At 33.7% G+C, this 57,671-nt stretch carries 46 protein-coding genes (1 of these 46 only partly in view); 29 read left to right on the forward strand and 17 right to left on the reverse strand.

Translation table 11 applies throughout. The features are described 5' to 3' along the window. The 3 genes from OD917_RS19605 to OD917_RS19615 all read right to left on the reverse strand — a co-directional run. On the reverse strand, positions 1-34 hold the beginning of the coding sequence (locus OD917_RS19605) for a sugar MFS transporter (RefSeq protein ID WP_263525106.1). Its footprint begins 1,346 nt before the window's first position; the window shows 34 of its 1,380 coding nt (coding positions 1-34); its start codon is at positions 32-34; the stop codon falls past the left edge of the window. 165 nt (positions 35-199) lie between these two features. After that, entirely contained in the window at positions 200-1,081 is an 882-nt protein-coding gene (locus OD917_RS19610; RefSeq protein WP_263525107.1) for a sugar phosphate nucleotidyltransferase, read from the reverse strand. Between the two features lie 6 nt (positions 1,082-1,087). Next, positions 1,088-2,179, reverse strand: coding sequence for a galactokinase family protein (locus tag OD917_RS19615; RefSeq protein WP_263525108.1), 1,092 nt, complete (start codon positions 2,177-2,179; stop codon positions 1,088-1,090). A 231-nt stretch (positions 2,180-2,410) separates the two neighbouring features. Between OD917_RS19615 and OD917_RS19620 the strand changes: the two genes are divergently transcribed. Then, the gene (locus tag OD917_RS19620; protein WP_263525109.1) at positions 2,411-3,451 is read left to right on the forward strand and encodes a LacI family DNA-binding transcriptional regulator; all 1,041 of its coding nucleotides are present in this window, start codon (positions 2,411-2,413) and stop codon (positions 3,449-3,451) included. 180 nt (positions 3,452-3,631) lie between these two features. On the opposite strand, the gene OD917_RS19625 is transcribed toward OD917_RS19620, so the two are convergent. Next, positions 3,632-4,270, reverse strand: a complete 639-nt coding sequence (locus OD917_RS19625) for a sugar-binding protein (RefSeq protein WP_263525110.1) — start codon at positions 4,268-4,270, stop codon at positions 3,632-3,634. Positions 4,271-4,948: 678 nt separating this feature from the next. Here OD917_RS19625 and OD917_RS19630 point away from each other — a divergent pair. From OD917_RS19630 to OD917_RS19665, 8 genes are all read left to right on the forward strand, one after another. Then, on the forward strand, positions 4,949-8,035 hold the full coding sequence (locus OD917_RS19630) for a SusC/RagA family TonB-linked outer membrane protein (protein ID WP_263525111.1): 3,087 nt from the start codon (positions 4,949-4,951) through the stop codon (positions 8,033-8,035). 36 nt (positions 8,036-8,071) lie between these two features. Continuing rightward, complete coding sequence (locus OD917_RS19635; RefSeq protein ID WP_263525112.1) at positions 8,072-9,583, forward strand: RagB/SusD family nutrient uptake outer membrane protein; 1,512 nt, start codon at positions 8,072-8,074, stop codon at positions 9,581-9,583. 95 nt (positions 9,584-9,678) lie between these two features. Beyond that, positions 9,679-11,085, forward strand: coding sequence for an aryl-sulfate sulfotransferase (locus OD917_RS19640; protein WP_263525113.1), 1,407 nt, complete (start codon positions 9,679-9,681; stop codon positions 11,083-11,085). Between the two features lie 74 nt (positions 11,086-11,159). After that, positions 11,160-12,161 carry a c-type cytochrome gene (locus tag OD917_RS19645; RefSeq protein ID WP_263525114.1) on the forward strand — a complete coding sequence of 334 codons (1,002 nt, stop codon included), beginning with the start codon at positions 11,160-11,162 and terminating at the stop codon, positions 12,159-12,161. 35 nt (positions 12,162-12,196) lie between these two features. Continuing rightward, positions 12,197-15,196: a glycoside hydrolase domain-containing protein gene (locus OD917_RS19650; RefSeq protein WP_263525115.1), complete on the forward strand. Its 3,000-nt coding sequence runs from the start codon at positions 12,197-12,199 to the stop codon at positions 15,194-15,196. Positions 15,197-15,451: 255 nt separating this feature from the next. Continuing rightward, complete coding sequence (locus OD917_RS19655; RefSeq protein ID WP_263525116.1) at positions 15,452-18,547, forward strand: DUF5107 domain-containing protein; 3,096 nt, start codon at positions 15,452-15,454, stop codon at positions 18,545-18,547. A 21-nt stretch (positions 18,548-18,568) separates the two neighbouring features. After that, positions 18,569-20,752, forward strand: a complete 2,184-nt coding sequence (locus OD917_RS19660; protein WP_263525117.1) for a M1 family metallopeptidase — start codon at positions 18,569-18,571, stop codon at positions 20,750-20,752. Between the two features lie 144 nt (positions 20,753-20,896). Continuing rightward, on the forward strand, positions 20,897-22,234 hold the full coding sequence (locus tag OD917_RS19665) for a Gfo/Idh/MocA family protein (protein WP_263525347.1): 1,338 nt from the start codon (positions 20,897-20,899) through the stop codon (positions 22,232-22,234). Between the two features lie 136 nt (positions 22,235-22,370). Here OD917_RS19665 and OD917_RS19670 read toward each other — a convergent pair whose 3' ends face one another. The 4 genes from OD917_RS19670 to guaA all read right to left on the reverse strand — a co-directional run bounded on the left by OD917_RS19670 (position 22,371) and on the right by guaA (position 28,447). Then, positions 22,371-22,772 carry an OsmC family protein gene (locus tag OD917_RS19670; protein ID WP_263525118.1) on the reverse strand — a complete coding sequence of 134 codons (402 nt, stop codon included), beginning with the start codon at positions 22,770-22,772 and terminating at the stop codon, positions 22,371-22,373. Continuing rightward, a complete protein-coding gene (locus OD917_RS19675) occupies positions 22,772-24,850 on the reverse strand; it encodes a LysM peptidoglycan-binding domain-containing protein (protein WP_263525119.1) in 2,079 nt (692 codons plus the stop codon). The genes OD917_RS19670 and OD917_RS19675 overlap by 1 nt, the downstream gene beginning before the upstream one ends. Positions 24,851-24,943: 93 nt before the next feature. Then, positions 24,944-26,854, reverse strand: coding sequence for a LysM peptidoglycan-binding domain-containing protein (locus OD917_RS19680; RefSeq protein ID WP_263525120.1), 1,911 nt, complete (start codon positions 26,852-26,854; stop codon positions 24,944-24,946). A 63-nt stretch (positions 26,855-26,917) separates the two neighbouring features. Continuing rightward, positions 26,918-28,447, reverse strand: coding sequence for a glutamine-hydrolyzing GMP synthase (gene guaA / locus OD917_RS19685; protein ID WP_111366907.1), 1,530 nt, complete (start codon positions 28,445-28,447; stop codon positions 26,918-26,920). A 239-nt stretch (positions 28,448-28,686) separates the two neighbouring features. Here guaA and OD917_RS19690 point away from each other — a divergent pair, with 239 nt between their 5' ends. After that, positions 28,687-29,214, forward strand: coding sequence for a hypothetical protein (locus OD917_RS19690; protein ID WP_263525121.1), 528 nt, complete (start codon positions 28,687-28,689; stop codon positions 29,212-29,214). A 142-nt stretch (positions 29,215-29,356) separates the two neighbouring features. On the opposite strand, the gene OD917_RS19695 is transcribed toward OD917_RS19690, so the two are convergent. After that, positions 29,357-30,031: a hypothetical protein gene (locus OD917_RS19695; protein ID WP_263525122.1), complete on the reverse strand. Its 675-nt coding sequence runs from the start codon at positions 30,029-30,031 to the stop codon at positions 29,357-29,359. A 334-nt stretch (positions 30,032-30,365) separates the two neighbouring features. On the opposite strand from OD917_RS19695, the gene OD917_RS19700 reads away from it, so the two are divergent. The 15 genes from OD917_RS19700 to OD917_RS19770 all read left to right on the forward strand — a co-directional run bounded on the left by OD917_RS19700 (position 30,366) and on the right by OD917_RS19770 (position 43,416). Beyond that, positions 30,366-31,283 (forward strand): J domain-containing protein, encoded by a 918-nt coding sequence (locus tag OD917_RS19700; protein WP_263525123.1) that lies wholly within the window; start codon positions 30,366-30,368, stop codon positions 31,281-31,283. Beyond that, positions 31,280-31,585, forward strand: coding sequence for a chaperone modulator CbpM (locus OD917_RS19705; protein WP_263525124.1), 306 nt, complete (start codon positions 31,280-31,282; stop codon positions 31,583-31,585). Before OD917_RS19700 ends, OD917_RS19705 begins: the two co-directional genes overlap by 4 nt. A gap of 152 nt (positions 31,586-31,737) precedes the next feature. Further along, the gene (locus tag OD917_RS19710) at positions 31,738-32,121 is read left to right on the forward strand and encodes a RidA family protein (protein ID WP_095929905.1); all 384 of its coding nucleotides are present in this window, start codon (positions 31,738-31,740) and stop codon (positions 32,119-32,121) included. A gap of 92 nt (positions 32,122-32,213) precedes the next feature. Beyond that, entirely contained in the window at positions 32,214-33,458 is a 1,245-nt protein-coding gene (locus OD917_RS19715) for a voltage-gated chloride channel family protein (protein WP_263525348.1), read from the forward strand. A 130-nt stretch (positions 33,459-33,588) separates the two neighbouring features. Beyond that, on the forward strand, positions 33,589-34,593 hold the full coding sequence (locus OD917_RS19720; RefSeq protein WP_263525125.1) for a DHH family phosphoesterase: 1,005 nt from the start codon (positions 33,589-33,591) through the stop codon (positions 34,591-34,593). 8 nt (positions 34,594-34,601) lie between these two features. Beyond that, entirely contained in the window at positions 34,602-35,258 is a 657-nt protein-coding gene (gene gldI / locus OD917_RS19725) for a gliding motility-associated peptidyl-prolyl isomerase GldI (protein WP_263525126.1), read from the forward strand. 15 nt (positions 35,259-35,273) lie between these two features. After that, positions 35,274-36,350, forward strand: coding sequence for a peptidylprolyl isomerase (locus OD917_RS19730; protein WP_263525127.1), 1,077 nt, complete (start codon positions 35,274-35,276; stop codon positions 36,348-36,350). A 31-nt stretch (positions 36,351-36,381) separates the two neighbouring features. Beyond that, positions 36,382-37,515, forward strand: coding sequence for a peptidylprolyl isomerase (locus OD917_RS19735; RefSeq protein WP_263525128.1), 1,134 nt, complete (start codon positions 36,382-36,384; stop codon positions 37,513-37,515). A gap of 221 nt (positions 37,516-37,736) precedes the next feature. Then, the gene (locus OD917_RS19740) at positions 37,737-38,636 is read left to right on the forward strand and encodes an EamA family transporter (RefSeq protein WP_263525129.1); all 900 of its coding nucleotides are present in this window, start codon (positions 37,737-37,739) and stop codon (positions 38,634-38,636) included. Positions 38,637-38,724: 88 nt separating this feature from the next. Next, positions 38,725-39,081 (forward strand): DoxX family membrane protein, encoded by a 357-nt coding sequence (locus OD917_RS19745; RefSeq protein WP_263525130.1) that lies wholly within the window; start codon positions 38,725-38,727, stop codon positions 39,079-39,081. A gap of 25 nt (positions 39,082-39,106) precedes the next feature. Further along, positions 39,107-39,814 carry an aquaporin Z gene (gene aqpZ / locus OD917_RS19750; protein ID WP_263525131.1) on the forward strand — a complete coding sequence of 236 codons (708 nt, stop codon included), beginning with the start codon at positions 39,107-39,109 and terminating at the stop codon, positions 39,812-39,814. Between the two features lie 41 nt (positions 39,815-39,855). Further along, positions 39,856-40,095 carry a GlsB/YeaQ/YmgE family stress response membrane protein gene (locus tag OD917_RS19755; RefSeq protein ID WP_263525132.1) on the forward strand — a complete coding sequence of 80 codons (240 nt, stop codon included), beginning with the start codon at positions 39,856-39,858 and terminating at the stop codon, positions 40,093-40,095. 127 nt (positions 40,096-40,222) lie between these two features. Further along, positions 40,223-41,059, forward strand: a complete 837-nt coding sequence (locus OD917_RS19760; protein ID WP_263525133.1) for a sterol desaturase family protein — start codon at positions 40,223-40,225, stop codon at positions 41,057-41,059. A 112-nt stretch (positions 41,060-41,171) separates the two neighbouring features. Next, positions 41,172-41,450, forward strand: coding sequence for a TIGR03643 family protein (locus OD917_RS19765; protein WP_263525134.1), 279 nt, complete (start codon positions 41,172-41,174; stop codon positions 41,448-41,450). A gap of 109 nt (positions 41,451-41,559) precedes the next feature. Continuing rightward, on the forward strand, positions 41,560-43,416 hold the full coding sequence (locus OD917_RS19770; RefSeq protein ID WP_263525135.1) for a peptidase M61: 1,857 nt from the start codon (positions 41,560-41,562) through the stop codon (positions 43,414-43,416). A gap of 86 nt (positions 43,417-43,502) precedes the next feature. Here OD917_RS19770 and OD917_RS19775 read toward each other — a convergent pair whose 3' ends face one another. Together OD917_RS19775 and OD917_RS19780 are read right to left on the reverse strand one after the other, a co-directional pair. Beyond that, a complete protein-coding gene (locus tag OD917_RS19775; RefSeq protein ID WP_263525136.1) occupies positions 43,503-43,946 on the reverse strand; it encodes a hypothetical protein in 444 nt (147 codons plus the stop codon). 144 nt (positions 43,947-44,090) lie between these two features. Then, positions 44,091-46,421, reverse strand: a complete 2,331-nt coding sequence (locus tag OD917_RS19780; protein WP_263525137.1) for a GH92 family glycosyl hydrolase — start codon at positions 46,419-46,421, stop codon at positions 44,091-44,093. A 138-nt stretch (positions 46,422-46,559) separates the two neighbouring features. Here OD917_RS19780 and OD917_RS19785 point away from each other — a divergent pair, with 138 nt between their 5' ends. Beyond that, a complete protein-coding gene (locus OD917_RS19785; protein WP_263525138.1) occupies positions 46,560-47,183 on the forward strand; it encodes a M949_RS01915 family surface polysaccharide biosynthesis protein in 624 nt (207 codons plus the stop codon). 76 nt (positions 47,184-47,259) lie between these two features. Here the strand turns inward: OD917_RS19785 and OD917_RS19790 are convergent, their stop codons facing one another. The 3 genes from OD917_RS19790 to OD917_RS19800 all read right to left on the reverse strand — a co-directional run bounded on the left by OD917_RS19790 (position 47,260) and on the right by OD917_RS19800 (position 51,294). Further along, entirely contained in the window at positions 47,260-47,616 is a 357-nt protein-coding gene (locus tag OD917_RS19790) for a hypothetical protein (protein WP_263525139.1), read from the reverse strand. A gap of 157 nt (positions 47,617-47,773) precedes the next feature. Then, positions 47,774-48,952, reverse strand: coding sequence for an AIR synthase related protein (locus OD917_RS19795; RefSeq protein WP_263525140.1), 1,179 nt, complete (start codon positions 48,950-48,952; stop codon positions 47,774-47,776). 152 nt (positions 48,953-49,104) lie between these two features. Next, a complete protein-coding gene (locus OD917_RS19800; protein ID WP_263525141.1) occupies positions 49,105-51,294 on the reverse strand; it encodes a glutamine synthetase III in 2,190 nt (729 codons plus the stop codon). Between the two features lie 430 nt (positions 51,295-51,724). On the opposite strand from OD917_RS19800, the gene OD917_RS19805 reads away from it, so the two are divergent. Further along, positions 51,725-52,741 (forward strand): glutamine synthetase beta-grasp domain-containing protein, encoded by a 1,017-nt coding sequence (locus tag OD917_RS19805; protein WP_091491476.1) that lies wholly within the window; start codon positions 51,725-51,727, stop codon positions 52,739-52,741. A 370-nt stretch (positions 52,742-53,111) separates the two neighbouring features. Next, a complete protein-coding gene (locus OD917_RS19810) occupies positions 53,112-54,080 on the forward strand; it encodes a TerC family protein (protein WP_263525142.1) in 969 nt (322 codons plus the stop codon). Between the two features lie 80 nt (positions 54,081-54,160). Here OD917_RS19810 and OD917_RS19815 read toward each other — a convergent pair whose 3' ends face one another. The 3 genes from OD917_RS19815 to OD917_RS19825 form a co-directional block, all read right to left on the reverse strand. After that, on the reverse strand, positions 54,161-54,688 hold the full coding sequence (locus OD917_RS19815) for a hypothetical protein (RefSeq protein ID WP_263525143.1): 528 nt from the start codon (positions 54,686-54,688) through the stop codon (positions 54,161-54,163). A gap of 90 nt (positions 54,689-54,778) precedes the next feature. After that, the gene (locus tag OD917_RS19820) at positions 54,779-55,648 is read right to left on the reverse strand and encodes an alpha/beta hydrolase (RefSeq protein WP_111286865.1); all 870 of its coding nucleotides are present in this window, start codon (positions 55,646-55,648) and stop codon (positions 54,779-54,781) included. 285 nt (positions 55,649-55,933) lie between these two features. Continuing rightward, positions 55,934-56,806 (reverse strand): AraC family transcriptional regulator, encoded by an 873-nt coding sequence (locus OD917_RS19825; RefSeq protein WP_263525144.1) that lies wholly within the window; start codon positions 56,804-56,806, stop codon positions 55,934-55,936. Between the two features lie 450 nt (positions 56,807-57,256). On the opposite strand from OD917_RS19825, the gene OD917_RS19830 reads away from it, so the two are divergent. After that, on the forward strand, positions 57,257-57,622 hold the full coding sequence (locus OD917_RS19830) for a DUF3244 domain-containing protein (protein ID WP_111286869.1): 366 nt from the start codon (positions 57,257-57,259) through the stop codon (positions 57,620-57,622). Positions 57,623-57,671: the final 49 nt, after the last annotated feature.

Genomic DNA, 57,671 nt, shown 5'->3' on the forward strand with positions numbered 1-57,671 from the left:
TCTCTAATTGCAATGTACTTTGAATGTTTGTCATAATTTTTGGGTTGATTAGTTATAGATTTAATTCTTTCAAAATCTAAATTAGAATCAACGCTTTTATTACTCAATGCGTAATTTATGCAAATATCTGCATTTTTTTTGCAAAACAAAAGTAGTACATTAAATTTCCTTAATTTCTAATTTAGATATGAAAGTTTTGTTAATTTTTGCTATTCCAGTTTAAATCAGGGTAATATTTTGCTAAATATGTTTTTACATCAGCAATATCTTCTTTAGCAGTTAGGTCAGGAACATGCTCTGAAAACGGAATTCCGACAGTAGTATTCGGATTTTCCTTTACGGAGTTCAAAAGAACCGTTGGAAGTTCCTTTTCATCACGCTCTGGATGAGCAGGACAATTCTTAAGATGTATATATAAGGTGTTGCCGTTAAATTTAAAAGCATTCATACTTACTCTAATCTTTCCTTCCGCATCTTTATATTGCTCCAAAACATCCTCTGAAGGCTTTTCTAATATATCTAACAACTGATTGTTCTGATCTAATTTTGCAATTGCAAATCGCGAAATACGTTCTAATGGAAAATCCATTGCGTCACGGTCATAACTTATAAAAGCATTCGGACTTTCCGTTTCTCTCAGCGCGCGCAAAGCTTCAGCTGAATACAAGTTATCGCTATTACAAACCGAATAAAACTGCAAATTTAATTCTGGATATTGCTCTACAGCCTGAAACAATGCATCTGCTGTCCCGAATGGTTTTGTTCTTCCCTCTGGAATATATTGAATTGCAAATGAAATATTAAGTCCATGAAAATCATTATCCTTCATTTTACTGCCGTAAAATTCTTTAAACAATTCCCCTTGCTCTCCTATTATAATATAGATGTTTTTATAACCTGCTTTTTTGGCATTGCATAAAAGATAATCCAAAAGAGGTCTTCCGCTTGCGCCAACACCTATTAAACCTTTACTTCTTTCGTTTGCCTGTGCAATTTCTTCTGGAGATAAATTATCTATAACCGCTTCTTTTTTCATACGCGAAGAAGCTCCGCCGGCTAGAATTACTAAATTGTCGTGCATTTTATTTTAAATTTCAGTATTATCAATAATTCGTACTCCCGGATCAACATTAACAGCATACGCTTCTTCAGCTCCAGCATTTAAAATTGCTTCAATTACAGCACCTTCATTCTTAGGATCTGCAATTACAACAATGCTTCCACCGCCGCCAGAACCCACAATTTTTGCTCCGTATGCACCAGCTTTCAATGCCGCACTTACCATTGCATCAATTCTTGGAACAGTAATTTTCAATAAATCGCGTAAAACTTCATGATGCCCATTCATCAAAGCGCCAATTTTTTTAAGATCTAAAATTGGCTTTTCAAATTCTTTTAATGCTTCTTTGGTATAATGGTAATTTCTGATTGCCGCTTCAAAAAACGGAATCAAACGATCTGGAAGACAATTTCGATATTTATCTAAATCCTCAATTTCGGAAGTATTTAAATCAAACTGCGGATAATTCTGCTTTACTATATCAATTGCCATTAAAGCATTTCCTTTTAATTCACCAAGAAGCCCAATAGTTTCCTTTGGAACACCAGAAACCCCTGTAATTAAACCTTTTAATTCTGTTCCTACTATATTAAAAGAAAATGGTTTTTTGGTATTGATGTAAACAATATTTCCAACCCCAATGCTGAAATGATCCATCATTCCACCAGGTTCTCCATGTTCTAAAACTTCAGATTCATAACCTAATTTAGAGAGAAATTCAGGCGTAACTTCATGATCAATTCCAAAAGCTTCTATAAGAAAACGAATCCAAGCCATCAACAAGGCCGACGAACTCGATGTTCCTGAATTAATCGGAATATCTCCAGTAATTGTAATGGTATAACCAGATGTTGGCTTGCAGCCGTATCTACGCAAAACGCGTAATGATGATGCAAAATAATCTCTTGGTTCTAACTTTTCGAAAGCGTCGTGTATATCGATTATTCGGATTTCATTAATATCAATCATATTCAGAACAAACGTTTCGGTCTGATTTTCTTTTGCTATTAATTTAATATTTCGATCTATCGCACAGGCTATAACAGGCAGCCCTAAATAATCCTGATGATCTCCAAAGAGACAAGTTCGGCCGGGAGCTAATGAGGTAATTTTTTTCACGTAAACACATTGTGTTAAAATATTGCAATTCAACAAATTACAACATTATTAGGTTATCTTTTTATTTTAGTTTTTCGGTTTTGATTTCACGAAACTATAGATTATATTTTTATAAAACAAGAAAAAATACAAAAATGTGCTCGAACACACTAATTTTATGTTCTCGAGCACATTTTTGAATTCTTACAAAAAATTTACGTTTATTTGCTCAAAGTTTTTATATTTGCTCATATGGATAAAAAGTACACAATTAAGGATATAGCGCAGATGGCTGGAGTTTCTAAGGGAACTGTAGATCGCGTTTTGCATAATAGAGGAAAAGTATCTCCTGCAGCACTGGAAAAAATCAATGAAGTTCTAAACGTAATTGATTATGAACCGAACTTAATTGCCCGAAATTTAAAAAGCACAAAAGTTTATCGTATTTGCGTTTTACTTCCAGATCCTGCTTTCGATCCTTACTGGCTTCCTTGTGTAAACGGAATTCAAGATGCTATAACAGAATTCAAAGCGTACAATGTAATTATAGAAATACATTATTTTAATCCAGAAAGCACAAAATCTTTTTTAAAAACCAACGAAACCATAATAGCTCAATCGCCTGACGCCGTTTTACTGACCCCGCTTTTTCATAAGGAAACAGTAGAAATCATTAAACGATATGACGAATTGGAAATTATGGTAAATACTTTTAATAACCAGGTTGAATCTTCTTCTATTAAAAGTTTTGTTGGACAAGATTTATACAAAAGCGGCCGTGTTGCTGCAAGTTTGATGAATTTAATTCTTCCAAAAGGCCAAATTGCAATAATCCATATTGACGAAAGCCTTAAAAATGCAGTTCACATGCAGGAAAAAGAACGAGGTTTCAGAAGTTATTTTGAAGAAAAGAATCTTCCCGATTTCTCTTTAATTACACTTAAATTAAAATATTCCAACATCGAAACCAAGTTCGCTGCATTTGTTGACGAACATCCTGATTTGAGCGGTATTTTTATCACCACTTCCAAAGCATATCAAATAGCTTCTAGTCTATCAAATTTTGAAGACAAAAAGATTGCGCTTATTGGTTATGACTTGATTGAAAAAAATGTCAGTTTTTTAAATCAGGGACTTGTTCATTTTTTAATTCATCAAAATCAAAAAAGACAGGCATATTTGGGCGTAAGCACTTTAGCAGATCACTTTTTATTCAGAAAAGATATACCTGAAACTATTTTGCTGCCAATTGACATTATAAATGTCGAAAACGCCTCTTTTTATGTTAGCTAGAGTTTTTTTTGCCACGAAGACACTAAGACGCAAAGTTTTTTTGTTTAAATCTCGCAAAGTCGCAGAGGCGCAAAGTTTTTTATACTTTCGATACCTTAATTATTTCCAGCTAAAGCTAAAGGCAATTCAAATTAGATTTCTTTAAAAAAAAACTTTGCGTCTTAGTGCCTTTGCGGCAAATCATTTCATCAACACAAACTTCCCAAAAGAAGAAGCGATATGAAAATTCGGTTCTGCAGTATTGGGATTAACCCACGAAATCCAAGTTGGCTTATATTCTCCTTTTTCATCTTGAGAAAATTTAGCTCTATAAACCCCTGTCTCAATGATATTGTTTTGAATTAAATCAAATTCTTCTAACGAAGCTATACTGATTTTTCCCGCAACAGTAAACGAATTTTGCTTTTTTACTGATTGTATTTCCATTTGATTTTCTGGCCATTTCCAATTGTAATCGAAATTCCAGTTCGGATAAGCTTCAAAGTCCAAAATGCGATTATCCACATCCATTTCCAGACAATAATATGGACTTAACTTTTCATCTTTTCTAAAAAACAGCTCTACCCTATCAGAATTACAAATACTTTCTGTAGAATCATCTTTTCTATCAATATAAATCTCTGAATCAAAAACTTGGAAATTAAAATAAAGATATTCCAAATCCCAAAGTGCTCTAAATTCAATTTTTGAAAACGAATCGCTTTTCCAAGGCGAACAAAAATCTGTTAGACAATTTGCTTTTGCCCAAAAAGATGGCTCTAAGATTTCGATCTCTTTTTTTTGATTTCTATCGATTAAAATTACTTGATATTCTTTCACGATTCAGGTTCTAATTTTTTGTTAATTTTTATTCTTTCAAAAAGTCAAGAATACTTCAAATTGATTTTGTTTTTCTGTTCTTTTTTAAGGTGACCAAGATAGTTTAAAATTGAATAGAAAAACAAGATACTTTTCTTAAAATAAACCAAAAAGCAGCTCTATTAAGCCATAAGAAAAGACTGCTTAATTTTTACGTTTTTAAACAGGTCTTTGCGAAATTCACAAGTTTTTTCAAAATCAGCATTTATTATTCAAAAATCACTCAGTTTTAAGAATACCTCTATTCCCAAAACATTTTAAAAATATCACATCGTTTTAAGCTAAAAAAAACGTTTCGTACAATTTTATGTGCTCGAGAACATAAATTTTGTGTGTTCGAGCACATTTTTTGTGTTTTTTCTTGTTTTATAAAAATATAATCTATAGTTTCGTCAGAGATTAATCTTAAAACTAAGTTAATTATGCAAAATTTCGGGTGATTTTTAATCTTCTGAAAAGGAGAAAACAGAACTAAATAAGCAGTATTTAGAGTAAAAAATAAAGCCTCCGTCTTGTATAAAAAACGACTCAATCAAAAAGCAATTAAAAAGACAAAATGAATTTCCAGATCAAAAAAGAAATCTAAAACCTACAAACAAGAAAAAAACAATTAAACATTAACCAAAACCAATTTAAAGTATGAAATTATTAACCCAAAAAAAGCCAAGAGATTTTCGGATTAACAATTTATCCCGCAAAGAAATCGGATTAACAGTTCTTTCGTTATTAGTTTTTACATTTCAAGCTTCTGCGGCTTCTTCTATAAAAATTTCAGATAAAAACTATTCAGCGCTGTTTTTTGAAAAAACAGTAAAAGGAACTGTTACCGATCAAAATGGTTTACCTCTTCCTGGTGCCAATGTCGTGGTTAAAGGCTCTACAAAAGGTGTACAAACTGATGTTGATGGAAGTTTTGCCATTACAGTTCCTGATAATGCTACAAAACTTGTGATTACTTACATTGGTATGGAAGATCAAGAAGTAACTATTGGAAGCACTCATCTAAAAATTGTCATGAAAGAAGCAGGACAAAAATTAGAAGAAGTTGTAATTGGATACGGAAAATCTAAGAAAAAAGACCTTACAGGTTCTGTGAGTTCGCTTAGTAAAGACAATTTAAACTTAGGCGGAACTGTTGCAAACGTTGGTCAAGCTTTACAAGGACGTGCTTCTGGAGTTCAAGTGCAGCAAAACAGTTATGCGCCAGGAACTAACCCGTCTGTGGTAATTAGAGGTGGAAACTCGATTAATACTTCGAACGCTCCACTATATGTAGTGGACGGATTTATTACAAGTACAGGAGCTTCTATTAGTCCGAATGATATTGAAAATATTCAAATTTTGAAAGACGCCGCTTCTACAGCAATTTATGGTGCTCGTGGAGGAAATGGAGTTATTTTGATTACGACTAAAAAAGGAAAATCTGGAAAAATGAACGTTGAAGCAGAGATTTCTGATGGTTTTCAAAACATTATAAAAGAGCCGTCTTTAGTAACTGGACAACAATACGCTGATATTCAGAATGCAATTGCTGCTGAAAATGGAAGACCGCCAGTTTTCCCTTCAAGTTTTCCAATTGCGAATACAAATTGGTTTGAAGCAGCAACTCGTCCTGGAGAGGTGCTTAACAGAACGCTTACTTTTAGCGGAAGCGATCAAAACTCTAAATTCTTCCTTTCTGGAAACTATTTGAAACAAACTGGTGCTATTGAAAACACTGATTTTGAAAGATATAGTGTTAGAATGGGCGGCGAAAAAAGATTCAATGAGAGATTGAATATGGGAACAAATGTTTATGGCGCTGTTGCTGAAGGAAATAACAGTGATTTTGGTGATAATATTCTATCTCCGATGTTCTCAATCCAAACAGCTCCTCCAACTATTCCGATTTATAATGCTGATGGTTCTTATTACAAATATCAAGGAAAAGATAATGCTTTAGCGCTTTTACTTGAACCTACAGATCACACTATCAACCGTTTGGTAAATGGAAGTATGTTTTTAGATTATCAAATTATTAAAGGTTTAACGTATCACTTTGGTGCTGGTGCAGAATGGCAGGAAAATATACAAGGAAAATATACACCAAGTACATTAGTAGCCGGAGCAGCTTTAAAAGGTTCTGGCTCTGAAGAAAATAAAACCTATTTCAGATGGAGTACAGAGCAATATTTAACTTATAAATTTGATATTAAAGAAGTACATGCAATCACTGCAATGATTGGTACTTCAAACCAAAAAGATACTTACGAAAGAGTAAGAGCGGCCGGTACAGGTTTTTCTAGTGATTTACTGACTTACTACAATCTTCAAGGCGCTTCTGTTTATTTGAAACCTGAAACTGAAAAAACAGAAACTAAATTAACTTCTTACTTTGGAAGGTTAAATTATGCTTTCAATGACAAATATTTAGCAACTTTCACCATAAGAAAAGACGGTTCTTCTCGTTTTGGTCCAAATAACAGATTTGGTATTTTCCCTTCTGGAGCCGTTGCTTGGAAAATCTCTAACGAATCTTTCATGCAAAACGTAAAAGCAATTTCTGAACTTAAATTAAGAGCGAGTTACGGTATTACAGGAAATGATGGAATTGGAGACTATTCTTACATGAGCCGATTGACTTCTTGGGGTGTTACTATTTCACCAGACAATTTTGTAGCAGGTACAGAGCCCGCAAATTTAGCTAACCCAAATCTTAAATGGGAAGAAACAGCTCAAACCGATTTAGGTTTTGATTTAGGTTTATTTAATGACAAACTTTCTATCACTTTTGATGTTTATAAGAAGAGAACTTCTGATGCGCTTTTAAATGTTCCTGTTGGAGGATGGTGGGGATTTGGCACTCAAAGAGTTAACTCTGGAGTTATTGACAACAAAGGTCTTGAATTCGGAATCAGTACTGAAAATTTCAGATCTGATAAATTTTCTTGGAGAACTTCATTAAACATTGCTTACAATAAACAAGAGGTTGTTTCTCTTGCAGATAACGTAAAAATTATCAGCACAAATACTTCTAATCCAAGCGGAACCGTTTCTGGACAAGAATTTACAAGATTGGAGCCAGGAAAAGAAATGGGAGTTTTATACGGATATAAATATGCAGGTGTTATCAAAACTGGAGAGACTTACGCACCTCAGCCTTTATCTGTACCTGGAGATCCAAAATATGTAGACGTTGATGGCGATGGAACTATTACAGCTGCTGACAGAACGTATTTAGGAAATTCTATTCCGCATTATTTAGCTGGTTTTAATAATGATTTTAGATATGGAAATTTTGATATGAATATCTTTTTCCAAGGCGCTTTTGATTATTCAGTTTACAATATGACTGCAATGGTTGGCGAATCTTCTACTAGTACAGACGCATTAAACCGCTGGGTTGCTGGAACAAACGAAAATACAGATATTCCTAGAGATGGATATTACAAAAGCAAATACGGCAGTTATGTGAATTCAAAATTTGTTGAAGAAGCTTCTTATTTACGTTTGAAAAATGTTTCTATTGGATATTCTATTCCTGAAAGTGCTTTAAAAACGGTAAAATTTATTGACAGTATCAGATTGTATGCTATCGGACAAAATTTATTCACAATCACAAATTATTCTGGAAATGATCCTGAAGTAAACGGGCATTCATCTAACAATTTAGGTGGAGGAATCGATTTTAACTCATTCCCAGCTTCAAGAACATTTATACTTGGAATTAAAGTAGCAATTCACTAGTCTAAAATGCTTTTTAGTAACATTAAATTTAGTAAAATGAAAAAATATACAATCTTATTACTTTTACTTACCGCTGGGACACAGTTTTCGTGTAACCAAGATCTTGATCCTACGGTATATAGCAGTTTGACTAATACCAATGGGTATCAAACAAAGTCAGATGCTATTGCGTCCATAAATTCTATTTATGGTAGGCTAAAAGGACCATCTGTAGGCGATAACTTTTCGTATTGGGCTACAAGACACTTTGCTCTGACAGATATTGCTACCGATTTAGGACATTGTCAATACGGAGGAGATCCAGGACAATTATCTTTAGGAACTTGGAGTTCTACAAATGGATTGCTTGCCGAAGACTGGAACGCAATGTATAAATTGATCGCAAATGCAAACAATGCAATTTTCAACATAACACCAATGGGCGGAATTACAGCTGCAGAAAAAGCACAATTTATTGCTGAAGCTAAATTCTTAAGATGTTCTGCTTATATGGATTTGACCGATTCTTGGGGACCTGTTATTTTAATTACCGAAGCGAACTTAGGAAATCCAGGATATTTAGATCAGACTCCGCCATCTTCTGTTGAAGAAATCGACGCTTTCATTATCAAAGAATTGACTGAAGCTGCTGATGTATTGCCGGTTAATTATGAAAACAACGAAATTTATGGTACAAACGATGTAGGCCGTGCAACAAAAGGTGCAGCTCTTACTTTACTAGCAAAACTTTATATGAGAAGCCACGATTGGCAAAAAGTAGTGACTTTGACAAAACAAGTAATGGATTTAAACCAATACAGCCTTTACCCTTCTTATTTAGGTTTGTTTAAAGAAAGTAACAAATGGTGCAGCGAAAATATTTTTTCTTCGTTAAGTGATGCTAACACAAATGGAACTGAGTTACTAAATCATTTTGGACCAATCGATCATCCAGTTGTACAAAACAGATGGCAGTACTATACTGTAAACTGGGATTTCTACAATACTTTTGGAGATGAAGATGAGAGAAAACAATGTTTCTTCCCAGAATTTATGGGAACAGATGGTTTACTTCACAAACAAGCACCATCATTAGGAGCTGAACCGCCAGAAGGAGAATTTTATATGCCAGACGTTTCTACTAAAAAATACGCTGATGACGAGACAACAACTTATTATGATGGTCACAGTGTAAACATTCTTCGTTATGCAGATGTATTGTTGAGCAGAGCTGAAGCATTAAACGAAATTAGCGGTCCAACAAGTGAGGCTATCGATCTTATCAACAGAGTAAAAGCGAGATCTCATGCAAAATTATTGGTTTTGGCAGGTCAGACTCAAGAAACTTTGAGAGATGCCATTTTACAGGAAAGAGGCTGGGAATTTTTCTACGAAGGAAAACGTCGTCAAGATTTGATTAGAATGAACAAATATGATGTTTTAGTAAATGCATATCATCTTAGAGTTGGTGAAGCCGCTTTAGTGAAAATGCCACAAAACAAATATTATACTTATCCGCAGAGTCAGGTTAACCTTAATCCGAAATTGAGTAACGCCGATAGACAATAAAAATCCAAAATCAAGAATAGACAGTTAAATGTCTGTCTATTCTTGATTTTTAATACGAATAAGGTACTTTCTGTTTCACAAAAGAAGCTTTTGAAATGATTAAAAAATTAATACAAAAAGGAAGTTTTATTTTAGTCCTGCTAGCAATGGCAAGCTGTTCTAAAAATCAAGGTATCTCAAATATCAATATTGGAATTCATGGCAACAACGAATTGAAAATTCAAATCGATGTTACTACGAATGACCAGACTCAGGTATACGCAGAATATTGGTCAGACAAAAAAGGAAAGAATAGTAAAATCACAACTCCTATTTCAAAATCTGGACAAAAACATTCTTTGGTACTTTGCAATATTACACCAGAAACCAGTTATAGCTATCAATTGTTTACAGTTCAGGACGGCGAAAAAAAGCCAAGTAAAATTTATACGTTTAAATCAAGAAAACTTCCAGAATGGCTTCAAAAACAATTCAAAGCCAATTGCCCAAAACCTGAATTACTTCCGCAAAACTTTAAAAAAGGTTTTATGCTTTTAGCGAAAAGAGAAACTCCAGGAACGGCTTATATTGTTGATTACAAAGGAAATTTAAGATGGTATCATACGCTTGAAGGAACTGGTTTTAAAGTTCCTCATTTCACAAAAGAACAAACCATTCTTTCTATTTTAGGTACAAATGACGAACCGACAAGTTACGGAAGCGAGATTTTAGAAATCAATCTTCAAGGCGATACTTTAATACATATTAAAAAAGGGCAAGGCGATTTAAAACAAGTTATTCATCATGAAATTATTAAAAAATCGGCAAACGAAATTGTTACTATAACTGTCGATCAAAAAATAATGGATTTGACTTCTATTGGAGGAAAAAAACAAGATACAATCAACGGAGACGGAATTCTGATTTTAGATAAAAAAGGAAAACAGCTTTGGAAATGGAGTGTTTTCGACGACTTAGATCCTTTAAAAGACAAAGATTTACTGAAAAACAAAAAAGATTGGACACACGCCAACAGTTTGAATTATGATACAGACGGAAACTTTCTAATCTCTTTCTACAACAATGGTCAGATTTGGAAAGTAAATGCAAAAACTGGAAAAGTGATGTGGAAATTAGGAAAAGGCGGAAACATGAAAATGACGCCAGAAAGTAATTTCTCTCAGGCGCACGCAGCACATATCGATCAAGAAGGAAGTTTACTGTTTTTTGACAATGGTGTCGATATAAAACAATCTTCCGTTTTTGCTCTAAAAGTTGATGAAAAATCAAATTCAGTAAAACTGGATTTTCATATAAAATTGCCAAAAGAAATTTACAACGACAGAATGGGAAGTGCTTATATGATTGATAAAGATGCCATTTTAGTCTGTTGTTCAAAAAGACATATTACGGTTTTAACGAATAAAAAAGGGGTGCTTTTATGGGCTTTAGAATCTGAAATTCCACCATACAGAACAATCTTTATTCCTGAAGAAAAACTAAAACCTTTTCTTCTAAATTAGAAAAGTTGAAAGCATAAAAACTCAAAATAATACCTAACAGGTTTTAAAAACCTGTTAGGATAAAAATTCTAATCATGAAAAAAATAATTCTTATCGGACTTTTTTCAGCAATGCCAATTGTTGTTTTCAATTCTTGCACCAAATCAAATTCTCAAACTTTAGTTTCAACAGCGATTGAAGAAAAAGAAGATGAAGAAGGTTATATTACTATTGATACTTCGGAAATTCCAGACGATCAATTTGGAGAATCGGTTCGTTACGGAAGAGAATTAATGATGAAAACGGCCTACTATATTGGCCCGAATGGGAAAAATGGAAAATATTTAGGAAATAAAATGAATTGCACGAACTGTCATCAAGATGCAGGAACAAAACCGCATGCATTCAATTTAATGTCTTCTCATGATAATTATCCACAATATCGCGGGCGCGAAAACAAAGTGCTTACACTGGCAGAAAGAGTTAATAACTGCATTATGCGCCCGCATTCTGGAAAACCGCTTCCGTTGGACAGCAAAGAAATGGTCGCATTTTTATCTTATTTCAAATGGATTAGCAAATTTGTACCAAAAGATGGTAATTTTAAAGGAGCAAAAAATCTAGAAATCGAGTTTCCAGACGTTGCCGCAAGTCCAGAAAGAGGAAAAGTATTATTTGCAGAAAACTGTGCAAGATGCCACGGAAACAATGGCGAAGGAGTTTACAATGCAGACAAATCGGGATATACTTATCCTCCACTTTGGGGCGAATATGGTTATCAGCCTGGTTCAAGCATGCACCGCGTGATCAAGCAGGCACAATGGCTAAAAAGCAATATGCCTTATGATAAAGTAACACTCGGAAAACCTTATTTAACAGATAAAGAAGCGCTTGACATTGCAGCATTTGTAAACGATGATTCACAACATAAAAGACCAAATCCAAAAACGCTTGATTATCCAAATAAAATGGGCAAACCAATTGATTATTCTCACAGCCCATTTCAGGATAATTTTACTGAAGAACAGCACAAATACGGGCCTTACAAACCGATTATTGCTTATTGGAAAAAACAAGGATGGAAAGCCGTTTACTAAATTCAAAATATACTATTTAACCTGATTATAATACAATGAAACTAAACCTCAACAACACAAAGCTTTTAAACAGAATACTGATAATGTGTTTGGTCACGATCAGCATTCCTCTAACTGCACAAATAAAATATTCAGACGGAAACGACAGTTGGAATCCGAATCAATTAGGAAATCACCGTGCTGTAATTGCCTTTTCTGGTATAGGAAATATTGCTAAAACGACTATTGAATGGCGAAGAAGAGACACAAATCCAGAACTTAAAAAAATTATCGTACAAGATGCGTCTGGAAAAGAAATTCAGAACATAAAAACCGAAAATATCAATAGAGAAAATGGAACTATTTTCTTTGAACCAATTTCTGGCAAAGGAACATACTACGTTTATTATATGCCTTATGTTGATGAAGGAACAGCAAATTACCCAAAAGGAATTTATCAGAAACCTGAAGACAAAGCCGATGCAAAATGGGTTTCTAAAATAAAAACCAATTTAAAAGACAATTGTTCGGTTACCGAAATTCAGAGTGTAAATGCTTTCAATAGTTTCTATCCGATGGAAGTGATTGCAACGGCTTCTGAAACTTCAGCTCTTGTTGCAAAAAACAGCGGAAATTCTTTCTTAGTTTTCCCAGAAGACAGAGAACATTCAATCAAATTAAAATCAGATTTGCCACAAAGATGGATTCAGAAAGGTATTCAAAACAGTTTTTCTGATACGGCAATGAAAGGTGAATATTTAGCTTTTCAATTGGGAGTTTATGCACTTGAAGATTTAAAGAATGTAAAAGTTACTTTCACAAATTTAGTTGGTCCAACTGGTTCAATTGATGCGAAAGATATAAACTGTATCAATACAGACGGAACAAGATATGACGGTTCTCCTTTCACCAATACCGTTTCGGTTTCAAAAGGAAAAATTCAAGCAATGTGGTGCGGAATTGACGTTCCTCAAACTGCAGCCGCGGGAATTTACAAAGGAAAAGCGACTGTTTCCGCTGATGGAAAATCAAAAGAAATCGAACTTCAAATTACAGTAAGCAATGAAGCGACTAAAAACGGAGGCATTGACAGTCCAGAAAAAATGACGCGTTTAAAATGGTTGAATTCTACATTAGCTCAGGAAAATACGGTTATTGCTCCTTATACTCCACTTGTTGTAAAAGATACAGAAATTTCTTTATTAGGAAGAAAATTGACTTTGGCTCCAAACGGATTTCCAGCTCAGATTCAAACTTATTTCACTCCAGAAATGACTTCTGTAACAACCAAAGCAAATGATATTTTAAGTTCGCCAATTGATTTTCATTTTGTTGATGCTTCTGGAAAAGAAGTGCAATGGAAAAATAGCGGTGTAAAATTCACTAAAAAAGAAGCTGGAACGGTTTCTTGGGAAAGTACTTCGACTACAAAATCGGTTCAAATGGATGTGAATGCTTCTGTCGAATTTGATGGTTTTGTACATTATACGGTTAAAGTTACAGCTCTTGAAGATGTTTCTTTCAATGACATTAATTTCCAAATGCCAATGCAACCAACTTCTGCAAAATACATGATGGGATTGGGTCAAAAAGGTGGAGATCGTCCTGCAACTTTCGATTGGAAATGGGACGTTGCTCATAAAAATCAAGACGGTGCGTGGATTGGTGCTGTAAACTCTGGATTGCAGTTTTCTTTGAGAGATGAAAAATATAGCCGTCCGTTAAACACAAATTTCTATTTACAAAAACCTTTATTGTTGCCAACTTCTTGGGGTAACGAAAATAAAGGAGGAATTACCATTACGCCAAATCAAAAATCGGTTGTAGTAAATGCGTATAGCGGCGCTAGAACAATGAAAAAGGGAGATGTTTTATACTATAACTTCAACTTGTTAATTACACCATTCCATACAATCAATACCGATTTTCAATGGGATACTAAGTTTTACCACAAATACAGTCCGATCGATTCAATCGCAAAAACTGGTGCAACGGTAATCAATATTCATCATGCAAATGCAATCAATCCGTATATCAATTATCCTTTTATCGAATTTAAAAAGATGAAAACGTATATCGATGAAGCGCACGAAAAAGGATTAAAAGTAAAAATCTACAATACAGTTAGAGAGGTTTCAAACAAAGCTTATGAGACTTTCGCTTTAAGAAGTTTAGGTCACGAAATTTATTCTCCAGGAAAAGGAGGCGGATTCTCTTGGTTGCAAGAACATGTTGGAGACGATTATATCGCAGCTTGGTTTGTTCCTGAAATTAAAGATGCTGCAATCGTAAACAGCGGTATGAACCGTTGGCATAATTATTATGTGGAAGGAATGAATTGGCTGACTCAAAATGTTGGTATTGATGGAATTTATCTTGACGACGTTGCTTTTGACAGAATCACGATGAAACGTATCAAAAGAGTTTTAACGAAAGACGGACATCCTGGAATTATCGATTTACACAGTGCAAATCAATACAACAAAAGCGACGGATTTAACAATAGTGCCAATTTATACATGGAGCACTTTCCGTACATCAATAAATTATGGTTTGGAGAATATTTTGATTATCAAAAAAATCAGCCTGACTTTTTCTTGACCGAAGTAAGCGGAATTCCGTTTGGTTTAATGGGCGAAATGCTTCAAGATGGTGGAAATCCGTGGAGAGGAATGGTTTACGGAATGACAAACAGATTACCTTGGAGCGACGGTGCTGACCCAAGAAACATCTGGAAACTTTGGGATTCTTTCGGAATTAAAGGTTCTGAAATGATTGGATATTGGAGCGAAAACTGTCCTGTAAAAACAAACAATGACAAAGTTTTGGCAACTGTTTACAAAAAGAACGGAACAGCTTTAATTTCAATCGCAAGCTGGGCAGATGCTGATGTAAATGTGAAACTAAATATCGACTGGAAAAAACTAGGAATCAATCCTGCAAAAGCTACGATTACAGCTCCTGAAGTGACCAATTTCCAATCAGCAAAAACGTTCACAGCAAAAGACGAAATACCCGTTTCTAAAGGAAAAGGCTGGTTGTTGATTGTGAAGTAATCAACAATTGCCTCGTACTGTTTGTCATTTCGACGAAGGAGAAATCTCCACAAGTAGCTCGACAAAGATTGACGATATACTTTGCGGAGTTTCTCACGAAGATTTCTCCTTCGTCGAAATGACAAAAAAGCTTAAAAAAATAATGCCACAGATTTCACAGATTAACACGGATTAATTTTTCAACAGATAAAAAAATCATTTTAATCTGTGCAATCTGTGGCAAAAAAACAACCACAAATAACCAAGCTCTCCATCATGAAATTTAGACCATTATTATCAATTCTACTCCTTGGAAGCCTCTTTGTCACCGCACAAAACAAACCAACCGTAAAAGAATACAAAAAAGTATTTACCACATATCCGTTCTCAGATCCAGATCCGATTCCGAAGCCTGATACCAAGTTTTATCCATATTTCCGTTTTGACGGATTTACTGATAAACCGATTCAGAAAGAATGGAAAGTAATCGAAATTGAAAACGATTATATCAAACTGATGATCCTGCCAGAAATTGGCGGAAAAGTTTGGTCGGCTATAGAAAAATCTACAGGAAAAGACATTGTTTACAATAATCATGTGGTAAAATTTAGAGACATTGCCATGCGCGGACCATGGACAAGCGGCGGTGTTGAAGGTAATTACGGAATTATCGGCCACACGCCAAACTGCGCCACTCCCGTTGATTATAAAATCATAAATCGAGAAGACGGAAGCATCAGCTGCGTGATTGGAGTTTTAGATTTATTGACAAGAACTTCTTGGAAATTAGACATCAATCTGCCAAAAGACAAGGCTTATTTTACTACAAATTCCTTTTGGTCAAACACAACCGAATTTGAACAGCCTTATTATACTTGGATGAATACGGGAATAAAAGCAGCTGAAAATCTGCAATTTATTTATCCGGGACAAACTTACATTGGCCATAACGGAGAATACAATTCGTGGCCAATTGACAAAGAAAACGGCAAAGATTTATCATTCTACAAAAACAACAATTTTGGCGGTTATAAATCGTATCACGTATTCGGGAAATATGATGATTTCTTTGGCGGATATTATCACGATGAAGATTTCGGAATGGGAAGATACGGCAATCACGATGATAAACCGGGCAAAAAAATCTGGATTTGGGGATTGTCTCAGCAAGGAATGATTTGGGAAAAATTATTGACCGATACTGACGGACAATATGTAGAAGTTCAAAGCGGAAGATTGTTTAATCAAGCTAGCGAAGGCAGTAATCTTACGCCTTTCAAACAGCGCTCATTCGCGCCGTATCAAACGGACACTTGGACCGAATATTGGTTTCCTGTAAAACACACAAAAGGTTTTGTGAAAGCCAATAATTATGGTTCTGTTAATATTAAAAACGAAAACGGCTGGCTGAAAATCTATTTTTCTCCGCTTCAAAAACTAAATGAAAAAATTGAAGTTTTTGAAAACGACAAAAAAGTGTATTCTAAAGATATTGCTTTAAATACGATGCAAACTTTTAAAGACTCTATTCAGATAAAAGTTGATTCTAATAAATTGAAATTTGTTTTGGGCGAAAATAAACTGGTTTGGAATTCTGCTCCAGAAGATGGAAATATCAATCGCCCTGTCGAAATTCCGAAGGATTTCGATCATAATTCGATTTACGGATTGTATCAGCAGGGGAAAAATTACATTAGTTTTAAAGATTATGTACTTGCCGAAGAAAAATTAAATGCCTGTTTAAAATTAGATCCAAACTATGCTCCTGCCCTTTCTGCATTGGCTTCTTTACAAATTAGAAAATTAGATTTCAATGCAGCTGTAAATACGGCAAGTAAAGCTTTATCAATAGATACTTACGATGCTTCGGCGAATTATTTTTATGCTTTAGCGAATTTTCATTTAGGAAATACTATCGATGCAAAAGACGGTTTTGATATTGCTGCTGCAAGCGTTGAATTTAGAAGTCCTGCTTATACCGCTTTAAGCAAAATTTACTTATTAGAAAATGATTTGCCAAAAGCGGTCGAATATGCCGAGAAAAGCTTAATCTATAATCAATATAATATCGAAGGTTTACAGGTTTTAGCGGTTTTATATCGTCTTCAAAATAATTCAGATAAAGCAAATTCGGTTTTAAAAACCATTACAAAATTGGATCCGCTGAATCATTTTGCTGATTTTGAAAAATACCTTTGGAACAATTCAAACGATTCAAAAAATGCTTTTACTTCTGTTATTCAAAACGAAATGCCAGAACAGACTTTTCTTGAATTAGGAATTTACTACAATAATTTAAGCCGAAAAGAAGAAGCTCTGAAAGTCTTTTCTATCGCAGAACCAAGCGCTGAAATTATCTATTGGAAAGCTTTCTTAGAAAATAAGCCAGTTGATGTAAGCAAAATCAAACCTGGAACTAGTTTTCCTTTCAGAAATGAAACCGCAGAAATTTTGAAATCATTAATTAAAACAAACGATCAATACCAATTAAAATATCATTTAGGCTTAATTGAATGGAATCGTAACAGTATTTCAGAAGCAAAAGAATTGTTTTCTCAATGCGGAACAAAACCAAATGATCCTGCATTTTATGGAGCTAAAGCATCCTTGTTTAAAGACGATGCTTCACTAGTATTGGCAAGCCTTCAGCAAGCCATAAAATTGGATCCGCAAGGTTGGAGATACCATAAAATGCTGGCAGAACATTACATCGCTCAAAAACAATTTGATAAAGCGCTTACAACAGCTGAATCTTTCTATAAAAAACATCAAGACAATTATTTGATTGGAATGCTTTACGCTAAAACTTTATTGCTAAATAAAAAATACCGTGAAGCTGATTCGTTCTTAACCAAATTGCAGATTCTTCCGTTTGAAGGCGCAACAGCAGGAAGGCAACTATATCACGAAGCGAAATTGATGCAGGCTTTGGCTGAAATGAAGAGCAAAAATTATAAAAAAGCACTACAATTTATTGCCGATGCCAAACTGTTTCCAGAGAATTTAGGCGTTGGAAAACCGTATGACGAAAATATCGATGAAAGATTAGAAAACTGGTTAGATTATCAATGTTATAACAGCCTTGGAAATAAAGAAATGGCTTCTAAATCTTTAGATAAAATCGTCGCTTTCCATCCTGTAGTGGATAATACGGTTATGAACTTCCTTCCGGCAAATAACCTTGTTTCGGCTTGGGCTATCGAAAAAACTTCTTCTGCTCAAGAGGCTGAAAAATGGATTAAAACTCAGGCAAATTTGTATCCGACAAATAAAATAGTGCAATGGACTTTATTGTCTTACACTAAAAAAACATCGAATATTTTGAGTGAAGATGAAAAAGACGGCGAAGTCAGAATTATCGAAAAATTGTAAAGAACTTTCAAAAACAATAAAATGAAAAACCATTTTTTAAAATATACATTTTTGGGTCTTGTCGTTTTGATGAGTCCAAAAATTGAAGCACAAAACAAAGCAGAAAAGGTTGATGAATTATCCATTTACCGTGCTACTCCTTTAAAAACACACGATTTAATTCATACCAAATTGGAAGTTTCTTTCGATTACGGAAAACGTTATTTGTACGGAAAAGAATGGATTACTTTAAAACCGCATTTTTACGAAACCGATTCGCTTAAGCTGGATGCAAAAGGAATGGATTTTAAAGAAATTTCCATTGTTGACGGTAAAAAAAGTATCCCCTTACAATACAAATACGATAACGAAGAGCTTTCGATTGCTTTAAACAGAAAATACAAAAGAACTGAAAAGTACACGATTTTCATTAATTACATCGCAAAACCAACAGAACTGAAAAGCAAAGCTGGAGAATCGATTACCAACTCAAACGGATTGTATTTTATTAATCCTGATGGAAAGGGAGACAAACCAACACAAATATGGACGCAAGGTGAAACGGAAGCTTCTTCTTGCTGGTTTCCAACAATCGACAAACCAAATCAGAAAACAACTTCTGAACTTGCTATGACTGTTGAGGCTAAATATACTACACTTTCAAACGGTAAATTAGTTTCGCAAAAAGTAAACAAAGACGGAACAAGAACAGATACATGGAAGATGGAACAACCAAATGCGCCTTATTTGTTTATGATGGCCGTTGGTGATTTTAAAATCTATAAAGATTCATACAACGGAAAAGAAGTCAGCTATTATCTGGAGCCAAAATATGCGCCTTATGCCAAACAGATTTTCTATAAAACGCCAGATATGATGAACTTTTACGGCAAAATGCTTGGGGTAGAATATCCTTGGGCAAAATATTCGCAAATTGTGGTAAAAGACTATTTTGGAGGTGCGATGGAAAATACTTCGGCGACTGTTCATGGAGAATATGTTCAAAAAACAGAGCGCGAATTATTAGATGACAATCAAGAAAGTACCATTGCTCACGAACTTTTTCATCAATGGTTTGGAGATTACGTAACGGCTGAGTCTTGGTCAAACTTAACTATGAACGAGTCGTTTGCCACTTTTGGAGAAGTTTTATGGCATGGTCATGATGCTGGACAAGATGCAGAAGACAGATCTCGTTATGAAAAATTGCAGAATTATTTACGCTCTCAAAAAAATGGTGATAGTCCAATTTTAGCACGTTTTCATTACAAAAATGCAGACGATATGTTTGATAATATCAGCTATTCTAAAGGTTCTATCATTTTGTATGCAATGAAAAATCAAATGGGCGACGAAGCCTTTTTTAAAGGTTTAAATCATTATTTAACAACAAATGCTTATAAATCTGGTGAACCGCATCAACTGCGTTTATCAGTGGAAGAAGTGACTGGAAAAGACTGGCTACCTTATTTCGATCAATGGTATTATAATGCTGGAAGTCCGATTCTGGATGTGGCTTACAAATATGCTAACGGAAAAATTATTATTACCATAAATCAATCTCAGGATAGTGCCGTTCAAACCTTTACACTTCCTTTAAAAGTTGATTTTTACGTAAACGGAACTAAAATCCGAAAGGATATTTTAATTAATAAAAAACAACAAACATTCATTTTTGATCTTCCTTCAAAACCTGAATTTATAGATTTAGATCCAGATAAAATCTTAGTTGGCGAAGTTAATGTAGATAAAAAAACAGCTGCTGATTATCTTTTTCAATATAAAAATGCGCCATCATATTACAACCGAATTGAAGCCATAAAATTTGCTTCGAAAGACAGAAGTCAGGAATCGCAACTTATTTTACTGGAAGGCTTAAAAGATCCACAAGAAGATTTAAGAGTATTGAGCATCAAAGCAATTGATTTAAATGAAAAACAAACCAAAGATCAGGTTTTAAAAACGCTTCTTGATATTGCTAAAAATGATAAAAAGACAATCGCCAGAGCAAATGCTATTGTAAAACTGGCTTCTACAGGCGATGCTTCTTATAAAAGTTTAATGGAAGAAAGCATTAAAGAACAATCATACAACGTAATCGCTGCAGGATTAGCAGGATTAACAAAATATGCACCAGCCGAAGCTGATAAAGCATTGGCCTCATTAGATGACGATACCCAAAAACATGTAACGCCATTAGTGAAAAGATTTAGTAGTCAAAAATAATTATTGGAATCCTTAGAATCTGTTTTGTTTTTGAAGACCTCTCTAATTTGGTTCATTAGAGAGGTTGCTTTTAGAATAAATAGTATTAATATAATCTCAATTATGAAAACTAGTAATTTAAAATTCATTTTAGCCGCATGCATTATGTTGTGGGGAACATTTGCATCGGCTCAAATGATTAAGACCAAAACACCTTCACGCCCAAAAGGACAGCAAGACGTATTGAGAATGGCAGCAGATCCTATTCCGACGGTTCGTGTTGCTTTCATCGGACTTGGAATGCGTGGACCTGGCGCGGTAGAACGTATGACACATATTCCGGGTGTAGAAATTGTAGCGTTGTGCGACATGACTCAAGAAAATACTGCAAAATCAAATGAGATTTTAACGAAAGCTGGTTTTCCAAAAGCACAAGAATTCTACGGTGACGAAAATGCTTGGAGAAAAGTAACAGCCTTGCCAAACGTAGATTTAGTATATGTTGCCACAGATTGGAAACATCATGCTGTAATTGGAGTTCAGGCCATGAAAGATGGAAAACACGTTGCTATAGAAGTTCCAGGAGCTTTAACTATGAAAGAAATCTGGGAACTTATTGATACTTCTGAAAAAACCAGAAAACACTGTATGCAATTGGAAAACTGCGTTTATGATTTCTTTGAATTAACAACATTAAACATGGCACAGCAAGGCGTTTTTGGAGAAATTCTTCATGCTGAAGGCTCTTACATTCACGGTTTACAGCCTTTTTGGGGAGAATACTGGAACAACTGGAGAATGGATTATAACATTAAACACCGCGGCGATATTTACGCGACACACGGAATGGGACCTGCGTGTCAGGCACTAAATATTCACCGTGGTGACAAAATGAATTTCTTGGTTTCTATGGATACAAAAGCTGTTGGAAATCCTGCTTACATTAAAGAAAAATCAGGACAAGAAATTAAAAATTTTAGAAATGGTGATCATACTATGACTATGATTCGTACGGAAAATGGAAAAACAATTCATATTCAGCACGATGTGACTTCTCCTCGTCCGTATAGCAGAATGTATCAATTGAGCGGTACAAAAGGTTTTGCTAACAAATATCCGCTTGAAGGTTATGCTTTGGATGGAAAAGAATTAAGTGATGATGTAAAACCAAATCACGAAAAATTAAGCGCACACTCTTTTGTTCCTGAAGAAGTTAAAAAAGCGTTGATGGAAAAATACAAACATCCGATTGCCAAAGGAATTGAAGAACAAGCCAAAAAAGTAGGCGGTCACGGCGGAATGGATTTTATTATGGATTATCGTTTAATTCACTGCTTGCAAAAAGGTCTTCCGTTAGATATGGACGTTTATGATTTAGCCGAATGGTCTTGTTTAGGTCCATTAACAGAAATTTCATTAGACCATAATTCTGCTCCGGTTGAAATTCCAGATTTCACACGTGGAGGCTGGAATAAATTGAAAAAATTAGAATTTTCAGAGTAATTAATAAATATATTGGTTAGTTAAAAAGGGACAAGAGGGCGAAGTAGATGTTGCTCTCTTGTCTATTTTAGACTGTTCATAAAATAAGAAAAGCCATCCGATTTTCTCAGATGGCTTTTCTTATTTTTATAAAAAATTAATTCCAGTTGAAAGTAATTCTTTTTTCGATTTCACTGCTTAAACTTAGAAATACTGGGCAAGTCATTGCAGCACGCTCTAGAATAGTTTTGCTTTTTTCGTCAGCGTTGCTTTTCATTTGAAATACAATTTCGATTGCTCCAATTCTTCTTGGCTCTGCATTCATAATCTTAGTTACTTCTGCTGTAGATCCAACAAAATCAACTTCTAAATCACGAGCTTTAATTCCCATAATGGTCATCATGCAGCTTGCTAAAGCATTTGCAACTGTATCTGTTGGAGAAAATGCCTCGCCTTTTCCGTTATTATCTAATGGTGCGTCAGAAATGATTTCGCTTCCTGATTGCACATGAATTGAACTTGTTCTTAAATCTCCTAAATAGGTTACTTTTGATGTCATTAATTTGCTACTTTTAAAGTTAAGTCACTATCATAATATAAGATGTAAACACCTTTATTAGCGTGTCCGCCATCTTCTTTTCTATAATATTGAAATTTATTATCTACTTGCTGAGTCGTCATCAAATCAGCTGTTTCTTGGAATGTTTTTCCCTGTACCAAACGCATCATCGTATCAAACGTTACGTCAAATCCTCTTGTTGCATAAGTCGTCGGATTTGCTTTGTTTTTCAAACGGTATTGTTTTTCATAAATTAAAACTGATTGTTCGTCACTTTCACGTGTTACAGAAGGATACATTAATTTCAACTTTACCAAATTATCAAAACTGATTTCATCTGTATCTAATGTACTATTTGGCTCTAAAATTACCAATTGAACTTGACAACTTTTTTGAGAATCAAGTAACGCTTTAATCGTCGTTTTCACCATTGCTGTATTCCCCGTTTCCATAACAACATAGTTCATTCGATTTGGCAATAATAAACTTTTTAAATTCGCTGCATCCAAACCTCCAGTTTCAGTCAAAGTAGCAAATGCAACTCCTTTTTGGTTTTGTTTGATGTAGTTGATAACCGATTCTTTTTTCTTATCAACTACCGCAATAATATTTCCGTTTTTAGAACGCATATAATCAAACATTGAATTTCTGATTACATCATTTGAAGGTATTGTTTGGTATAAATTCTCAATCGGATTTGCACTATCTTTTGATAAAGGTGAGATAACAGGAACATTATACATACGAAGTGTATTCGCTGCTGCCTCCGCATTACTTTGATAAAATGGCCCAATTACAGCATCTGCATCTTGAAGTTTCGAACTTAAACTAGAAACATTCGAAGTCGTTTTTGTTTCCTGCGAATCATAAATTGCCACATCAATTGGCAATTTCAATGTTCTCGCCGAATCAATCGCCATCATAGCTCCAGAATAAAAATCTAAAGTCATGTTTAAGAACTTATCATTTTTAATTCTGTTTGCCGTTCCAGAAGTATCACTTTGTACTTTCGCCATATTAAAAGGAAGCAATAAAACTACTTTTTTACGTTCGTTAGCTCCTTTTTTCTTGCTTAATTCGACAATTTCTACATTTTCATTTTCTGTCGATTTTACTTTATCAATAATCTTAATTCCACCACCGCCAGTGTTTTCAACTGGTTTGTTCCATGTAGATTCAATTGGTTTTTCAGCTGGTACTTGTGCTGCAACAATTGGAGCTGGAGCTACATATCCTGCAGGAACTTTCAAAATCATTCCCTCTTTCAAACCTTCAGAAAGTGAAGGATTTAAAGCAACTAATTCATCTTGTGATAGATGAAAAACTCTCCCTAAACTATATAAAGTTTCTTTTGGTTTTACCTGATAATCCATGTAAGAAACAGCTTTTTTAGAAGTTTCAACAGGTTTTTTACTTTCTATAGCTTTAGCAGTTTCTACTGGCGCAGATTCTGTTTTTGGAGCTGTTCCTTTTATTGTCAATCTGTAACCAACTGGCAAGCTATTAACAATATCGGGATTACGTTTTTCCAATTCGTCAACAGTCATATTGTACTGTTTTGCAATGCCAAATTTTGTTTCTTTCGGCTGAACATCATGAAAAACATATTTTTCAGGACCTTTTTCTTTAGCAGGTTTTGCAGCTGCTTTTGGCGTCGATCCTTTTGCTGGAATAACCAATTTTTGTCCAATTTGAACGCCATCTTTTTCTAAAACCGGATTTGCAGCTTTTAATGCTTCATCTGTAATTCCGTACTTATGCTCAATACTCCAAAATGTTTCTTTTGGCTGTACTTCATGAATAATTTCTTTTCCTGAAGCTACTGCAGTTTTAGTTTCTGCAACTTCTTTTTTTGCTTCTCCTGTTTTTGTTGGAATTAACAATACAGAGTTTGGCACTAATCCTGTTCTTGCATCTGGATTGAGCTGATAAATATCAAAAGGCGTTACCTTAAATTTCTGTGCAATCTGATTAATTGTCTCACCGCTTGACACTTTATACTTCACCACTTTTTCTTGCGAAAATGCGCTTGAAGTAATAAAAAAAACAAGAGACAATACTGTTAAATAATATTTCATAATAAGGCTTAAAACAATTTAATTTCTAATTCTAAAATAAGTTACAATTTTACCAAAAGCAAAATTCGCGCCGTTTGTTTTATTGCTGTAAAATTACCTTAAATCGATTTCTACTTTAGCAATAATGATTTCTTTATATAACACATCTTCTTCCTTTTTCTTGCATTCGTAAAGCACTTCTTCCATGTTTTCGTATTTATCACTATATACATAGTACGAAAGACTGTTAATATTGAAAAAGAAGCTGGCATTAAACGCCCCAGAATCAATGAGTTTCATAATAAGCTTATCTCGGTCAACTGCGTCTGTAAATATACCTAAAACTAAGTAATACCCGTTTGAAACTTCTCTAAGATTATCATAAACTTCTACTTTTACCGTTTTATCAGTACGTAACGGATTGTCTTTCAATTCCTGTTTCATTTCCTCTAGCGAAATTGTTTTTGAATTTTCGTCAGCACCATTTTTTTTCTGCTTTTTAACCGCTTCATCCTGATACTTTTTCAGTTTAACTAAAGCCAATTTATCATCAAATTTTCTAGCTTCCATACTATAAAAAGAAGCTTTGCTGATGTGTCTTTTTACTTCAATTTTTTTCTGAGTATCCAAAGAATCAATTTTCGCAATCAACAGCTGATTCTGTTTATCTCCCAACTCCTGCTCTGCTTTATATTTTTTTATTTCTTCTAAAGACAAACGTTGCTGCAAAGAAGCTGTGTTGGTATTTTTTTCGCTTTCGCGGATTTTCCTCTTATACTCCTGATTTTCCTCAACTGCAATTTTTTCCACTTTATTCATCAAACCAGCATAAGCTTTTCTGTTTTCTGCCAGTTCTTTTTTCAGTTGAGACGATAATTCATTGGTTTTATTAATTCCTTCAGAAGATTGTTTTTCCAATCTTTTAGATTCTTCAACATTTAAAATATCCATTCGCTTCAGTTCTTTCAAATCATCATTCATCGAATTAACAAGCGAATCTAATTTTGCCATTAAAATATCCTGAACATTTTTATTGGCTTCTAAAACCAATCGGAGTTTTTCGACCGAGTTTTCTTTAGAACCATTCATGTCGTTAAGATTTACTTTCAGATCATTAATCTTTATGATTTTCTGATTCATTTCTTTCTGAACTACCAAGCGATCTTTCAAATCTTCAATTTCAACTGTTTTGGCTTTTGTTTTCTCAACAACAACTTGTTTTTCGGCCAAAGCCAACATTAATTCTTCACTTTCGTTTGCTGGTTGAATTCCTTTGGTATTAATAGCCAATTTGTTTCCAACAATTAATCCGTTTACAATTTCAGGATTTTGAGACTCTAATTGGTCTATTGAAATTCCGTATTTCTTAGCAATTGAAAATTTAGTTTCTTTGGGTTGTACAACATGAAAAACAGTTTCCTGATTAATTACACGAACTCTTCCATCCAAAGTTTTTCTTTTGTTCGGAATTGAAATCGTTTGACCAATTTGCAGACCGTTAATCAAAATTTCTTTGTTTAAGTTTTCTAAATCTTGAACCGAAACATTGTATTGTCTCGCGATACTGAATAAAGATTCTTTAGCCACAACCTGATGTGTCGTTTTTAAAGAAACAGAAGCTTCTGATTTAGATATATCTGAATTTTGAGGAATTATTAATTCTTGACCAATTTGAAGTCCGTTAGCCAGAATTTCTTGATTAGCATCCTGAATCGCTTCTACCGAAACGTGATATTGTTTAGACAAACCAAACAGTGTTTCTTTAGGAGCAACAATATGAGTCTGTTGCTTTGAATTTGAATTTTCTAAGTGATGAACTGGAATCTTTAAAATCTGATTATCCTTGATTCCATTTTGAGATTCGGGGTTGAGTTTGTAAATCTCTTCTACAGAAACCTTATACTTTTGTGCTATAAAATAAGCAGTTTCTCCTTTTTGAATTTTGTGTTCAATAATTGAATCTTGCGCAATTATTCTGTTAAAAGACAAAATAAACACAAGAGAAATTGTTAAAAGTTCTCTCATAAATAGTAGGTTATAAAAAATTAAGGCCTTACAAATGTAAGACCTTAATTTTAAATTATGCTACTATTCCCACTCAATTGTTGCAGGTGGTTTTGAACTAATATCGTAAACAACACGATTCACGCCTTTTACCTTATTGATAATATCATTAGAAACTTTCATTAAGAAATCGTAAGGTAAGTGAACCCAGTCGGCAGTCATACCATCTGTTGATTCTACTGCTCTAAGCGCTACTACTTTTTCGTAAGTACGCTCATCACCCATAACACCAACACTGTTCACAGGAAGCAAAATTGCTCCAGCCTGCCAAACTTTATCGTATAATCCCCAAGATTTTAATCCTTCGATAAACACAGAATCTACATCTTGTAAAATTCTAACTTTCTCCGGAGTAATATCTCCTAAAATTCTAATTGATAATCCTGGTCCTGGGAAAGGATGTCTTCCCAATAATTCAGGATCTATTCCTAATGTAGCTCCTACTCTTCTCACTTCGTCTTTGAAAAGCATTCTAAGCGGTTCTACAATTTTTAATTTCATGTAATCTGGCAATCCACCAACGTTGTGGTGTGATTTAATAGTTGCAGATGGTCCTTTTACCGAAACAGATTCGATAACGTCAGGATAAATTGTTCCTTGTGCCAACCATTTTACGTCTTCTAATAAGTGTGATTCATCATCAAAAACTTCGATAAATACACGACCGATTGTTTTACGTTTTGTTTCAGGATCGCTGATTCCAGCCAATTCACCAAGGAAACGATCTCCTGCATCTACACCTTTTACGTTTAATCCCATTCCTTTGTATTGATCTAATACATTTTGGAATTCGTTTTTACGTAAAAGTCCGTTGTTAACGAAGATGCAATATAAATTTTGCCCGATTGCTTTGTTTAATAAAACTGCCGCTACAGTAGAATCTACTCCACCAGATAAACCAAGAACAACTTTATCATCACCTAGTTTTTCCTTCAATTCTGCTACCATTTCGTCAACGAAAGCATTTGGAGTAAAGTTTTGAGGAACTTCTGCAATTTTTACTAAGAAGTTTTCTAGCATCTTTTTTCCATCTGTTGAATGGTAAACTTCCGGGTGGTATTGAATTGCATAAGTAGTTTCGCCTTCAATTTTGTAAGCAGCATATTCTACATCATGCGTACTTGCTAATTTTACAGCGTTTGTTGGAAGCGCTTTGATACTATCGCTATGGCTCATCCAAACTTGGCTGTTTTCTGAAACTCCTTCAAAGAAAGTTTCGCCTTCTTTAATATAAGACAAGTTAGCTCTTCCGTATTCTCTTGTATTTGAAGCTGCCACTTCTCCACCGCTGAAATGAGCTAAATATTGTGCTCCGTAACAAACGGCAAGTAAAGGCATTTTACCTCTAATTTGCGATAAATCAGGATGTGGTGCATCTTCTCCTCTAACAGAGAAAGGGCTTCCTCCTAAAATTACGGCTTTATAACTTGATAAATCACTTGGAATGTGATTGTAAGGAAAAATTTCGCAGAATATATTTAATTCGCGAACTCTACGCGCAATAAGCTGAGTATATTGCGATCCGAAATCTAAAATAAGTACGTTGTGTTGCATGCGCAAAAATACTTTTTATTCTCGAAATTGAAAAATCGGAACGTTGAAAAAATAAATATTTTTTTTCAACGTTCCGATTTTTAGGTTTAAAAGCTAAAAGTTACAAAGGTTCAGAGGTTTATAAAAATTTCAAAAGATTATTTGCTTTGTTACTTTGAACCTTTGCATCTTTGAACCTATAAAAAGAAATCCAAACAATCCAAAAATTCGTATTTAGACAAAAACCATTTAAATTAACTATGAAATCAAAACTTATTGCATTGACGGTTTTTCTGTCAATCTTTTTTTCTTCTTGTAATGCTGTCGATGATTTATTGACTTTTACTATTTCGAATAACACTTCGATTAAAATTCAAAGCACTTCGCCAATCAACTTGACATCAGAAATTATTACGCCAGAGGTTACAACCAATTCTTCTGCCGAATTTGAAAACAATAAAACTAAAGCAAGTTTGGTAAAAGATGTTAAAATCAGATCGCTGAAATTATCAATTACTGATCCGTCTGATAAAACTTTTACATTTTTAAAATCGGTTCATTTGTATATCTCAACAGCAAATTCTGACGAAATTGAATTAGCTTATGCAGACAATATTAATGTCTCAAGCAATTCAGTCGATTTAATTTGTACGGATAAAAAACTAGATGAATATATTAAAGCAGATAGCTACAAAATAAGAACTCAAGTAACTTTAAAAGAAACTTTAACAAAAGATGTAACTGTAAAAGCAGACATGAAGTTTAAAGTTACTGCGGATCCGTTTTAATCTTTTGAGGTCCAAAGACTTAAAATAACAAAGATTCAGAGTCTTTCGTTACACTAAAAAATAAAAAGGTTCAAAGGTAAGCGAAGCGTAAAAACTTTGTCCCTTTGAACCTTTGTTGCTTTGAACCTAGCGTAAAAGCGCTCTACTCTTTCGTCACAACAATAGACGCTTTGAATCCTGCGGCAAGGTTGTCCCAATAATCACTTGTGACCATATTTCCTTTGTCGTCATAAACTTGTATTTCTGCGGTATTTCCTCCTAGCGAACCTATATTTAAAGCTTCAAAATCCAGTTTATTAAAACCTTCATTCAGATTAATTCTTACCTGCTGGAAATTTGAATCCAATAGAATTCGTTCTCTTACTACACTTTCATTACAAGATACTTTTACTAAATCTCCATCAATTGCCCCAAAATCTCGGAACTTCACTATAAAATATTCTGATTTCGTTTTAAAATCTCCTAACGAAATATTTTTCTTCACTAATACACCGCGACCTTCTCTTAAGCCAGCATCTTTTAAGGCTTTATCCAAATCTTTTTCCATTTTCGCCACATAACGGTCGCCCGGATTAGCAAAATCAGTTTCTGTAGACATGGTAAATTTACTTTTTTCTTCTCCAATCTGAAACTTCGATTTTGGAGTTATTGTAGTATTTTCAAAAACATTCGGAGTTTTAATACTCGGAATATCCAGATTATCTGCCTGTGGATCTTTAACCTCAGGAATTGGAGTCTTTTTTGGCTTTGCGCTAAACTTTGGTGCGGGAATAGCTTTGAATTTAGAATTAAATTCGGCTTGGGCTGATACTGACAATGCAGTAAAAAATAATATGAAAAATAAAATGTGCTTCATTGAAAAAGGATTATCGAATCGGCTTTTATAATTAATTATAAATCAAAAGTCCAGCATCACAAAAATAGTATAATTTAGTTAGCCTCTACAACTTTAGGAGTTTTATAACATTAAATTAAGCTAATTTTTGGAATCAAAAAACCTGCCAAGATTTTTTATTTCATAAAAAATAAATTTCAACTCTTAAATTTCCAAACTCCAAAATCTCATTTCATAAAATCATTTATCATTTTGATTATTAACAACTTATTCTTAACTTCAAGACTTTATTTAACCATTTATAAAACTCAAAGAAATGGATTATATAGATTACTACAAAGTATTAGATGTTACAAAATCTGCTACTGAAGCAGATATCAAAAAAGCATATAGAAAACTGGCAAGAAAATATCATCCCGATCTGAATCCGAATGATAAAGAAGCCGAAAAAAAGTTTAAAGAAATAAATGAAGCAAATGAAGTTTTAAGCAATCCAGAAAACCGAAAAAAATACGATAAGTACGGAAAAGACTGGAAACATGCTGAAGAATTTGAAAAAGCGGGCTACGATCCGAATCAGCAGCAAAGCAGACAACAAAGCGGTTCTCAATATTCTGGTGGAGATTTTTCTGGTTTTGGAGGGGACTTTTCTGGAAGTGATTTTTCCGATTTTTTCAATTCGATGTATGGCGGAGGAAGAAGCAGATCGCAATCTAAATATAGAGGTCAGGATTTTAATGCTGAGCTGGAATTAGATCTTGCGGAAGCTTATACAACACATAAAAGAAACTTGTCAGTAAATGGAAAAAACATTCGAATTACAATTCCTGCTGGTGTAGAAAACGGACAGATTATTAAAATTCCAAATCATGGTGGGCCTGGAGTAAATGGCGGACCAAATGGAGATTTGTACATTACCTTTATGATTTCTAATAATTCAGATTTTAAACGCGAAGGAAATAATTTATACGCTGATGCTCCAATTGATTTGTACACCGCTATTTTGGGTGGAGAAACGCATATTAATACTTTTGATGGAAAAGTAAAAATTAAAGTTCCAGCAGAAACCCAACCGGGAACAAAGGTAAAACTGAAAGGTAAAGGTTTTCCTGTTTACAAAAAGGAGAATCAATTTGGTGATTTATACATTACTTATACTATCAAAATTCCAACAAAACTTTCGGATAAGGAAAAAGAATTATTTGAAGAATTAGCAAAACTAAGAAAGTCATGAAAAGCAAAAATTTAATCCAGATTAAACAGTTTTGTATCTATCACGAAATTGAAAATACTTTTATAACCGAACTTAATAATTACGGACTCATTCGTATTATTACGGAAGAAAATGATGAATATCTAGAACCAGAACAACTTCCAACAATAGAAAAAATGATCCGAATGCACTATGATCTTAAAATTAATTTGGAAGGAATTGATGCCATTGCGCATTTACTAAATAAAATTGAAACCCTACAGCAGAATCTAAATACGGTAAATAATAAACTTCGACTTTACGAAGAAAAACAAACCGAATAACGATTTAAATATCACAAAAAAGCTTGATTTTCGAAGTGATTTCAAGCTTTTTTTAGTGTCAACGAGAAGCATTCTTCTTAAATTGCGGCATCTTAATTAACCTGAATTTGCTTTTAAAACCGTACAAACAAATTCGCAAAAATTATATAATAATGAAAAGAGAAAACATCTTAACTGGATCTCCGTGGGAAGACAAAATGGGATATTGTCGCGCTGTAAGAATTGGCAATATCGTTGAAGTTTCTGGAACTGTAGCCATTGTTGACGGCGAAAAAGTAAAAGCTGATGACGCTTATGCTCAAACCTATAATATTTTAGAGCGAGTTGAAAAGGTTTTAGAAGATTTAAATGTGGGCATGAAAGATGTTATCAGAACTAGAATTTTCACCACCAATGTTTCTACTTTCGAAGAAGTAGCGAGAGCGCATTCTGCTTTTTTTAAAGATATAAAACCAACAACAGGATTTTATGAAATCAGTAAACTGGTTGCTCCAGAATACTTGGTTGAAATAGAATTTACTGCTGTTGTTCAGTAATTTATTTATAGCCACGAATTCACGAATTATTATATTCCATAGTAATTTTTTAAATTTGTGAATTCGTGGCAAAAAAAGTCACTTCATTTTTAATGACTACTCCAAATCCAAAACAATTCCTGCTTTCTCTTCCAAAATGGATTCTTATCTGTGTTTTAATAGGTATACTTTCAGGATCAGCCTCAGCATTTTTCTTAGTTTCTTTAGAATGGGTTACGCAGTTTAGAATTCAGCACGACTGGATTATATGGCTTTTGCCTTTCGGCGGATTTCTGGTAGGTCTAAGTTATTATTATTGGGGAGAATCTGTCACAAAAGGAAACAATCTTTTATTGGAAGAATACGAAAATCCTAAAAAAGTGATTCCGTTTAAAATGGCTCCTTTAGTACTTTTAGGTACATTAATCACACATTTATTCGGAGGATCTGCAGGACGAGAAGGAACTGCGGTGCAAATGGGAGGCGCAATTGCCGATCAGTTCACAAAATTATTCAAACTTGATAATTCAGAACGCAAGATTTTAATCATTCTAGGAATCAGCGCGGGTTTTGCTTCTGTGTTTGGAACTCCTTTGGCTGGTGCAATTTTCGCTTTGGAAGTTTTATATTTCAGTAAAATTAATTTCAAAAGCATTTTACTTTCCTTTTTAGTTGCTTACGTAGCTTATTTTACGGTAGAATTTTGGAAAATCAAACATACACATTACAGTATTCCTGTTGTTCCAGAACTTAGTTTAAACAATATTATTTTTACTCTAATTGTTGGAATTTTATCTGGATTTGCTGCATTACTATTTTCTAGAAGCACTCATTTCTGGAGTTCTCTTTTTTCAAAAAACATTAAATATCCACCGCTTCGTCCAGTAATTGGCGGAGTTGTTTTAGCGATTGCAATCGCTGGTTTTGGATTTACCAAATTCTCAGGTTTGGGAGTTCCTGTTATTGTCGATTCATTTTCAAATCCGAATCAATGGTACGATTTTTTGCTTAAAATATTGTTTACTGGATTTACTTTAGGAGCTGGTTTTAAAGGAGGTGAAGTAACTCCATTATTTTTTGTTGGCGCGACTTTAGGAAGTGCTTTATCGACTGTAATTCCAATGCCGATTGCTCTTTTAGCAGGAATCGGATTTGTCGCTGTTTTCTCAGGTGCAACCCACACTCCTATCGCCTGCTCGATCATGGGAATGGAATTATTCGGAATTGCTCCCGGAATCTTCATTGCAATCGCCTGCACAATTGCTTATTTTTCTTCTGGTTCTGTCGGAATTTACAAGTCTCAGATTGTAAAAGGAGCTAAATATAGATTGTACCAGAGATTAAATTCCAATTTTTAAAATCTCAAATTCCAAACTAGACTGAAAACTGAGAATTGCGACTGAACACTAAAAACTGACCACTGCCTACTGCGACTGAATACTAAAATTATTTTCAGCGTTACATTAAAAAAATGTAAATTCGCACACTATGAAAATACAAGATATTCAAGCGATTCAATTATTACTCGCTACCCCAAAGAAAATTGTCATCATTCCGCACAGAGGACCAGATGGTGATGCGATGGGATCAACATTAGGTTTATACCATTTTTTAATTAAAAATAATCATCAGGCAACCGTAATTGCGCCGAATGATTTCCCTAATTTTTTAGCTTGGCTTCCGGGATCAGAGACTGTAAAAATATTCGAAAAAGAAACTGAAATCTGTACGCAGATTTTAGAAGATGCAGAAATCATTTTTACGCTTGATTTTAATGCATTTCATCGTACAGGCGAAATGGAGCATACTCTAGCAAAGCTAAAAGCTACTTTCATTATGATCGATCATCATCAAAAACCTGATGATTATGCCACATATACTTATTCTGATACTTCATATGGATCAACTTGTGAGATGGTTTACAATTTTATCACATTCTTAAATAAAAAAGAAGATATTGATAAAACCATTGCAACTTGCATTTATACGGGAATTTTAACCGATTCAGGCTCATTTCGTTTCCCTGGTACAACAGGAAATACACATAGAATCATTGCAGAATTAATCGATTTAGGTGTCGAAAACACTCAAATTCCTGTACTGCTTTTCGACAACAGCTCTTTCAGCAGATTGCAGTTATTAGGCCGTGCTTTGCAGAACATGAAAATTCTTGAAGATCATAAAACATCTTATATGACGTTAACACAAGAAGAACTAGATTCTTTTAATTATGTTAAAGGTGATACAGAAGGAATTGTTAATTATGGCTTAAGCATAAAAGATATCGTTTTTACTGCTATTTTTATTGAGAATAAAGACGAAGGCATTATTAAGATTTCATTCCGTTCGCAAGGCGGTTTTGATGTGAATCAGTTCGCAAGAGATCATTTTAATGGCGGCGGTCACAGCAATGCGGCTGGCGGAAGATCTGAGGTTTCTATGGAAGAAACGGTTAAGAAATTTGAAGATTTAGTAACAAAACTAAAATTATAATCCAAATCATGAATTACCTAAAACTTAGCATTTATTGTGTGCTTTTTGCTGTTTTGTTAAGCAGCTGTAAGCATCATGAAGAAGCCAGAAGACCTATTTCAACAGCTTCGGGAACATTCATGAAAAAATCGGCAGACCGAAATAAAAAATTAGTGGCTAATGAAGAACAAGTCATTAAAAAAATAATAAAAAGCAATCCGAAAGTAAAATATTATGCCACTCCAAAAGGCTATTGGTTTTGCTACGAAGAAAAAAATGCAACAGAAACTCTAGCACCTAGAAAAGGGGATATTGCTTACTTTAATATGGAAATAAAAGATATAAAAGGCAATATTATTTATTCAGATTCTGATCTTGGTCCGCAAACTTATTATGTAGATAAACAAGACATTATGATGGGTTTACGTGACGGAATAAAAAGAATGCATAAAAACGAAACTGTTACGTTTTTATTTCCATCACACATGGCTTATGGATATCACGGAGACAACAAAAAAATTGGCACAAACGAATCTTTAATTGTTACTGTTACGCTTAGAAATTTCATACCAGATCCTGCGGCACAAACAGCAAAACCAGCTACGCAATCTCCGCAAACCGTAGCACCAAAACCTGCAGCTTCAAAACCTGTTGCACCAGCTAAAAAAGACACATTAACTCAATAAAAACAATATCTTAAAATGAAAAAGAGTATTTTATTATTACTAATAGCCGTAAGCTCATTTTATTCTTGTAAAGACGATCACGGTAATCTGCCTGATGGTTTATATGCCGATATCGAAACAAACAAAGGTCACATCATTGTAGAACTTGATTATAAAAAAGCACCAATTACAGTTGCTAACTTTGTGACTTTAGCTGAAGGCAAAAATGAGTTTATAACACATGAAGATTTAAAAAAGAAGCCTTTTTTTGATGGTTTAAAATTCCATAGAGTAATCGAAAATTTCATGATTCAAAGTGGTGATCCATTAGGAACTGGTTCTGGAGATACTGGCTATAAATTTAAAGACGAATTCTCAGATCTAAAATTTGACAAAGCTGGAGTTTTGGCAATGGCAAATAACGGCCCTGGAACAAACAGTAGCCAGTTTTTTATCACTCACGTAGAAACTCCTTGGTTAGATAACCTGCATACTATTTTTGGTCATGTTGTAAGTGCAAAAGATCAGGAAGTAGTAAATAAAGTTGTTCAGGGTGATAATATCGTAGCTGTAACTATTATCAGAAATGGTGAAGCGGCGAAAAAATTTGATGCTGTAAAAGTATTCCACGACTATTTTGCTGAAATTTCTAAAGAACAACAGAAATATGCTGGAGTTCAAAAAGAAAAAGTAGATTCTTATGCCGCTTTAAAAGCAAAAGCAACTAAAACTACAAGTGGTTTAGAATATGTAATTACTGAAAAAGGAAGCGGTAAAAAACCTGCCACTGGAAATCAGATCTTTATTCACTACGCTGGTTTCCTTGAAAACGGAACTTTATTTGACACTAGCATTGAAGAAGTTGCAAAACAATTTGGAAAACTTGACCAAGCAAGAGCAGCACAGCACGGCTATCAGCCAATTCAATTTCAAGCTGGCAAAAAAGACGGTTTAATTCCTGGTTTTATTGAAGGAGTTGAGCAATTGTCTTATGGAGATAAAGCGGTTCTTTTCATTCCATCTCACTTAGCTTATGGAGCAACTGGTGCTGGTGGTGTAATTCCTCCAAACGCAAACATTATTTTCGAAATCCAGATTTCAGAAAAACCATAATCGAATTATAGACTTAAAAATTTAAAAAGCAATGAAATTTAAATTTCTATTTTTATTTTGCTTAGCAATAGTAAATATTCAGGCACAAACTAAAAAGCCCGTTGCTAAACCAGCAGCAAAACCAAAAACGACAACAGCCGCAGCTGCTAACACAAATCCTACTGAAGGAATTTTTGCTACAATTTCTACATCAAAAGGAGATATTGTGGTTTCTTTAGAATATGTAAAAGCACCTGTAACGGTAGCTAACTTCATCACTTTGGCAGAAGGTAAAAACCCTTATGTTACAGTAGAGCGTTTAAAAGGCAAACCATTTTATGATGGTCTAAAATTCCATAGAGTAATCAACGATTTTATGATTCAAGGTGGAGATCCGCAAGGAACTGGTGCTGGAGATCCTGGTTATTCTTTTAAAGATGAATTTGTTGAAGAATTAAAATTTGAAAAAGGCGGAGTTTTAGCTATGGCAAATTCTGGTCCTGCTACAAATGGAAGTCAATTTTTCATCACACACAAAGACACTCCTTGGTTAAACGGAAGACATACTATTTTTGGACATGTAGTTTCTGGAATGGACAATGTAAATAAAATTGTTCAAGATGATATCATGAATAAAATTACCATTACACGCAAGGGCGCTGCTGCTAAAAAATTTGACGCAGTAAAAGTTTTTAGCGATGAAATGAAAAAAGGAGAACTACAAAAAGAAGAGGCTAAAAAAGTAGTTGCTGAAAAAGCAGCATCTTTTACTGCTTTAAAAGCAAAAGCAACTGCAACAGCATCTGGTTTGAAATATGTGATTACACAAAAAGGAACAGGTGTCAAAGGAGCTGAAGGTTCTACAATTTACTTCCACTATGCTGGATACTTTGAAGACGGTACTTTGTTCGACAGCAGTATGCCTTCAGTAGCAAAAGCTTACGGAAAATATGATGCGAACAGAGATGCTCAAGGTGGCTATAAAGCATTTCCTTTTACAGTTGGCAAAAAAGACGGAATGATTCCTGGTTTTATTGAAGCTCTTGATATGATGACAGATGGAGAAAAAGCAACTTTCTTCCTGCCTTCAAATTTAGCTTACGGTGAAAAAGGTGCTGGTGGTGTAATTCCACCAAACGCAACTTTGGTTTTTGAAATCGAAACATACCAAAATCAGCCTAAATAATTAGAAAAGAGAAATTCTATTCTTTAAAATAAGAAAACATCAAAAGTATATTTTGATGTTTTTTTGTTTTTGAGCAATTCTAACTTTTAAAGGATTAGCAATTTAGCAGTTTAAAATTGCCTTTTTTAATTATTAAAATCACTATTTAACCTTTCTTTCTACTAAATCCTAAACAAAATAACTTACCTTTGCCGGCTTAATTTTTTTAAAATACATAAATCATGACGTCGCAAAACAATGTACTTAAAGGTGTTTTTCTAGTTGCTTTGGGAGCAACAACATACGGAATGCTAGCAACTTTTGTAAAAATGGCATATTCTGAAGGATACACTACAGCAGAAGTAACGACCTCACAGTTTATTTATGGAATTTTAGGTATTTTACTGATCAATCTTTTTCAGAGAATAAAAAACAAAAACAAAGCAGTTAAAGCTTCTCCAAAAAACATTTTTAATTTAATGTCAGCTGGAACTTCATTAGGAATGACGAGCCTTTTCTATTACTTGGCCGTAAAATATATTCCTGTTTCTATTGGAATTGTTTTACTAATGCAAACTGTTTGGATGGGAGTTTTATTAGAAATGATTTTAGAAAAAAAACTACCTTCTAAACAAAAAGTCATTGCAGTTTTTATAGTCCTTTTTGGAACTGTTTTAGCCACAAATATTATCAATAATGATATCCAATTAGATTGGAGAGGTTTAGTTTGGGGAATTCTAGCGGCTGCTTCTTTCACTACAACCATGTTTACTGCAAATCGTGTAGCAACCGAAATTTCGTCGGCACAAAGAAGTCTTTACATGCTTTTGGGCGGTGCAATTATTGTTTTTTCTTTTGCTTTTGCAACTCAGGTAACGACTTTCAATCTTGAAATTTTCCTTAAATGGGGAATTGTGCTATCATTGTTCGGAACTATAATTCCGCCTCTTTTAATGACAGCAGGTTTTCCTTTAACAGGTATCGGACTTGGAAGTATCGTTTCTGCACTTGAACTTCCAGTTTCTGTTATGATGGCGTTTGTTTTACTAAACGAAAAAGTAATCTTTTCTCAATGGGTTGGAATTGTATTAATCATACTTGCCATAATTATTATGAATGTAAATTTCAAGTCTAAAAAATAACCCAAAATTACCTATTATCAAAAAAAGCATATCTGTAATGCAATAATTGTTAATTTTTTTATAATTTCGTGATAAACAACTAGATATCATGATTTTACCTTGGCATTTATATTTAATGGCTTCGCTTTATATTCTTGCTGGAATAAATCATTTTAGAAAACCTGGAATGTATATAAAAATCATTCCTCCTCTATTTAAGAACCCCGAATTAATAAATATTTTAAGTGGTGCTGCCGAGATAATTTTAGGCATCCTTCTTATCCTGCCTTTTTCATCAAATTTTGCTGCCTGGGGAATTATTATGCTATTAATTGCTGTTTTTCCTGCCAATTTATACATGTATCAAAATAAAAAAGCAGGTTTTGGTTTACCAAGATGGATTTTATTTGTACGTTTGCCCTTACAAATTGTTTTGATTTATTGGGCTTACCAGTATATATTCTAAACATTAACCATTAAATTATTTTATTATGAAAAAATTATTTGCAGAGTTCTTTGGAACTTATTGGCTTGTTTTTGGAGGATGCGGAAGTGCGATATTTGCTGCGGGAATTCCCAACTTAGGAATTGGATTTGCAGGTGTTGCTCTGGCTTTTGGTTTAACGGTGCTTACCATGGCATACGCGGTTGGACATATCTCAGGCGGTCATTTTAATCCTGCTGTTTCTTTTGGTTTATGGGCTGGCGGAAGATTTTCTGCCAAAGATCTTATTCCTTATATCATTGCTCAATGTGTGGGTGCTGCCGCTGCTGCAGGAACTTTATATACAATAGCTTCAGGAAAAGCGGGATTTGCAATAGACAGCACAAAAGCTGGAGCCTTTGCATCTAATGGTTTCGGAGCTTTTTCTCCTGATGGTTATTCGTTACAAGCGGCTTTTATTGCTGAATTTGTACTTACCTTATTCTTCTTATTAGTGATTTTAGGAGCAACTGATAAATTTGCAAATGGTAGATTTGCTGGAATTGCAATTGGTTTGGCTTTAACTTTAATTCACTTAATCAGTATTCCAATTACGAATACTTCTGTAAATCCTGCGAGATCTCTATCACAAGCTATTTTTGTAGGTGGAGAACCATTATCACAGGTCTGGCTGTTTTGGGTCGCTCCAATTCTTGGCGCTTTGGCTGCTGGTTTTCTTTATAAAACATTACTCCAAAATCATGCAGAAGCATAATTTGATCAAAATAAATATACTCTAACTAAAAATTAAAAAAAATGGATTTTTTATACTTCTTGCTTATTGGTGCAATTTCTGGATGGCTTGCTGGCCAAATTTGGAAAGGCGCTGGCTTTGGATTAATTGGAAACATTATCGTTGGAATCATCGGCGGATTTATTGGCGGATGGATTGCAGGAAAACTTGGTATAGGAGGCGGCGGACTTCTTTGGCAGATCTTAATCGCCGTTGGAGGCGCCTGGGTTTTATTATTTATAATAAGCCTCATCAAAAAATAATAACTATAAATTATAGCTTATAATTAATTTCTAAAGAGAAAATCAGATATATTTATGTGTGGTTTTCTCTTTTTATTTGGATAAAACCGAAAAGAAAACATCATTTCAACTCAAATATTAATGTATTATGAACGAAATTATTTCTTACTTCAGTACTATTCCATCTTCGCATAGAAGTCTTATTTTGGTTGGCGGAATTACTATTTTCTGGCTGATAGAAAACAGTTTTCCATTATTCAAAATGCAGTATAAGAAATGGCCACATGCGGGAATAAATTTCTTTTTCACTTTCACTACAATTGTTGTCAATTTTATCTTGGCTTTCATTTTAATATGGACTGCTGCTTGGACAATCGACCATAATTTTGGAATTCTGCAATGGCTTCCCGAAATGCCTCTTTGGCTTTATACCTTAATTGGTTTACTTCTTCTCGATCTTGTGGGGGCTTATTTAGCTCATTTGGTAGAACATAAAGTTAAAATTCTATGGCAATTTCATTTAGTCCATCATACAGATACTTGGATTGATACGACAACTGCAAACAGACACCATCCAGGAGAAAGCGTTGTTCGTTTTGTTTTTACCACTTTAGGCGTTTTAATCGTTGGAACTCCAATGTGGATGGTTTTCCTTTATCAATCGCTTTCTGTTGTGGCTTCGCAATTTAATCATGCTAATATTTCGCTTCCAGAAAAACTGGATAATTTTTTAAGCTATTTTATTGTTTCGCCAAATATGCACAAAGTCCATCATCATTATATTCTGCCTTATACGGATAGTAATTACGGTAATATTTTTTCTATTTGGGACAGACTTTTTGGAACTTTTACCTATTTACCGAAAGACCAGTTAATATATGGAGTAGACACGCATATGCAACCAGAAGAAAACAATGAATTGAAGAATCTGCTAAAAATTCCATTTCAAAAATCAAGATCCTTTAAAAACAGTAAAAATCACTAAAAAAATTGCACTCTACTGAACCAACTTATTATTTTTTTTTTTAATATTGATACTAGAATTGAAAATCAATCTATTAATAATTAACACCCTATTTTGAATTAATTTTCACGAGATGAAAAAGAGTAGCCGCAAAGAATTAACTCCGGAACAAATTGAAAAACTTGTTTCGTTAGCTTTAGAAGAAAGAAATCCATTTGAAATTATAAAAAAAGAATTTGGATTGGCAGAAAAAGAAGTCCTAGACATCATGAAGAAGAAAATGCCTCTTGAAAAGTTCGAGATGTGGAAAAAGAAGGCAATTGCAAACAAACCAAAACCAAAACCAATAAAAATAGATGATTTTGATGAAGATTTGGACGGAAAATATTATATCAAGAATAAATTAGACTAACATAAAGCTCCTGTTTTTCAGGAGTTTTTTTTATTTTTAAAATTATTGTTATTTTTTAGTAACTTTTCATCACTTTTTGTGACAAATACAATTAACTAAACATTTACAAATGAAAAAAATACTTTACACCTTAGCTCTAGCGGTAACTTTTTGGAGCTGTAAAACAGGGAGCACTGGAGCCGCGAAAAGCAATATAGTTGAAGTTAATATCAATCTAACCGATGTTAAAGACGATAAAGTCTTAGTAACAGTTACTCCGCCAGCTATTAAAACGGATGAAATTGTTTACAGCATTCCAAAAACCGTTCCTGGAACTTATTCAACAGATAATTATGGAAAATATTCAGAAGACTTTAAAGCTTTTGATGCAAAAGGAAATGCCCTTACTGTAAAAAGATTAGACGACAATTCTTGGTCTATTTCGAATGCAAAATCATTAAAAAAAATCACTTATTTAGTAAACGATACTTTCGATACTGAAAAAGGAACTGGATTTGGTAACGATGACGTTTTCTCTCCAGCTGGAACAAACATTGACGCAGGAAAAAACTTCATGCTAAACACTCACGGTTTTGTGGGGTATTTCCAAGATAAATTAGATGTTCCTTACAAAGTTACGGTTACGCATCCTGAAACTCTTTGGGGAGCAACTTCTATGACAGATGAAGATGCAAGCAATACTTCAGACGTATTTAAAACTTCTCGTTATGCTATTTTAGTAGAGAACCCGATTATGTATTCTAAACCAGATTACACTACATTTAATGTAAACGGAATGGATATCTTAATCGCTGTGTACTCTCCTAATGGAAAATATACAGCAGAAAGTATTACGCCAGAGATGAAAACGATGATGACAGCACAGAAAAACTTTTTAGGAAAAGTAAATTCTACTAAAAAATATACTGTTTTATTGTACTTATCTAGTATGGCAAAAGATGACGCTCACGGTTTTGGAGCTTTGGAGCATCCTACTGCTACAACTGTAGTTTTACCAGAATCAATGCCGAAAGAAAAGTTGGTAGAATCTATGAAAGATGTGGTTTCCCACGAATTCTTCCACATTGTAACTCCATTGACTATTCACTCAAAAGAGATTCAATACTTCGATTACAATGCGCCCAAAATGTCTGAGCATTTATGGATGTATGAAGGTGTGACAGAATACTTTGCTAATCTTTTCCAAATCAATCAAGGTTTGATTGATGAAGCTGAATTCTATACTCGTATTGCTGATAAAATTGAGCAAGCAAAAGGCTTAAATGATACAATGTCATTTACTGTAATGAGTAAAAATGTATTAGAACAGCCATACAAAGATCAATACTTAAATGTATATCAAAAAGGAGCTTTAATAGGTATGTGTATCGACATTATCATTAGAGAAAAAAGCAACGGAGAAAGAGGAATTCTGGATTTAATGCACAAATTATCTAATGAATATGGTATTGAAAAACCATTTAATGATGATGAATTATTTGCAAAAATCACTTCTTTAACTTATCCTGAAGTGGGTGAATTCTTAAACAAATATGTTGCTGGAACAACACCAATTCCTTACGATTTCTACTTAGCTAAAGTTGGTGTAACAAAAGCAACTGAGAAAAAATCTGGAAATCCGTTCATTAAAGGACAAACTCCATATATTACTATTGATAAAGCAACAAAAGAAATTACTGTTCGTCCTGATTCAGAATCAATTGCGTTCTTTAAAAACCTAAATTTAAAAGGTGGTGATAAAATTTTGGCTGTAAATAACAAATCATACAATTTAGATAATATTTATGATTTGATTACCGAAAGTGAAAACTGGAAAGAAAACGACCCAATCACTCTTAAAGTAAAACGTGGCGGTAAAGAGGAAACTGTAAAAGGAACTGTAAAATTACCATTTGAAGAAGCTGAAACTTTTAAAGCAACTGACGCTTCAAAAGAGAAACTTAAGAATGCATGGTTAAAAGGATAATTTCTTTTTACAACATAAAAAAAACCGACAATTACTTGTCGGTTTTTTTTATGTCTTCTAAGAACTTTGTCAAAGTTTTCGATATGCTATTTCTTCACAGGAAATTTCCAGTCAAATTCATCTTTATCATTAATGATTGCACCAATTTCAAACTTCACAACTTCATCAAATTCTGTTTGCAGAATAAACCAATTATCTTCATTGAAATAATTTTCGAAAGTATCAAAAGTTTCCTGATTGTATTTTGTGATTCCTTTTGCAGCAAAATCTTTCTTTACATCAGCAATTTTTCTTCCAATTAATTTGAATCCGAAAACTTCTAGATCATTGCTTGATGCTACAATGTATCCCAATTTCAAATCTTCTTCTTGATAAAAAGTCAATCTGATTTTGTGTGAATTGTAAACAAAAATAACATTATCATCTTCGTCTTTATAATTTTTATCAGGTTTTCCTAAAGCAGCTGTTACGTCGTTTTGCTTCATTCCGAAAAGCAGTTTCTCAATTCCTGATTTTAGATTTATTTTCATATTTCGTTTTCTTTATTTGAAATGCAAATTTCGTGAAGTTTTTTGTTGTTCCGCCACGAATTGAACAAATTTTCACGAATTAAATATTCTAACAAAACCTAACCGGTTTTAAAAACCTATTAGGTTTATATCTCCGCATCCTACTTAATAACTCTTTTTATTTGGTTTGCTACTCATATAAAACGTAATTTTTCCTCCGTTTATAACATCTTCATGTTTTAAAAACGGTTTATCTAATTGTTTCCCATTCAATAATACTTTGCTCACAAACACATTTTTATCAGATTGATTTACGGTTTCGATTTCAAAAGTTTTTCCGTTTTCCAAATTCAAAACAGCATTTTTTATTAACGGACTTCCTAATGCATATTCATCAGAACCTGGCGCGACAGGATAAAATCCTAAACTACTGAAAATATACCAAGCACTCATTTGCCCAAAATCGTCATTTCCTCCTAAACCATCGGCACCGTTTCTGTACATTTTTTTAAGGATCATTCTAATTTTATCTTGTGCTTTCCAAGGAGAATCTGTCCAATTATATAAATACACAATATGGTGTGAAGGCTCATTTCCATGAACATAATTTCCAATAATTCCGTCTCTTGTAATATCTTCTGTATTTTCAAAATATTTGTCTGGAAGATGCATATTAAACAATGAATCTAAACGAACTTTAAATTTCTCATTTCCGCCCATTAATTTAATCATATCAGCAGGATCTTGCGGAACGTACAAACTGTAATTCCAAGAATTTCCTTCAATAAAACCTTGTCCGTGTGTGTCTAATGGATCAAATTCTTTTTTGAAAGTTCCGTCGTTTAATTTCGGACGCATAAAACCCGTTTTTTCATCATAAACATTTTTATAATTTTTCGATCTATTGATGAATTCATTATAAATTTCTGTTTTGCCCAATTTCTTTGCTGCCTGCGCAATTGCCCAGTCATCATAAGCATATTCTAAAGTTTTAGAAACAGAAGCTCCATTTTTATCTTCTGGAACATATCCTTTATTCATGTAAAATTCTAGTCCGTCATAATACGGGACTTTTGCAGTATTCACACAGGCCTGAAGCGCTTTTTCTGCATCAAAACTAATATTTCCTTTTACAATGGCATCTGCAACAACTGAAACCGAATGATACCCAATCATACACCAATTTTCATTAGCATAATGCGACCAGATTGGAAGCATTTTATGAACGCTTTGATCTGAATGAGCTAACATCGAACTTACCATATCGCCATTTCTTTTTGGCTGTACAATATTAAATAACGGATGCAAAGCTCGATAGGTATCCCAAAGCGAATAACTGGTGTAATTTGTAAAATTTTCGGCTTTATGCACATTCATGTCAAGACCTTTATAATTTCGATCTAAATCCATATATACTGTCGGACCAAGAAAAGCATGATACATTGCGGTATAAAAATTGACCAAATCTTCTTTTTGAATGGTTTCAACCTGAATTTTATTCAATTCATTGTTCCAAACGTCCTGACTTTGTGTTTTTACTTTTTCGAAATCCCAATCAGGCGTTTCTTTTTTCATGTTTTCTAATGCACCCGCAGAACTTACAGGCGATAAAGCCATTTTTATTTTGATTTTTTCACCTTCGTTGGTATCAAAATCAAAGAATAATTTCAAGTTTTGCCCTGCCATTTCTGGAAAGTTTTTCGTTTGATCGAATCTTCCCCAAAAACCTCTGTAAACACTTTTTTCTTGAGCAGCTTGCCCGTAGCTTTTTATTGGTTTGCTAAAAGACATCGCAAAATAAACCGTTCTAGTTCTCGCCCAGCCATTTGTTTGGCGATATCCAGTTATCAAAGTATCATTTTCTATGCGAACAAATGTCCAAACATTCTTTTTATCATAATTATAAATTCCTGAAGTTAAATCTAAAATGATGTGCGCTTGATCCGATTTTGGAAAAGTATATTGATGCATTCCAACACGAGTTGTGGCTGTCAATTCTGCTTTAATTTTATGATCTTCCAGAAAAACACTGTAATATGCAGGTTCTGCTTTTTCTGTCGAATGTGAAAATGCCGACCTATAACCTGACAAAGGTTTTGATGCCACACCAGGATTTAATTGCAGTTGTCCTGTTGTCGGCATAATTAAAAAATCGCCCAAATCAGAATGTCCAGTTCCGCTGAAATGCGTGTGACTAAAACCTACAATCGTTTTATCTTCATACTGATAACCTGCGCAGTATTTATAAACCTCGCCATTGTATTTTCCGTTTAAACTGTAAGCGATTGTATCAGTTTCTGGACTTAGTTGTACGCTTCCAAAAGGAACTGTTGCCCCGGGATAAGTGTGTCCCATTTTGGCAGTTCCAATCATTGGATCTACATATTGAATTAGATTTCGCTTTTCGTCAGCTTTCTTTTGCCCAATTATAGTATTGGAAAAAAGCATTAAAACCGATATACCTAAAAGAAATTTGATACAGTTTATCTTAACCATTTTATAGTTTTTTTGTGGAAATATTTGCTGTTATTTTAGTTTAGAAAAGTACAACAAATACTGTTTTTAAAAAACATAAATTTAGCAGAACTCAAAAGGTTTAAATATCTTTGATATATTAAAAGTATACCGCCAAACATGAAAAAATATATTGTATTTCTACTTTCCTTTTATTCGACATTAATTTTTTCTCAAAAAATAGAAAGCTATAAATTAACCAAACAAGAAATTTCAGAAAGAGAGCTTAAAGATGTAACCGATTTTCCTATATATAAAGCATTTGAATTGAGCGATAAAGGCGGTGTTTACGAATTGGTTTTAGCCGAAAATCAAAAAACAATTTCTAAAAAAGATACCTTAAACACCAAAATACAAGCAATCTGTGTAGTTAATGATCACGGTGGTTTTTTAGAAAAATGGAGAATTAATGATTTACTTGAAGATACTGATCCTAAAGAAACAAATATCTGGTTTTGGACAAAATATTGCAGTACAAAGGATATTGATGGCGACGGTTATATTGAACCTGTTATTGTTTATGGAACTCGCAACGAAGATCGTTATATAAGACGTGTAAAAATTATTACGGTTTATAAAAACAAAAAATATGTTATTCGCGCGGTTGAATGCGATTTTGATAATTGCAGAAGTTTTGAAAAAGATCAAAGTTGGAATACGCTTCCGCAGAAAATAAAAACGCATATCAATCAATTGACTGAAAAAATGAGAAAAGAGCAGGATGTGCTTTTGAAAAACGGATAAGATTTAATTGTTAATTGTAAATGATTGATGGCCGTTCATAATTCACCATTTATAATTAACAATTTACAATTATTTTTTACTCGCTCATTTCGTCATAACGCTCAGGCACTTGCGGATCGTACAATGGACATTTGAATTCTTCCATAACATCAACTAATTTATTCATGGTTTTTCCTTCTGTTCCGTAGCAGTCAATTTTTATGCTTTGTGGTGTTGTAATAACTTGAAATGCACCTTTTCCTTTTGGGTTTTTCCAGCTGTTTTCGTCTACACGCTCCCAGTCTGAAAAGACAGAATTAATTCTATTTACGATTACTTCAACTTGGAGATCAGCTAAACCTTCGACTTCTTGTTTTTCTACAAGCGCTTCATAAACTTCCTGATTGTTCAGGTAAATTTCGTCTAGATATTTCCAAAAAAGTAATTCGTACATAATTAAATATTTTTAAACCATATAAGTGATATAAGAAAATATAAATTCTTTTTGATTAGAATAGAAAGCTGTCAAATCAAAATAGTGCTTCGACTTCGCTCAGCCTGACAATCTAACTTAAAATGAACTTATATCACTTATATGGTTATTTTTTTTTTTAATAGTTGAATGTTCCGTATTCGCTAGTAATAGTCAGCTTTTTAGCATCTGATGCTTCTACTCTACCAACAATTTGTGCGTCTACATTGAATGATTTTGAAATTTCAATAATATCTTGAGCGATATTTTCTGGAACGTAAAGTTCCATTCTGTGTCCACAGTTGAAAACTTGATACATTTCTTTCCAATCTGTTTTTGATTGTTCTTGAATTAATTTGAACAATGGCGGTACTGGAAATAAATTGTCTTTTATAACGTGCAAATCTTTTACGAAGTGTAAAATTTTAGTCTGAGCGCCTCCACTGCAGTGTACCATTCCGTGAATATCTTCTGGAGTGTATTTATCTAAAATTTTCTTGATAATTGGCGCGTAAGTTCTTGTTGGAGAAAGCACTAATTGTCCTGCATTGATTGGACTGTTTTCTACTTCATCAGTTAAATTTACTTGCCCTGAATAAATTAATTCTTCAGGAACTGCTGCATCATAACTCTCTGGATATTTTTTAGCCAAATATTTCCCGAAAACATCGTGACGCGCAGAAGTAAGTCCGTTACTTCCCATTCCGCCGTTATAGCTTTTTTCATAAGTTGCTTGACCAAAAGATGCCAAACCAACAATTACGTCACCAGCTTTAATATTTGCATTGTCTACAACATCTGCACGTTTCATACGAGCTGTAACTGTAGAATCTACTATAATTGTACGAACAACATCTCCAACATCGGCAGTTTCTCCACCAGTTGAATGAATCGTTACACCAAAAGATTTTAATTCGTTGATTAATTCTTCTGTTCCGTTGATGATTGCTGAAATAACATCTGCAGGAATTAAGTTTTTATTTCTTCCAATTGTTGAAGAAAGCAGAATATTATCGGTTGCACCAACACATAATAAATCATCAATATTCATGATTAATGCGTCTTGAGCAATTCCTTTCCAAACAGAAAGATCTCCAGTTTCTTTCCAATACATATATGCCAAAGATGACTTTGTTCCTGCCCCGTCAGCGTGCATAATAAGGCAATGATCATTATCCTGAGTTAAATAATCAGGGACAATTTTACAGAATGCCTGTGGAAATAAACCTTTGTCAATGTTTTTTATAGCGTTATGTACGTCTTCTTTTGATGCCGAAACACCTCTTTGTGCATATCTCTTGCTAGAATCTGAACTCATGAAAATTAGTTTGTGTTGATGTGGTGCAAAGATAATCCCTTTTTTTAATTCTTTTGCCTATTCAAATATAGGATTCAAAAAAAATCAACCATTTGATATAAAAAAAACCTGCCTTAAAAAAGACAGGTCTTATATATAAGTGTAGAAAATGATTATTTAGTAAATAATAATTCTCTGTATTTTGTTAATGTCCAGCTTTCGTCATCAACTAAAAGTTCTAATTTATCACAGTGATTACGGATATCTTCAAAATAAGGTTTTACTTTATTGCAGTATGCTTCAGCCATTTTTTGACCGTCAGTCAATTGATTTGCTTTTTTTCTTTCATTGGTCATTGCCAATACTTTAGAATTAATTCCTTCAATATGTCCTGAGATTTCTTTAATTAAAACAATCTGTTCGCTTGCAATCGTTTCAAATTCTTTTCCGAAAATTTCTTTTAAACCTTTTACATTTTCAATTAAAGTATTTTGGTAGCGAATTGCGGTTGGAATAACATGATTTCTTGCAATATCTCCTAAAACTCTTCCTTCAATCTGGATTTTTTTAGTGTATTCTTCCAATTCGATTTCGTAACGAGCTTCAGCTTCAACGTGATTAAAGATTCCTAATTCTTCAAATAAATCCAAAGCTTTTTTAGAAACCTTAGCTTTTATAGCTTCTGGAGTTGTTTTAAAATTGCTTAATCCTCTTTTTGCAGCTTCTTTTTCCCAAGCTTCGCTATAACCGTCACCTTCAAAAAGAATCTTTTTAGATTGTTTGATGTATTCTCTTAAAACATTAAAAATAGCATCATCCTTTTTCATGTCTTTCGACTCGATTAGGTTTTCAACTTCATTTTTAAAGTCAATTAATTGTTTTGCCACAATCGCATTCAAAGTTGTCATTGCATTTGAACAGTTTGAATTTGAACCAACAGCTCTAAACTCAAATTTATTTCCTGTAAAAGCAAAAGGCGAAGTTCTATTACGATCTGTGTTATCTAATAATACGTCTGGAATTTTACCAACAACGTTCAGTTTTAAATCTGTTTTTTCTTCTGGCGAAAGTTTTCCTGTTGTAACACTTTCCAACTCAGATAAAACTTTAGTTAATTGCGCACCAATAAATACCGACATAATTGCTGGCGGCGCTTCATTTGCTCCTAACCTGTGGTCGTTACTTGCTGTTGCGATAGACGCTCTTAATAAAGTTTCGTTATCGTTTACTGCTTTAATGGTATTAATAAAGAAAGTCAAAAACTGTAGATTGCTCATTGGCGTTTTACTCGGACTTAATAAATTAACTCCAGTATCTGTAGCCAACGACCAGTTGTTGTGTTTTCCAGAACCGTTTACTCCTTTAAATGGCTTTTCGTGAAATAATACTTTAAAATCATGACGTTCAGCCACTCTCTGCATTACATCCATTAATAAAGAGTTGTGATCCACCGCAAGGTTTGTCTCTTCAAAAATTGGAGCCAACTCAAACTGATTTGGCGCAACCTCATTATGACGTGTTTTTACGGGAATTCCCAATAACATACATTCTTGCTCCAAATCTCTCATATAAGTAAGAGCGCGCGTTGGAATTGATCCAAAATAGTGATCGTCTAGCTGTTGTCCTTTTGCAGAAGTATGTCCTAACAAAGTTCTTCCAGTCATCACTAAATCAGGGCGAGAATTTGCTAAAGCTTTATCAATCAAGAAATATTCTTGTTCCCATCCTAAAGTCGCTGTTACCTTTTTTACGTTTTTGTCAAAATATTTACAAACTTCTGTCGCCGCTTCATCAATTGCCGATAATGCTCTTAATAAGGGAATTTTATTATCTAAAGCTTCACCTGTGTAAGCAATAAAAACTGTTGGAATACATAAAGTTGTACCATATATAAAAGCTGGAGAAGTGGGATCCCAAGCCGTGTAACCTCTTGCTTCAAAAGTATTTCTGATTCCGCCATTTGGAAAACTCGAAGCATCTGGCTCTTGCTGAACTAATTGTGCGCCGCCAAATTTCTCAACAGGATCGCTTCCATCATAAGAAGTTTCAAAAAAAGCATCGTGTTTTTCTGCAGTAGTTCCTGTTAAAGGCTGAAACCAGTGTGTATAATGTGTAACTCCTTTTGCCAAAGCCCATTCTTTCATTCCCATGGCGATATAATCTGCCATCTTTCTGTCGATTTTTGTTCCGTGCTGAATGGCATCTCTTACTCCTTTAAAAGCATCTGGAGTTAAATATTGCTTCATTGCTTTTTCATTAAACACATTTGCACCAAAAAGATTAGATTTTCGGCCAATTTCTTCAAAATGTACTGGCTTTCTGTTTGAAGCTTGTTGTAAAGCTTGGAAACGTAATGTTGACATGGTTATGTATATTTTAAATTCGTACTAATTTTCACTAAAAAAATGAGGAACAAAGATAAACAATAAATGAGCCTATTTTAAATATATCGAAGAGATTTTTAGTCATCGATTTTTCAATAGAAGATGCTTTTTTCGAAGAATAATGAATTCAAACCACAGAAATATCACAAAAGTGTACGGTAATATTGATTAAATAAACATTTTTTCATAATTTCTTAACTCAAGAATTCAAAAATGTGCCGTAATTATTACGAATTTATTTTTTTAGGGTTACTAAAATTGCTTTTTTTAAAATATACCCCTATCAAAATTGCGCTTATCCAAAAAATTATACTTGGATAAACAAAATAGCCCCCTAATTTTTAGGACTAAAAAAATAAATCTATATTTGACCCAACGAAAAAAAACAAAAAAATTAATTTATATTATTATGGCTAAAATTAAGTTAGAGTACATTTGGTTAGATGGATATGAACCAACTCAAAATCTTAGAAGTAAAACTAAAGTTGAAGAGCACGAAAACTTCAAAGGAACATTAGAAGAACTTGGAAACTGGTCATTTGATGGTTCGTCAACTAAACAAGCTGAAGGTGGTTCTTCTGACTGTCTTTTAGTACCTGTTGCAATTTATCCAGATCCAACTCGTATCAACGGATGGTTGGTAATGTCTGAAGTTATGTACGCAGACGGAACTCCACACCCTTCTAACGGTAGAGCTACAATTGATGATGATAATGACGATTTTTGGTTTGGTTTCGAACAAGAGTATTTCATCATGGATACTAAAACTCAACTTCCACTTGGTTTCCCAGTTGGAGGATACCCTGCTCCACAAGGGATGTACTACTGTTCAGTAGGTGGAAAAAACACACACGGTAGAAAATTAGTTGAAGAGCACGCTGATTTATGTATCGCTGCTGGAATCAACTTTGAAGGAATCAACCAAGAGGTTGCTTGCGGACAATGGGAATTCCAATTATTCGCTAAAGGAGCTAAAAAAGCTGGAGATGAAATCTGGGTTGCTCGTTACCTATTAGACCGTTTAACTGAGAAATATGGTTACTATATTGAATATCACCCAAAACCTCTAGGAGATACTGACTGGAATGGTTCTGGAATGCACGCTAACTTCTCTAACACTGTATTAAGAACATGTGGAGATCAAGCAACTTACGAAAGAATTTGTGAAGCTTTCCGTCCTGTTACTGCTGAGCATATCGCAGTTTACGGAGCGTACAACGACCAACGTTTAACTGGTAAACACGAAACTGCTTCTATCCACGATTTCTCTTATGGAGTTTCAGACAGAGGATGTTCAATCAGAATTCCTTTAATGACTGTTCAAAAAGGATGGAAAGGATGGTTGGAAGACAGAAGACCAGCTTCAAACGGAGACCCTTACAAAATTGCTGCTAGAATTATCAAAACTGTTAAATCAGCGCTATAATTCAAAGCTTAATTTATATTCTAAAAGTGCCAGCATTTATTTGCTGGCACTTTTTTTTTACCATAAACCCGACATAACGAACCACACTGTTTGTCATTCCGAGGAACGAGGAATCACACTAGAAACTCCGCAAAGAATGTTATCAATCTTTGTCGAATCCCGAGTGTGATTCCTCGTTCCTCGGAATGACAAAACTAAGAGCAAAATTCAACAAACTAAAAAAACAAAACAACCTAAGCCTCAAAAAACCTCATAACTTTATAACACTTAACATTTTACAAATAACAAATATTACTTAATTTTAGAAGCAAAATTAATTTTTAAGTTAAACATCAAAACTTATCTTTGTACATCATTAAAAAAAATCAATATGATAGTCTGGTCACTCTTTTTACTTGCTGTAATTTTTATCCTTGCTTTAGACCTTGGTGTCTTCAACAAAACGCCACATATTATTAGTACTAAAGAAGCCAGCAAATGGACTTTAATCTGGGTAACTTTATCTTTTCTTTTTTCTGGTGTAATCTACTGGCTATACACTACAGATTACATAGAAAATCCTGACAGTTTAAAACCTGCAGTTGCGTCAATGAAGTTTATTACAGGTTATTTGATCGAGCTTTCGCTAAGTGTCGACAATATCTTTGTTATTGCCATTATTTTTGCTTCGTTTAAGATTCCGCAAAAATACCAGCACCGTGTTTTATTCTGGGGAATTCTGGGTGCAATTGTTTTCCGCGGTTTGATGATTTTCTTCGGAGTAATGCTGATCAATAAATTTGCTTGGACAACTTATGTCTTTGGAGTTTTCTTAATATTTACTGCAATAAAAATGCTTTTTTCTGGCGAAGAAGAAGATTTTCACCCAAAAGATTCTTTCGTATACAAAACGTTAGGAAAAATTATGCCGATTACCTCTGAAATGGATGGGGAGAAATTTTTCATTTCAACTAAAACTGCAAAAAAAGCAGCAACTCCATTATTTGTAGCTTTGATTGTTATTGAAGTTATGGATGTTTTATTTGCTGTTGATAGTGTTCCTGCAATTCTTGCTATTACTAAAGATCCATTTTTAGTATTCAGTTCTAATATTTTTGCTATTCTTGGATTACGTTCTATGTATTTCTTTTTGGCAAATATGCTGGCAAAATTCAGTTATTTAGAATACAGCTTGGTTGCTATTTTAGCTTTTGTGGGATTAAAAATGCTTTTACACGATTGGATACACGTTCCAGAATGGGCTTCTTTAGGATTTATCGCCTTATCTCTTTTAGTTGGAATTTTGGTTTCTCTAAAGTTTGGACCAGAAAAAGTGTTGACAGATTCTGAGAAAGAATAAGTTTTAAAATATATAGATATAAAAAAAAAGGAAATCAAGTGAACTTGATTTCCTTTTTTTTGTTTTCTTTTGTTATCTGATTATAATTTTACTCTTTTCACATTGCTATCATCAATATTGTATTTTTTGATAACTGCATTATAATCTGAGTAATCAGCTTTATTTACCGATTTACCTGTTCCAAAATCAGCTGGAATAATAACAAATCTGAACACCTGATTATTAATATAAGCTGGTCTATTTGCTATATTATCACCACCTACAAAAATTGTAAATGCTTGTATACTAAAATTATAATCGTATGTAATTGATTCTCCATTTGAAAAATATACATCTGTAGGAATTAATTGCCAAACATCAGAACCTGAACTAGTAGTTCCCTCTAATCTATAAACTAAGACTGATTCATTCTGAAATAAGTCACCACCTAAATATTTACCAAAAGAATCTGAAATTATATAACCATCGGTAGTATTAAAAGAAAAACTAGCTTCTATTTCAAAAGCTTCAGCTCCTATTCCATCTCTTCCCGGAGGCCCTTCTGGCCCTTCACAGCTTGTAAATGCAACTAAACCAATAACTGCAAATAAGGTAAGTATCTTTTTCATAACATATTTTTTTTAAGTATTATACTATAAAGGTATTCCAAAAATCAAACCAAAAAAAGCAATCTGGCTTAATTTAAAATAAAAATGCCTTTATTTTTTTGCAGTAACCTGATTCTTAGCTAGTATTTTACTAAAAAATAATGCATGGTACGGAAGTGAATTTTCCCAATAATCCCAAGTATGTGCTCCTGGTCTTTCAGTATAATCGTGATCCACTTTATTATAAACCAATCTTCTGTGTAATTCTCTGTTTGGTTCAATTAAAAAATCATCTACTCCGCAATCTATTATTAATGGCAATTTGTTTGCTTTTAATTTATCAGCCATTCTTAGAACAGAATTTTGCTCATACAATTCTGTATTACCACTTTTATCTCCAAAAACAGGCTGCATTAATTTTACAATTTGTGCCGAAGAATCTCTGTTAAGCATCGTACTCATATCTACCGCACCGCTCATACTTCCGGCTGCGCAAAACAAATCGGGATGTTTGGCAGATAAATATAGTGCGCCGTGTCCGCCCATCGAAAGGCCTGTAATTACTCTTCCGTTTTTAGCGGCAATTGTTCGGTATGTTTTGTCTACTTTTTGCACAACTTCCTGTGTAATAAAAGTCTCAAACTGACTTTCTTTGTTCACAGGACTATCAATATAAAAACTAAACGTCTCGCCTTCTGGCATTACGATAATCATATTATACTGATCTGCCAGATTATGAACCAGTTTTTTGTTTGGCGTATTTTTAAGCCAATCGCTAAAATGTCCGTAAGCCCCATGCAATAAGTACATAACCGGAAAAGCCGATTTACTTTTTGCATAAGAATTTGGTAAAACTACCGCAGCTTTATAGGTTTTCCCCATAGCGGTACTGGCGACTTGTAAAGTATCTACTTTTGCTGCGTATGTCATGGTGGTAAGACAAAGCAAAAATGCAGATAATAGCATTTTGATTTTTTTCATTTTCGATATTTTTTTCTGATTAGGGTCTGTAAATATACTTTTTTTCAGAATAAAATATATGAAAAATCCGACCAGCTTTTGACTAGTCGGATTTTCTATTTTTTCTACCACTTCAGATTTGCAATCAGAATAAAATAATTCTTAATTGAATCGCAGTTTTGCAATATTGTTTCTCTCAAATGCAATAAGAATAAGTTCTTGTTAATTTATGTAATTTGGGACAAAACATTTTTTTTAACCTAACTTGAACAATAACAAATAACAAAACTTTTTGTGGCAAAAAAACTAACTAATTATGATCTTGTGTTCGTGACGATATTGCGATGCACTTTTTCCTGTATATTGTTTGAATGATTTACTAAAGTGGCTAAAATTATTAAAACCGCTTTCGTAACATACTTCATTAATACTCATTGGCTGTTCTGCCAAAAGTTTAGAGGCGTGCACCAAACGATATTCGTTCACAAACTCTGTAAATGTTTTATTCGAGATCTTTTTAAAATAACGACAGAACGAAGGCGTAGTCATACTTACCAGACTCGAAACCTCATCTATCGAAATAGATTCCTGAAAATGATCTTTCACAAAATTGAAAACCACATTCATACGGTCATTATCCTGAGTCTGAAGTTCCATTGAAAATCCATCTGCATTTAAAATGGTATATTCCTCAGCCGATTCTAATTCGTCTAAAACACTCAAAAGTGTCATCAGTCTTTGAAATGGAGGTTCGTTTTCCATCATTTCAATTTTCTTCCCTATACGTTTTTTTGCTTCACCTCCAAAAGCGATTCCGCCTTTAGCCTGCTTCAAAATATTTTGCACCTTTTTCATTTCTGGAGCAACAAAAAAATCGCTTCCTAAAAATTCAGGTTTAATATGAATAACCGTTTCATTCGTATTTCCTGTCTGCTCATTTGTAAAACCGCAATGCGGTAAATTAGCTCCTATTAAAAGTAAACTACCATTGGTATAATAAGAAACATGGCTCCCTATTTGTCTTTTTCCAGCCCCGCCATTAATATAAACCAACTCAATCTCTGGATGATAATGCCATAAATGAGCTTTGCTATTGGTCTTTTCGGCGTGTTTGGTGTAGGTAAAAGAACTTCCGTATGAGTTAGTTATCACTTCAAGAGCTGGGGCAATAGTCTTCATGATAATTTCTTTAAAAAATAATAGCAAATTTAACAAAAACACCTAAAATAATTTAAATTTTAACCTACAACGGTTTCGTAAATGCGAATTTTACATTAAAACAACATTCTTAACACTGAAAAATTTATAGCAAAATCGGCTTTTTTTTAGGGTCTTATTTTTTTTCTCTACTTTTTTTTTATTTATCCCATTTAAAACGTGTTTTTATGCAAATATGTGAAATTTTGTAAGAAAGATGGAAATTTTATGAAGTATCAATTTTTTAAAAAACTTTGAAGAAAAACAATCAAATTAACAAAAACACAACATTAAAGTCAAATTTTAACCTATAACGGTTTCGTAAATGAGAATATAGCATAGAAATTGGAAAATATAGTTGTTAAAATAACACACATGCTGCTATAACTTTGCCTCAGAGAAATGAACGAAAAAAATTTAATACTATAGAATATGAAAAAGATTATGAAATTAAGTTTAGTATGTGCAGTACTTCTAACAGGAATGAGTACTTATGCAATTGATGGAAATGAAGCGTTAAATCTTCATGTATTAAAAGGAAATGGCAAGGTAATTGCTTTTGGAATTAATCAATTACAAAAAGCTGTTATCAGTATATACGATATTAATGGTAATTTAATCTATACTGAAAATGCTTCTGGTAAAGAAGGAATCTTAAGAACTTTCAGTTTAGAAGAATTTCCACAAGGAAAATACATTTTAGAAGTTGCTGACAGCTACAAAAAAGTAAAATACGATATTACAGTAGATGCAAAAACTTCTGTTTTATCTTCAAAAGGAACTACTTCTTTAAACTAAGAAGATATTAAAGTTAAGTGTTACTTCACGGCACTTAAAATTTTATACT

The sequence above is a fragment of the Flavobacterium sp. SH_e genome (assembly GCF_025717045.1).
Taxonomy (GTDB): domain Bacteria; phylum Bacteroidota; class Bacteroidia; order Flavobacteriales; family Flavobacteriaceae; genus Flavobacterium.

Excerpts from the sequence above, each read along its gene's own strand:
- OD917_RS19610 (WP_263525107.1), bottom strand. The coding sequence starts at position 1,081 with ATGCACGACAATTTAGTAATTCTAGCCGGCGGAGCTTCTTCGCGTATG.
- OD917_RS19620 (WP_263525109.1), top strand. The coding sequence starts at position 2,411 with ATGGATAAAAAGTACACAATTAAGGATATAGCGCAGATGGCTGGAGTT.
- OD917_RS19630 (WP_263525111.1), top strand. The coding sequence starts at position 4,949 with ATGAAATTATTAACCCAAAAAAAGCCAAGAGATTTTCGGATTAACAAT.
- OD917_RS19635 (WP_263525112.1), top strand. The coding sequence starts at position 8,072 with ATGAAAAAATATACAATCTTATTACTTTTACTTACCGCTGGGACACAG.
- OD917_RS19640 (WP_263525113.1), top strand. The coding sequence starts at position 9,679 with ATGATTAAAAAATTAATACAAAAAGGAAGTTTTATTTTAGTCCTGCTA.
- OD917_RS19645 (WP_263525114.1), top strand. The coding sequence starts at position 11,160 with ATGAAAAAAATAATTCTTATCGGACTTTTTTCAGCAATGCCAATTGTT.
- OD917_RS19650 (WP_263525115.1), top strand. The coding sequence starts at position 12,197 with ATGAAACTAAACCTCAACAACACAAAGCTTTTAAACAGAATACTGATA.
- OD917_RS19655 (WP_263525116.1), top strand. The coding sequence starts at position 15,452 with ATGAAATTTAGACCATTATTATCAATTCTACTCCTTGGAAGCCTCTTT.
- OD917_RS19660 (WP_263525117.1), top strand. The coding sequence starts at position 18,569 with ATGAAAAACCATTTTTTAAAATATACATTTTTGGGTCTTGTCGTTTTG.
- OD917_RS19665 (WP_263525347.1), top strand. The coding sequence starts at position 20,897 with ATGTTGTGGGGAACATTTGCATCGGCTCAAATGATTAAGACCAAAACA.
- OD917_RS19670 (WP_263525118.1), bottom strand. The coding sequence starts at position 22,772 with ATGACATCAAAAGTAACCTATTTAGGAGATTTAAGAACAAGTTCAATT.
- OD917_RS19675 (WP_263525119.1), bottom strand. The coding sequence starts at position 24,850 with ATGAAATATTATTTAACAGTATTGTCTCTTGTTTTTTTTATTACTTCA.
- OD917_RS19680 (WP_263525120.1), bottom strand. The coding sequence starts at position 26,854 with ATGAGAGAACTTTTAACAATTTCTCTTGTGTTTATTTTGTCTTTTAAC.
- guaA (WP_111366907.1), bottom strand. The coding sequence starts at position 28,447 with ATGCAACACAACGTACTTATTTTAGATTTCGGATCGCAATATACTCAG.
- OD917_RS19690 (WP_263525121.1), top strand. The coding sequence starts at position 28,687 with ATGAAATCAAAACTTATTGCATTGACGGTTTTTCTGTCAATCTTTTTT.
- OD917_RS19700 (WP_263525123.1), top strand. The coding sequence starts at position 30,366 with ATGGATTATATAGATTACTACAAAGTATTAGATGTTACAAAATCTGCT.
- OD917_RS19705 (WP_263525124.1), top strand. The coding sequence starts at position 31,280 with ATGAAAAGCAAAAATTTAATCCAGATTAAACAGTTTTGTATCTATCAC.
- OD917_RS19710 (WP_095929905.1), top strand. The coding sequence starts at position 31,738 with ATGAAAAGAGAAAACATCTTAACTGGATCTCCGTGGGAAGACAAAATG.
- OD917_RS19715 (WP_263525348.1), top strand. The coding sequence starts at position 32,214 with ATGACTACTCCAAATCCAAAACAATTCCTGCTTTCTCTTCCAAAATGG.
- OD917_RS19720 (WP_263525125.1), top strand. The coding sequence starts at position 33,589 with ATGAAAATACAAGATATTCAAGCGATTCAATTATTACTCGCTACCCCA.
- gldI (WP_263525126.1), top strand. The coding sequence starts at position 34,602 with ATGAATTACCTAAAACTTAGCATTTATTGTGTGCTTTTTGCTGTTTTG.
- OD917_RS19730 (WP_263525127.1), top strand. The coding sequence starts at position 35,274 with ATGAAAAAGAGTATTTTATTATTACTAATAGCCGTAAGCTCATTTTAT.
- OD917_RS19735 (WP_263525128.1), top strand. The coding sequence starts at position 36,382 with ATGAAATTTAAATTTCTATTTTTATTTTGCTTAGCAATAGTAAATATT.
- OD917_RS19740 (WP_263525129.1), top strand. The coding sequence starts at position 37,737 with ATGACGTCGCAAAACAATGTACTTAAAGGTGTTTTTCTAGTTGCTTTG.
- OD917_RS19745 (WP_263525130.1), top strand. The coding sequence starts at position 38,725 with ATGATTTTACCTTGGCATTTATATTTAATGGCTTCGCTTTATATTCTT.
- aqpZ (WP_263525131.1), top strand. The coding sequence starts at position 39,107 with ATGAAAAAATTATTTGCAGAGTTCTTTGGAACTTATTGGCTTGTTTTT.
- OD917_RS19755 (WP_263525132.1), top strand. The coding sequence starts at position 39,856 with ATGGATTTTTTATACTTCTTGCTTATTGGTGCAATTTCTGGATGGCTT.
- OD917_RS19760 (WP_263525133.1), top strand. The coding sequence starts at position 40,223 with ATGAACGAAATTATTTCTTACTTCAGTACTATTCCATCTTCGCATAGA.
- OD917_RS19765 (WP_263525134.1), top strand. The coding sequence starts at position 41,172 with ATGAAAAAGAGTAGCCGCAAAGAATTAACTCCGGAACAAATTGAAAAA.
- OD917_RS19770 (WP_263525135.1), top strand. The coding sequence starts at position 41,560 with ATGAAAAAAATACTTTACACCTTAGCTCTAGCGGTAACTTTTTGGAGC.
- OD917_RS19775 (WP_263525136.1), bottom strand. The coding sequence starts at position 43,946 with ATGAAAATAAATCTAAAATCAGGAATTGAGAAACTGCTTTTCGGAATG.
- OD917_RS19780 (WP_263525137.1), bottom strand. The coding sequence starts at position 46,421 with ATGGTTAAGATAAACTGTATCAAATTTCTTTTAGGTATATCGGTTTTA.
- OD917_RS19785 (WP_263525138.1), top strand. The coding sequence starts at position 46,560 with ATGAAAAAATATATTGTATTTCTACTTTCCTTTTATTCGACATTAATT.
- OD917_RS19790 (WP_263525139.1), bottom strand. The coding sequence starts at position 47,616 with ATGTACGAATTACTTTTTTGGAAATATCTAGACGAAATTTACCTGAAC.
- OD917_RS19795 (WP_263525140.1), bottom strand. The coding sequence starts at position 48,952 with ATGAGTTCAGATTCTAGCAAGAGATATGCACAAAGAGGTGTTTCGGCA.
- OD917_RS19800 (WP_263525141.1), bottom strand. The coding sequence starts at position 51,294 with ATGTCAACATTACGTTTCCAAGCTTTACAACAAGCTTCAAACAGAAAG.
- OD917_RS19805 (WP_091491476.1), top strand. The coding sequence starts at position 51,725 with ATGGCTAAAATTAAGTTAGAGTACATTTGGTTAGATGGATATGAACCA.
- OD917_RS19810 (WP_263525142.1), top strand. The coding sequence starts at position 53,112 with ATGATAGTCTGGTCACTCTTTTTACTTGCTGTAATTTTTATCCTTGCT.
- OD917_RS19815 (WP_263525143.1), bottom strand. The coding sequence starts at position 54,688 with ATGAAAAAGATACTTACCTTATTTGCAGTTATTGGTTTAGTTGCATTT.
- OD917_RS19820 (WP_111286865.1), bottom strand. The coding sequence starts at position 55,648 with ATGAAAAAAATCAAAATGCTATTATCTGCATTTTTGCTTTGTCTTACC.
- OD917_RS19825 (WP_263525144.1), bottom strand. The coding sequence starts at position 56,806 with ATGAAGACTATTGCCCCAGCTCTTGAAGTGATAACTAACTCATACGGA.
- OD917_RS19830 (WP_111286869.1), top strand. The coding sequence starts at position 57,257 with ATGAAAAAGATTATGAAATTAAGTTTAGTATGTGCAGTACTTCTAACA.